We start from the raw sequence: 40790 nt of genomic DNA on the forward strand, positions 1-40790 counted from the left end.
CAGCAGATACGGCGTCACCGCTACGGCGGCGCCATAACCGCAGATTCTACGCATCTTCATCAATCGTGAGGCCGACCGCTCAATTGGCGTTCGGTTATCTTTATTTCGTTCTAATCTCGGCATTTATCTTCCTCATTTCCTCAAGTCTCATTTAGGCTGGGAGCATATTAAAACTTTCTAAACGTTGTGAAATCGTGCATTCGTTAGAAACATAAGCTTAACGTTGTAAATCCTCAATTACCCGAACGATCCACCGCCTCCATTGACATAATTTCGTCATCTTGATGTTACATCAGAATAATAGGTTTGTAACGCGACTGCAGGTCTGTTTAAATCCGCATCCAGAGAACTGTTTACGTGAAGGAATGAATATGACAGATACGAAGTTAGCGATAAATTTAATCCATCATTGTTGCGTTATTCTGCCATTTAGCTTAATGGCCATGTGAACAATACATTACAAATTCAACCTTTACTATCACCGCGATTATGCGCATATGTTTGTGTCGCAAAACGATTATGCACCTATGTTTGTGTCGTGGCCTCAAGACACAAACATAGGTGCTTTGAAATAAAAAATCCCCGATTGACGGGGATCTAAAAGCACTCATGTTTGTGTCGCCGGACATATATTGTTACACAAAATATGGTCTAGGACAGCCTTCCGCAGATTGAATCACAATCCCATGTAATAGAAAGCGGAGGATCGCATTTATCGAATACTCGTTAATGTGTTTGGACTGATATTGGAATATGTACCTCTTATTCAGCATCAGATGTTTTCTGCTTCCTACATCATATTGCACCTCTGGAATCGCATCGGACTTATAGGATTCCTTTAGCATCTTCAGAATTTCAGTCATAAACTTGAAGACTTCTTCTGGCATATAGTAATTCTCCGGTTCTTCCCTTCCCTTCGGGATCAATCGGACAATGTAATTTTTTTTGTGGACTCACGCTCTTATCAACCGTTACCACACAACAATCCTTATCATAACTAATTTGTAATAGCTCATTCATTCTGGCACCTGAAGATGTTATGATATCGAGCGCGAATCTTGCGAACATACATGCCACATATATTGGTTCGATATTAATAAGTAGTTTGTTCGTTTGTGTAGCTGTACGAGTCGTGGCAAAGCCCTGGATGAGCAGTCCGGTATTTCGTGGCAGAAAAGGAGCCGGTGTCTTTCCACCCTCTTCTATCTCATATCCCCACTGATTTAATTGATTGCTTTTTCCTATGCTCGTCTGAAATATAATACGTTGCCCAGTTCCCCAACAATTAGAATCTCTAAGAACCATGGCGGCTCGATCCTTTTCAGCAAGACATTGAGCGGCTAGATACGATCCTGGGGATCGCAAGACGAACCGCGGAACAAATTCTGGCCGAAATCGGGACCGACATTAGTGCGCGTTTCCCCTCCGCAACCCATCTCTGTTCGTGGGTTGGTCTGGTTCCAGGGCAGAATGAAAGTGCCGGTAAACGAAAATCCTCGAAAACTCGCAAAGGCAATAAATACCTACGATCGGCACTCATTGAAGTCGCCCATTCCGTATGCAGATCCGACAATTACTTGGGCGCTCAGTACCGACGCATCGCAGCCCGAAAAGGCAGACACCGAGCGGCCGTGGCGGTCGCACACTCCATCATGACCATTGTTTACCATCTCCTCACGCGCGGCGAGGATTACAAAGATTTAGGCGGTAACTATTTCGAAAAACGACAGCAAGTAGCAATTGTTAAACAAGCAGTTCGAAAGCTTGAGAATCTTGGCTTTCAGGTAGCTCTCACCGCCTCGACAGCCTCGTAACCATCTTGATTTCACATAAGTTCTATGAAGCACAGTTTTTAAAAAACACTACAGCTGGGCTTAGTTTGTTATTGCCATTTTTAGATCTATGCTATGTGAAATTTTCGGGGTAGCGCCATGACTGCTGCACTGCGGCAGCTGTTTTGGGTTGAACTATCGTTACTCGTTAACCTAAAAACCAGACTTTTCATATAGAGCTTTAACTTCACCCACTTCGAGCAATCTGTCGGGAATGGGATAAAGTTCTTGTCACCTGACATTTTTCTGACAAGAACTTGAGGACATAAATGACAAGAACTTTATGACATTCCCGAATTAATCGGATTTTAATCTCAAATAAAATCACCGCCAGGTACCTGGCGGTGATTGCCCATTTGACGCCGCCGTCGTCGTAATCGTCTTATGATTAGGCGTATTTACACGATATTCTTACGCGGGATCAGAACACCTGCTACTATTGCAGGGAATACAGGGATACGATGGACCATCTGCTGCCTCGTACCAAGGGTAGCCATACGACGCCGTCAACTGCGTCTGCGCTTGCAACGACTGTAAACAAAGCAAAGCCGACCGCAGCCTGGAGGATTTTCGTTTCGGAAACGTAGCGGTTAAGACCCGAAAATCTCTACTTCATTCTTGATTGCTCACGGAACGAATTTGCACTTTATAATTGCCTAGGGGCACCCATTCGTTCGGACAAGCATTCTGTTATCTTGGCTGTACGGCCGAGACTACCCGATGGTATAAGCGGGCAGGCCATCGTTGCCGATCGTTGCTTTATACCTTGCCCCGTTCGGAGCATAAACGTAATAGCCGTTCCATACGTTCGTACCGGCTAGAAGGATGGTCTGCGATGCCTTCCCTTCCAGTTCTCCCGCCTGAAGCCGAATATTTTGGCAGCTGCTCAGCACATTCACCGCATACCGGTTCGCCCCGCCCGTTCCGGAAATATAATCGGGATTTTTGATTACGGTGGGGAACAAAATTTCACCGTTCCTCGCATTGTTCTCGATCCGGATCGCGTCGCGGTCCGCGTCAGTCGCCGTTGCGGCGCTATCTACGGTGACCCCGTCGATTTTAAAACCCCATACATAGTTCAAATAGACCCCCGTCCTGCCGATCCGTTTTAACCGGGAACGTCCGATTTGAATATTGGTTGTGTACCCTTTGCTTTTGTACCAAGTTTTAACCGAAGCCGCCGTAATCGTGGCATCGTAGCCCGGCTCCCCGGGTGTTGGAACGTTAAACGAGACGTCATGCTCCGTGACGATCATGCCATCGGCGGAAACGTCTGTCACGGAGTTGCTATCCCCGATGATTACGTCAGCAACATAAGCCATATACACGCCCCGATATCCTTTCTTTATGCTGTTATGATCGATTTTCACATGGCTTGCCCAAGAAAGATAAATGACATTCGCATTGCTTGAAGGCGACGCAATCCCTTGATGATCGAACATGTTGCCGAGAATGCTTACGCTATCGTAATAAGCGGCAATCGTTCCGAATACAGCACCTGTAATGACCACGCTTTCATTTTTTATATCCTTGAAAATATTATTGGCGATAAGGATATTTTTCCCCGCTTGCGGCAATTTGGAATTCACACCGGACGCGTCCTGGTTGGCCAAGGACGAACCGCCCCATGCGCTGTCGAGCTTCACTCCTCTCGTACAACCAATGAACGTATTTCCCAATATTTCCACATCTGAAAATTTAAATAAGCGAATCCCCGCATAAGTCATGCCTTCAAAGGTACATCCGTATACTTTGATGTTATGGTTCCACAAATTATGAACCGCACTATGGTTTCCTACACCTATAGCCCATGCTTGCGTGCCCGTCGTTCCGCTGGCGCCGAAATAGCAGTCGGTCACGCGAATGTTCCGGCAAGGCGTGCCGTCGTTGATGCCAAAACCATTCGGATCCGACCCGAGCGAATCGCTCGTCTGATTGGAAATCTGGATAGCTTCGCGAAAAGCATTATTTCCTGTGTGATCGCGAAACCCGAGGAACCGGCACTTGTAGAAGGATACGTCCTCGCATGCATTCATATCGATGGCATGTGCTCCAACAACATCGCGGATTTCGACATTGTTGAACGTAATATTCCTGCCTCTGAGCAAAATGATTGCGTTATATCCGCTAGGAAAATTAGCGATGTTCCCTTCAAATACGCCGCCCTCAATGACGATATTCCCGTGTCCGTCATATCCGCCAAACGTTTCTCCCGGATCCCCGTTATAAAGGAACGCTCCTGCATGCGAACGAACAAGTGTAGCCATCAAGAGCTTAAGATGCGTGTTTCGGTATACTTTAAACGGACCTTTCAACTTATATGTACCGGGAGGAACGATAACCTGTACAGGGCCGGCCTTGGCTTCATTCAATGCGCCTTGAAATGCGGGGCTCCAATCCCAATCGGCAGGATCCGCGGTTTGGTTCGGAATGAGATGCCTATAGTCCGCAACATTGACTCCAACCGCACTGGAGAGGGTATTGATTTGAGCAAGGCTTTGGGATAGACTGTACGTTTTATATGATCCTGAAGTAAAGCGAGCGTTATCCCCTATAAAAACGACGGATGAGGCGTTCGATAATTTACCGGGAACGTGATACGTTCCTGAAGGAATATATATTTCTTTCCTGCCCTCGCTCCGTGCCCAATCTATCGCGGTCTGAAGGGCTGCCGTGTCATTCGTAGTCCCGTCTCCCTTCGCGCCGAAATCCTTCACGCTAATCCACTCGCGCAATTTGTCGCTGACGATCCGTTCCGGCTGTTCAACCGCGAAGCGATACGCAACGCCGTCGGCATCCATCTTAGGTTTTTTATCCTTGTCGTCCCCATTCCCATACACGCTCGACGAAACGGAGGCTTCCCCGCTAACTGCATTCGACAATCCTCCCGCAACTACGGCAGCACCCGTCGCGGCAATGGAGGCCAGTAATTTTCTGCGGCTGATCCGGCTGTTCCGTACTGCTTGCGTTTGTTCGGATTGTCCTTCTTTAGTCGAATCCATTTCGGTTACGTTCTTGGTTTCCGGATTTACTTCCACTCGGTATACCTCCCTATAATTGGTATAACTTTTCAAATCATGTTCATAAACGAAGATGGCTCAAAATTCAAGGTACTTTCACCGCAGCAGACCGCGTTTAATTACCTGCAGCTACCCTCTCGTTAATTTGCTTGGTGATGCTTTCTTCCGCCTCCCTCAACGCAGTATTCAAGTCAACGCCATTTTTAACAATTTTGCTTACCGCGGCATTCATCGCTGACATAGCAATAGAGTCGTATTTGGTTGGAATAAACGTTTTGGCCGGTTTTGTTTTGTAAATGGCCTCAATATGTTTATTTTTCATAAAATCCATATCCGCACCGAAGGAACTCGCGAATTTAGGATCCTTCATGACGGGATATTTGCCATGCCTCGACATATCCATTTGAACTTCATCGGAGGTAATCGCCATGATGACTTTGAAAGCGGCATCTTTATTTTTGCTTGTCGGTGAAATTCCCATCGCATGAGCATCTACCCGCGTACCGAGACCCGGTGCTTCCGGCCATTCCGGGTAAGTCGCCATATCCCATACATCCGGGCTGCTATAAAGTTTGTAACCCATAATATCATTGAGCGAGGCGTACATGGCCAATGTTCCATTGAGCATAGTTTCGGCCGCTTTTCCATATGTTGATATTTGGTTATTGCCTGGAATTTGATAGACTTTGGTCGCAAAGTCTAAAACCTTCTTCCATTGATCCGTGTTGACGAGCGCTTGATTCGTTTTCGGATCGACATAAGGAAGGGATAGCTGTGAAGCCATCCGCTCGATGACGTTGACCTCCAAACCGCGGTATTGTACTCCGCTATCATTTCTTGTCAGCTTTTTGCCGAGCTCGTACGTTTGCTCCCAGGTCATGCCGTCTTTCGGATAGGGAATGCCGAATTTATCGAAGATGTTCTTATTATAGTATAAAGCGGAAAAATGCCTTGTGTACGGAATGGCAACCAGATCGCTTCGCTGGGTAGCCGCTTTGATCGCATCCAGCACTTCCGGCTCGAAACGATTCAGATCCATTTTATTCGTCTTGATCAAATCGGATAAAGGGTAAATCAATCCAAGGTCGGACCAACTGCTAAAGCCGTAAATGTTGGTTTCGATAAGAATGTCGGGCGTTTCACCCGCGGTGATTAGCTCGGCAAGAGAACTTCCTTTTTCGTAGGGCTTCATTTCTACGGTTATCCATGGATATTTTTGTTGGACAGGCCCGATGATATATTGTTTCCGCTCTTCTTCTGTCAGCCATCCGGGAAGAAATCCTACGGTAACCGTAACGGGCGACTGATCTTCAACTGCCACCTTCGAGTTATCGCTGCTAGAGGATTTTTGATTGCAACCCGCCAGAGGTAAGGTGATCAATAGAGTCGGTATTAGTAACCACAAGTTTCTCTTTAACATAATTCCTCCCATGAATGTACGAACCGATTCTCGGTTTCGAAGTCTTATCCATTTTCTATTTCGCCAAAAACGGAAGCCGTCCTGCAGAAATCAGTTGCGCAACAACGTGCCTGCAAGCGAGTTCGGGTGACCGTACTCGAGTGGCGAAGGACCGACGCAAGTAGTTACTTTCGCCGAATCGGACAGTTTGTTTCGGCATCTTGCGACTTCCCCCGTAACCGCATTTTTTATGTATTGTAACATTCAGTATAACGCTCAAGCAGAATCCAGATCTTACACTAAAAACGGCTCTCCCCTCACCACCTTTGGAACTTGCATTTCAATGTAACCCGTTACGTCAAAATTTAACATAACAACTTTTATTAGTGTTTAATAATGGACTTTGTGCACCACCTCCACCTAATATATGTAACCCATTACATTATAACCGCTCTTTTATGCTGCGACAATATACACGATGACGGTTTATTACGATTTAACAATCTCTTTACGTAAGCGGATGTTCATATTTGAATTCAGCTTCGATGTCCGATATAATTTATGTAACGGTTTACATAAATTAAACGAAAAGCATCATACATGCTGCATGCGAAAGGAACTAATCTAGTGAATTAAAAAAGGGCGAGTCTCGTGCTAAAAAAAAAATGATTGAACAGGCATAGCACGCTGCTCAACCATTTTTTTTGAAAGCAACCTCTTTCATCTCTTAGTTGCTGTCTTTATCAGGAAAAACACTCTTCTGAGATTGTCCCTGCTCATTCTTTCATCTAATGCGATCGCTTAGCCGACTCAGGAAATATGCTTAAATTGAGGCAGCCAATCTTTATTGACCGCAAACATTTGATCCACCATCGACTTGATTTCCGCCAAGCTGAGTACCGCTGAGGTAAGAGGATCGTAGCAGATGGCATGAAAGATTTTTCGCTGATCGCCGGTAAGCGCCCCTTCTACAGCCAATTCCTCACACCTTGAGCTTGTGTTCACCAGAAGGGCTAGCTGGTCCGGCAAAGGGCCGACATGAATGGGGCTCAGCCCTTGTCTGGAAGCGAGAACCGGCACCTCCACACAGGCGCCTTCCGGCAGGTTGTCGATTAATCCGAAATTACGGACATTTCCGTTAAATTGGAACAAGGTTTGATCACCAAATACCGCATTAAAAATATATGCCGCATATTCATTCCCGCGATGGAGATCGATCGGGCTGTCCCGCCATTCCATTAATTTATTTTTCCAATTGTTTCGCCTCTTCTCGGCATTTTTGATGGGAAGCGCGTATTCGCCGGGGTTCCAGCCGGTACCGTGGGTACAGTATTTGTCGATCAGATCGGGACGTTTACGGAACCAAGCGTTGTATTCCGAATTATGACCGCTGGATTCCGTTACATAGTAATCCAGATGAAGATACATTTCATTTCTTACCTGCTCCTCGTTATAAATCTCCGTTCGGTTCAACACGGCCTCGTGAATGAGCGGGTAAGCATCCTTTCCGTTCCATTTGTAATCCAGATAAAAGGCCTGATGATTGATGCCGGCGCATTTGTATGTAATCTCTTCCATCGGTGCTCCGATCCATCGGGCCAGCATCGCTGCGGTGCCTTGTACGCTGTGGCATAAGCCTGTCACGTTCACCTTGGTTTCGCCTAGCATTGCTCTGCAGAGCATAGCCATAGGGTTGGTATAGTTCAAGAAAACGGCATCCGGACAATAGCGTTCGATATCCCGGCAAATGTCCAGCATGACGGGAACGGTTCTCAGGAAACGGAAGATGCCCGCAGGGCCGCGGGTATCGCCGATGTTGATGTCTACTCCAAAGGACTTCGGAATTTCCATATCCGTCCGCCAAACAGGCAAATCGCCGACAAGAATCGTGCTAACGACGCCATTCGCTCCTTTTAACGCTTCAGCCCGGTCCGTGGTCGCTTCCACCTTGGCAGAGGAGTAATTGCCTGCGGCAATGATGTTGTTTACTGCTTCTTTTGCAAACCCCAGCCGCTCTTCGTCGATGTCCATCAATGTGATGGTACAGTCCTCAAACGCCGGAAACGTAAGCAAATCCCTTACCAAATTTTTAGTAAACACAAGGCTGCCCGCACCTATAAAAGTAATTTTCGCCATAACAAATTCCGCCCTTTCCCGGTTTATTTACGTATGCTTAGCCCCCCGTCTACCGCCAGCATTTGGCCCGTAATTTGATCGGCTAATTCGGATGCCAGGAAAACAGCGGCATTCGCTATATCCGTTCCTGTTTGCATACGGCCCAAAGGCAACGATTGAGCGGACCGCTGGATTCGTTCGAGCTCGCTGTCTCCGAGCCCTTCCCACCGTTCAACCTCTCCTTCCGACGCCACCCAGCCGGGATGAACGCAGTTCACCCTGATTTTGTGCTTCGCCAAGGCGTGGGCCAAATTGCGGGTCATCGTGATCAAGCCTCCCTTGGACACGGCATAAGCCAATGTGTTGTCCTCCCCTTTAGCAGAATGGAGCGATCCGATATTAATGATGCTGCCGCCCGTTCCCTGCTTGATCATGGCCGGGACTGCCGCCTGGCTCATTAGAAAGGCGCCCTTTAGGTTAATGCCGATCACCCGATCCCATAATGCTTCGTCCGTATTCTGCAGGTCGCCTCTGGGAAATATCCCCGCATTGTTTACCAACACATTCACACCGCCAAAATCGCTCTCTACAGTAGCGATCATTCGCTCTATGTCGGCGGCGCGCGAAACATCGCAAGTATAAAATCTGACCTCATGGCCGTCCTTTCTCCACCGGTCGGCCAGTTCCTCTCCCTGAGGGTCGACATCCGCAATGGCCACTCTTGCTCCTCCAAGCTTTACGAATTGCTCCACAATCCCGGCGCCGATCCCTTTGGAGCCGCCTGTGACAATGACCGTTTTATGAGACAATCCGGAAAACGAATGACTATTCATTGTTCTCCACCCCGGCTTTCTCATAAGCGATTTTTGGAATTTGGGTTGCCAGCTTTCCGCCGCTCACATCGATCATCGTCCCCGTAATATATTCAGCCAAGTCGGAGGCAAGGAAACAGACGAGATTAGCGACTTCCCTCTTAGAGCCCCACCTTCTGAGCGTCAGTGTATCGAGCAAACGCTCCTGCTCCTTTTCCGGCCGCTCGGCGAAATGATTCATTTCGGTAGGAATCATTCCCGGCGCATAACAGTTCACGGTAATATTCCAAGGGCCCAATTCTCCGGCCAATACTCTGGTGAATTGACTCACGCCCGCCTTGGACGAAGCATAAGCAGCGCTTCCGTAGCTCGGAACAATCGCCGCAAAGGAAGCGGCGTTAATAATTCGGCCAGATTTCTGCCGTTTCATAACCGGAATGACAGCCTTGCACATCTGGAATGTGCCCTTCAAGTTAATATCCAGATTTAAATCCCACACCTCTTCCTGCAGCGAGGAAACGGGGCCCCCTCCGGCAACCCCGGCATTGTTGACCAATATATCCAGATGTCCGTAGGTTTGAACTACGGCTTCCACCACTTCCTGAATTCGATGAAAGTCACGGACATCGCATCTATACTGCGAGCCTTGATATCCCAACCGTTCAAACTCATTTTTTATCGCTTCCAGGTTGGCTTCATTGACGTCGGTCACCACCGTAACGACGCCTTCCGAAGCCAAGGTCAGGGCAATTTCCCGTCCGATGCCCCGGCCGGCCCCAGTGACGATCGCTACTTTACCGTTTAAATCAATCTGCATTAATCATACCCCCGCCGATTAAGTTGGTAAATTCGCATTGTAAGTACGGACTAAGCCTTGCATGTAGGCGATGCTGGACAACAGCTGGTGATTTTCATAATCAACAATTTTGCTTTCGGGCTCGTTCTTCTCGTGCGGCGTCCGCCAGTCTGCCGGGGCTTTTGCATTCGCCAGCACATAACGCATCGTTTCCGCGAATTGCGACGCCGAGCGCACCGGATACTCCGGCCAATAATCGTCTGCCAGTACCCGGGTATGGCGTGCCTCAAGCGCGCCGACTTCGATGGACATCGTCATCTCGGGATCATGCTGCGAAATAAGCGTAAGCAATGCGGGGAAGTCTACCACCCCTTGGCCGATAGGACAGCGAACGAGACGGTAGCCCTCTTCCGTCATATATATCCAATAGTCCTTTAAATGAACATGTTTCAGAAAAGGCATGATCCGCTTTGCAAAATAAATAGGCTCTTCCGCCGTGGCGAGAGGATTCCCGGTGTCGAGCGTAATCCCGAAATGGGCTGAGCCGATTTGTTCGCAAAGCCACAGCAATTCCTCCGATGCCACATCCTGATGGTTTTCCAGCGCAAGCTGAAGCCCCTTCCGCTCTGCAGCCGCAGTCGCCTTTGCCAAGCCTGACAGAACATCCTGCATAAAAGCTTGCCACCTGCCGGCCATAGCCCTCCGGTCGCCGCCAAAGCCAGCCCCTCCGACTACGGTTCGGACGGTATTTGCTCCGAGACGTGCGGCCGTATCAAAGGCGATTTGCAGCTTATCCGGATCATAACCGCTTGATGCTACGGTTATGTAGAGCCTATGCTTTTCCGCAAATCGGACAAGGGATGCAATATCCTCCCCTTCCACTACGGTCAGCGGCATCTCCACTCCCTCGAGCCCCGCTTCCACGGCCTGCTGCAAGAGGTGCCCCGCCGTAATTCTGGGTCGGCTCGACTTGGAGTGAATGCCCATCATGTAAGTTGTACCAAATACAGAAAGGCCCACTTTCATTTCCGTCACCCTTTCCGATCATGCATACCGGTTTATTTAGCCGTCCATCCGCCGTCGATAACCAAAGAAGAGCCCGTCATGAAGCTCGAAGCGCCGGAAGCCAAAAAGATGACGGCTCCCGCAATTTCCTCCGGTTCTCCCCATCGGCCGAGTGCGATATTTTGCAAAAAGGTATTATTCACTTCCGGATTATTCATCACTACAGTGTTCAATTCAGTAGCGATCGGCCCGGGACTTAACGCATTGACCGTAATATTATAGGGCGCCCACTCCAGTGCCAGCACCTTGGTCAGCTGCAGCAAACCGCCCTTGCTGGAGCAATACGCGCTTCGTTCGGGGAGCGCCACGCTTCCAAGCATGGAAGATACGTTGATGACACGCCCGTACCTTTGCTGCTTCATCTGCCTCGCCACCGCCCTTGAGCATATAAAAGGCGCCTTTAAATTCGTATTCTGTACCTGATCCCACTGTTCGTCTTCAAATTCCTCAACCGGCTTCCTAATATTGATGCCGGCATTATTGATCAATATGTCTATACGTCCGAATTCATCTATAACCGTCTGAACCATGGAGTTCACTTGGCCGGTGTCCGTAACGTCCGCCGCGATTCCGATGGCCCTCTGGCCGCTGCTTTCGCCTATGACGGCCGCGGCTTTCTCGGCCTTGCTTCTTTCCCGGCTAGTTACCGCAACGCTCGCACCAGCCCCCGCAAGAGCTTTCGCCATAACCAATCCGAGCCCTTGCGCTCCCCCGGTGATTAAAGCGACCCGGCCGTCCAGTTTAAATAATTCCAAGCTCATAGGATTCATACCCTTCATTTGTTATAATTGACAACTGAGATCGCCGAATATCGATCTAAAAACTGCGATTTAATTGGTCGTTAACAAAATTTTCGCGATTTTACCCGAGCCGTTAATCAATGTTTCGAAGCAGGCTCCGCCTTGCTCCAAAGGAGCGTGAATCGTCCATGGAGATAAGCGGATTCTTCCATCGTGAATCCAGTCTAAAGCGTTTTCAAAATCGTCGGAATGGTATGCAAAAGCTCCGAGCATCTGGATTTCGCTGCGAACGATGAAATTGATCGGCAGGCTGCTTGCATCTTGATGCAGGCCGGAAAAAATGACCTTGCCTCCCGGCCTTAACGATTCCACGCATAATTTTCTCGTAGCCTCGAGTCCTACCGCATCGACGGCCGCGTCGAATTTCTGTTCGCCGCCCAAAGACTGGAGATTGATTCCCGCGACCGCTCCCAGCTCCTGCGCAATGCTTAAGCGCTCCTCGTTGATATCAATGACGGTAACATTCCGCAAGCCGTACATTTGCGCGACCTGAAGGGTCAACAAACCGATCGGCCCCGCTCCCGCTATGAGCAGCCTGTCGGTTGGCAGCGGCTTTACTAATTTGCAAACATGTGCCGCGCAAGCAAGAGGCTCCGCGAATGCGCCTTCGTCAAAGCTGACAGTATCGTGCAGCTTGTATACATTACGTTCCGGAACAATAACATAATCCGCAAAAGCTCCCGGACAATGAGCGCCGATCAGTTTTCTAGACACGCATCGTTGGGATGCACCGTTCATGCACGCTCGGCATCGGCCGCACGTAATCAAAGGGTTGGCCGTTACCCGATCGCCAGGTTTAAAAAGAGCAGCACCTGCCCCTATCCTTGCCACTGTGCCTGAGAACTCATGACCCATGACAAGCGGAGGCTTTCTTAACGAATTATGCCCTAAATAACCGCTTAATTCGGAACCGCAAATTCCGGCCCGCTCCACCCGTATCAACACCTCGTTATAAGCAGGTTTGGGAATGTCGCGTTCCCTGATCGTCATGATCCTAGGTCCCTCATAGACTAACGCTCTCATCGCATCCCTTCCCATCCCGACCACCTCCTGCTACGATTGATTTTGCTCGCGCTTCTCCCACCCTTGCCTAAACAATGGAAGCCAATTACCCGGGTGATACGGATGCTTCTGCACCTCCTCCAGGTTCAAGTCAACCCCTAATCCGGGCCGGTCCGAAAGCTCGATATATCCGTTCGCGACCTTAAGCGGAGGTGTCAGCACGTTCTCTTCCCAAGGCTCATTAAATTCGTCGAAGATTTCATGCAGATAAAAATTAGGAGTGGCCATGTTTAAGTGGGCGCAGACTATGGAGCATACCGGGCCTTGTGCGCTATGGGGAGCGATCACGCCGCCGTGCGCATGCACCATGCCGCAGATTTGCTTGGAGGCGGAAATGCCGAGGAATTGGGGTTCAAGCTGAATGATATGAACGGCATGATGCTTAAGCAATTCGGCAAACTGTTCCCTGCAGTAGTAATCCTCCCCGCAGGCTACAGGCACCGGGGAACGCTTGGCTACCTCAACCATCGAAGAAATATTTTGCGGTGGTACCGGGGCTTCGAACCAAGTCGGTTTATAAGGAACCATCGCTTCGGCAAATTGCAATGCGGTATGCACGCTGAACCGGTTATGCCCTTCAATAAGAATATCCGTATCGGGACCGACCGCTTCGCGAACGGCGGCAATAATTTCTATTGCCAGTCGAAAATCCCGCTTCTCCACCGTACGCCAGGCCGAGCCGAACGGATCGAATTTTAGAGCGGTATACCCCTTCGAGACGACAAGTTTGGCCTTTTCATAAAAGTTTTCCGGCGTCCTGGGCCCGCGATACCATCCGTTTGCATAGCACCGCAGCTTCTCATGACATTGTCCGCCTAATAGCTTGTAAAGAGGCTGACCCGTCAATTTGCCAATAATGTCCCAGCAAGCGGTTTCAATCGCGGCAAGCGCAGAGCCTTGAATTTGCCCGCCGTCCGAGTATACATCCCGAATCATTTTCAAGGAGACGGTCTCCACGTCAAACACGCTCATTCCAATATATAAATGCTTCAGCTCATGGATCGCCGCTTCCACCGTTTTCGCAAATCCGTTTAATGTTCCTTCTCCGATGCCGTATACGCCATCTTTCGTTTGAAGCTTAACAAACAGCCAATTTTTCCATGGATTGCCTACAATAAATGTTTCTACATCGCTAATGATCATACAGGAACAAGACCTCCTTTTTTTAAAAAGATTCAGGAAGTTAGAGTGGATTTTCCTAGGGCCTAAAAACAATATACTACCGGGGTATGCGCCTTCATAGGCTGCAAAACTACGGTACATGCGCTATTTTGCATGGACATAATCTTCGAAAAAAAAGCGTACCTCCCGGCGCCGTCCAACGGAAAACATCCAAATCGATACACTACAATATGTCGGCTCTAGGGCGTCACGCTAATCGCGATGCTTAGCCATCGGCAGCCAGGAAAGCACGTCTTGTATTTTTCGATCCCAATAACCCCACTCGTGGGAACCGGGTTCTTCCTCGTAAGTGAAGTCTAAACTCGTTTTCCGGCAAGCTTCCCGAAAAAGAATGTTGTCCTTGTATAGAAAATCCTCCGTACCACAGCATTGATAAAGTTTCGGTTTCGGTCCGTCGTACTTATCGCATTGCTGCAGCAGCCAAAATAAATCGTTTTCCGTTCCCGCCACGGTTTTCTCGCCAAAGGTTAATATATAATCTCGGAGCCGTTGAGGGTCCTCAGGCACCTTAGCCCGGTTCAAGCCCCCAGATAAACTTGCCGCAGCGGCGAATCGATCGGGCTTGCTTAAAGCCCATTTCATCGCTCCATAGCCCCCCATGGATAACCCGGCAACAAAATTATCCTCTCGTGCATCGGACAATGGGAAAAAAGATCTCGCCAATTCAGGCAGCTCCTCGCTCAAAAATGTCCAATACCGGTTTCCATAGGCCATATCCGTATAAGCGCTGCGATGAACCTGCGGCATGACGACGGCAAGGCCAAGCGGAGCGACATAACGCTCAATGGATGTACGGCGCAACCAAATCGTATCGTCATCGGACATCCCGTGCAGCAGATACAGGGTCGGATGGCGCGCGCCTCTTTTCACATTTTGCATGCCGATTTGAGTGCGGGTTTGCTGGGGCAAAATAACCGTCATCGATGTGCTTAGCTGTAGCACTTCAGAGAAAAAGTGACATTGGATAAGGGCCATCGGGAAGCCTCCTTAAAATCGACTATAGGGCCGGATAGCAGCTAATTTTTCCGGTAATCCGAAGGATAGGTGCCGAACGTTTGCGTGAACAGCTTGGTGAAATGCCTCGTGCTGTAATACCCGACTTGCTCCGCTACTTGTCTCACCTGAAGATGGGTGTTCATGAGCAATTCCTTCGCTTTATGCATCCGAATACGCGTCAAATATTTCACAAACATCACGCCGGTTTTCTTATGGAACAACGCGCTTAAATAATTGGCTGAAACATTCAGTTGACCTGCGATTTGCCCGATACCGATATCATCCATATAATGCTTTTCGATATATTGAATCACTTGCGTAACCAGATCTACGGAAGCGGATTCCTTCTTATTCAAGTCGCGCAAAACCTTTACGCCATGTTGCCGTAATGCTGCAATCAGCTGCGCGGCCGTGGTGTTTTCCGGTAAATGGATGCCTATGGCGATGCTTATAAACAAGCAGACGGCCTGCTTTGTTTTCTCGGAAAGAAATAGAGGCGATTTTTGCAGCAATGCTTCCAATTCACTGACCGCATGATGATAATTCAAACACAGTAAGTGCTGAAGGTGGTTCCCTATGTCGCACAACAAGCGCGCTGCTTCCGGCTTATCCGGCATCTGCGCCACTCTCATCAACTCCGCATATTCGAGCCTTCGGCCGATCCCGCAAACTGCACGAAGATGACTCCACTGCTGCAGCTGCTGAAGACGTTCGTTTAACGCCTTAAATCCTTGGCATTCGCCCGTTTGCAGGACGGTCATCGTCATATCCGCAGTTCTGTACCGGGATATGATCGTTTCCGTTTCACCGAAAAAATCGTAAACGCGCTGTTTCCCTTCCTCTCCTTTGTCCGCATCCCAAATGGCTACGGCAGCCAGTTCTCCGTTCTGCAGCGCCAATAACGCCAAATTCATTCCGAAATTAAGGTGCTTGCCCATCGACTGACGAAGATCCTTATAAAGCTCGCACTCCACGTCGGACACCTGGCTCGCGGGCCGAGCCGCATCCACATGGAATGTCCATGCGAGAAAGCTTCCACGATGCAGCAAGCTGTCTTGTTCTTCATGCTCGATGGTGGTAAGCCCGTTGCAAAGAGCCGACAAATTATTTTCAAACTGTTGGTTCAGAAGGGAGATATACTCTTTATTGTCTCTGTAAGTATGTTGTACCGTTCTTTCCAGTTCAGCCGGGTCGACCGGCTTGAGCAAATAGGCGGAAACCCCTAATGCCAGCGCCTGCTGCGCGTAGCCAAAGTCGGAAAAACCGCTCAAAATCACCCATTTCGTAAACGGGGATACCGTTTTGCCGAGCTGAACCGCATCCAGCCCGTTAAGCTTAGGCATGCGAATATCGACGAGAGCGATGTCCGGTGTATGCTGCGCGACCAGCGTAAGCAGTTCCTCGCCGTTTGCCGCTTCGCCGACAATTTGCCAAGGTGCCCCCATCTCTTTAATCATGCTGGATAAACTAACCCGTGCCAAGCTTTCGTCGTCGGCAATGACCATCTTCACGATGCATTCACATCCTTCAACGGAATTTGTATCCGTACGAGCGTACCTTGTCCTATTGCCGTCTCTACGCTCATCATAGTGCCATCGTAAGCAAGTTTTAACCGCTCCTGTACGTTGCTTATCCCCACCCCTTCCCGTTCTGCGCCGGGGTCATACCCCGCTCCATTGTCGGCTATTCGAATTTCCAGCCACTCTTTGCCCTCACCGGAGACGGCCGCCAGCGCTGATTCGACCGTCAGCCGGCAGGCCTTATCGCTCGGTTCAATCCCATGAATAATGGCGTTTTCGACGATCGGCTGAAGCAGCAGCTTAGGAATCACAATGTCCGCCGTACCCGCACGGCAATGGATTTGGTAGTCCAGCTTTTCCGCAAACCGAATTTGCTGCAGCTCGCAATACTTGTTGATAAAATCCATTTCATCCTTTAGCCGTACCCAGTCGTTTTGCTGCAAGGTATAGCGCATCATGCCGCTTAAAGACAGGATCGCCCGTTCCAGGAGCGCGCGCTGTCCGGTACGGTTCAAACCGATAAATCCGTTCAACGTATTGTATAAAAAATGCGGCTGAATCTGCGATTGCAGCGCACGATACTCGGCATTCCGCTGACCGAGCGCAGCACGGAATTCGCGGTCTATCAGATCGCCAAGCTGGGATATCATCGTATTTAAGTTTGCGCCGAGCTGAGCGATCTCATCGTTTCCCCGTACGGGATAGAAGGTTTGCAAATTTCCGCGCTGAACGCGCTTCATCACCTGAATCATTCGCTTGAACGGCGTTACCATCCAATGCGAAACGGTGAAATAAAGCAGCAGAGCAATAATCAGTCCCGAAACGCCAAACAGAACGCCAACCCAATAAATACGCTGGAGCTGCAGCTTGATGACCGATTCCGAAAAGAGCACGACGATCCGCCAATTGGAGCGGCTTACCGTTTCGCTGACAACAGAGTAACGCTCGTTCGCGTCTTCCACTGTGCCATTTCCGGCCGCCAATTGATGCAGCACGTGCTCCGTAAGCGGACGGCTTGCGTAAATGAGCTTCCTCTTATCGTCGAGAATGGCTGCTATCGATCCGTTTTCCAACCGGATCCCGTGCATCAATTTCTCCAGAGCTGCCGTATCGGCGTCGGCCATCATCACGGCGAGCGGGCGGCGAGTATCGGGATCGTTGATTAGGCGCGCGACGGAGAACACTTCGCCCCCCGCGCCTTCCAAATAGTTTTGCACGTGGACGCTAATAAAAGCAACGTTTCCATCTGCCCTAAGCGCTTGAATGTACCAATCCTGTTTAGCGAACGGATAGCCCTCAACCGGTTTGCTGACGTAACCGCCTGACGATGTTATATAGATGGAGCCGTCCATCGGAAGAAGTATGGTGCCGAGAATGTCTTTGCGCGTATTTTTTAGAAATTTTGGTAATGTATTCGATAGCGTCTGTTCCGCTTCAAACTGCTCATAGGGAGTCAGCAGCTTCCAACCAAAGGTCGATTTCATCTTTAACGCCCTCATGACGTCATCATTCAAATAGGGCGTTGTCGTCATGCGGTCAAGATCGTCCAAATACGCTTCGATACTGAATGTAAGCGCGGTCAACGTATCCTTCATCTGAGAGGACTCTTGACTTCGGATTAACTTTTCGTAATAAGAGGGAATGGCAATGACGATGACGACAACCGGGAAAACAATGGCTGCCAAAAAGAGAATCGTTAATTTGAACCGGATCGATTTCCACATGAAGTCTCCCCCTTACCGCAGCATCGCCCCTTCTACCATTATATTTTACTATTTTCAAACCGTTTGTCTTTAGCTAAAAATGTCTTCTTTTGTCTGTACCGCCGCAAGCGCCTGCAGGTATCATCCTTTTATCGCTCCCGCCGAAAGTCCCGTAATGAAGTAGCGCTGAAGGAATAAATAAATGACGATCATCGGCAAAGCGCCCATAAACGAGCCGGCGGCAACCCAACCGACTTTATTGCCGTCCTCCCCGAAGAAGCTGGAAAGCGCTACAGTTACCGTTCGGAGTTCCGGTTTTTGCAGGAAAAACAACGAAAATTGAAAGTCATTCCACACCGATACGCCATGCAAAATGACGACGGTTGCGGTAATCGGTTTTAACAAGGGCATAATGATCCGGTAAAACAACCCGAAATGCCCGGCGCCGTCAATCATCGCCGCTTCGTCCAGCTCCTTCGGGATTGTGCTGATGAAGCCGGTGTATAAAAAGATGGTCATAGGCAAATGGAACGTGATATGCAGCAGGATAATCCCCCAGTATTGGTTCATGCCGCCCAAATCGACCATGAATTTATACAGGGGGACCAAGCTTGTAAGAGGAGGCACAATGAGAGCGGAAATAAACAGCATATAAATGAATTTATTCCATTTGGTTTGGCGCCTGGATAAAGGATACGCCGCAATCGAACCGATAATGACAATGAAAATAATGGACGTCACGGCGACAATCATATTATTTTTGAAGGCGACTCCCAACTTCGCATCGGACCAGGCATTTATAAAATTATCCAGATAAAGGTAACCTGGCATGATCCATTTTGAGCTTAGGTCATCCATTGCTTTTAACGATGTGGTAATCAAAATGTAAAACGGCAAAATATGAATCAAGCATATAACAACAGAAAGAGGGGTAACCCATAACTTTTTACGGCTCATGCGGATACCTCCCTTCTTCTTAAGAAAATGAGCGAGATCATGCTGACAAGCGAAATCATGATGAACATCACGATGCCGATGGTAGCCGCATAACCGGCATCCTCACGGCCAAAGTAAAGCAAGTACATCAATGTGGACATCGAAGCCGAGGCGTAGCCCGGACCGCTGTTGGTCAATGCCGTAATGACGTCAAACAGCTTTAACCCGCCGATCAAATTCATAACCATACTGACGGTAAAAGCCGGTGCCAGCAAAGGCCATGTGACATGGATAAAACGTGAAAACGCCCCAGCACCGTCGATAGTCGCTGCTTCATAATAATCCTTCGGTATGGTCTGCAGGCCCGCCAGGAAAAGTACCATCGCAATGCCGAGATATTGATAAGTGTTGACGAATGTAATAATCCATACGTTGATATTAGGATCTCCAAGCAAATTCGTCGGCTTGTCTTGGAATAACAGAAGAATGTCGTTAATCGCGCCTCCCTGATACTGAAAGAAAAAATACCAAATATAACCCATAATCAGGGAGCTGATGATGACCGGCAAGTAAATGATCGTTCTCACGATCCCGCGGGTGCGGAAGTTCATATTGAGGTACAAAGCGTAAAGCAAGCCTATTATGTTTTGAAATATGGTGCTGCCCACTCCGTAAATGATGGTGTTTTTAATAATTTTGGCAATATCGGGATCATGAAACAGCCTGGCATAATTTCTCAAACCAACCCATTTGTATTCCTGATTATAGCCGTTCCAGTTGGTGAACGAAATCTGTATGCCTTTGACAAACGGATAAAATATAAACACGAAGAACAAAATGAGCGCGGGTAAGTAGAGCAGATTCAGCATGCCGCCGCTGCGGATAAACCGCTTGATATAACCGTTTCGGGAACGCCTCGCTTGCGGATCCGATGCGGATACCGTATTAACCTCCAACATCAATTGCACCTCCTGTTGCTCGTAATAAAGCAAACGGGAGGGCGGACACCCTCCCGGTCCTGCATTCAATTAGTTATTGCGGAGACTAGTTATTGCGGAGACGCTCGAATTCCTGCTTCATTTTTTCCGAAAATTGCTGCGGCGTTAATGTTCCGCCAAGCAAAGCGGTGCCGCTTTTGCACATGACGTCCCACATGCCGTTCGGCAGGTAAACGCGGTCGAAATACGGGAATACGCGAATCGAGCTGTATTTGGCGTAATAATCGGAGAACTCATGCTTCGCATTAATATCTTTCAAGCCGGGCGGCAGCTTGGTCGCTGTGGCGATCTTCAGCATATTTTCGGGCTTGGCGACAAAGGCGATAAATTTCTTCGATTCCGCCAGCCGCTTTCCGTCTTTCCATGCGGCCATGGTGTAGCGCTCGCCTCCGGAGAAGATCGGCTCGTCACCCGCCACCGCAGCCGGTACCGGCATGATGCCGACTTTGGCGTTCGGATTGATCTTCTGCACGTCGCCCGCAAAGGTCGGACCTCCCGATACGAAGGCGACTTTTCCTTGCGCGAAACGCGCAGGCATGTCGCTTCTTTTGGCGGTGAGCACATCGGCGTTGATATAGCCTTTGTTCTTCATATCCAGCAGTTTTTGCGCGAGCGGCGTCCATTTGTTCCAGTCGAATTTACCGTCGAGAAAAGTTTGCGCATCGTTCGTCTTCGGACTGATGAAGTAGGAGCTGCCGTAATGATCCAGGAATGAGCCGACCATCCCGTTATCGATACCGGACATGAAGAACGGAGATACCTCGCCATTGCTTTGCGTTTTGATTTTTTCGGCTGCCGCCAGAAGCTCATCTAATGTTTTTGGAACTTCGATATTATATTTTTGAAGCACGTCGACATTGTACGAGAACCCATCCTTCGCTTCGCTCATGACCAATGCGTGCACTTTGCCGTCCTTGCTTGTAACGACCGGTTTTATTGTATCCGTTTGCTTCGACGCCCAAGCCTCGTCTTTTAGGTCGGCAATATATTTGCCATAGCGTATGATCGCCCAACCATGCGTATCGAACACATCCGGCAGGTCGTTTGCCGCCATTTTTACTTTCAGGATGTTCTCGTATTCGGAGCCCGGAAATTGGTATTCTATCACGATGTTCGGATTTTCTTTCGAAAAGTCGCTCGCAATTTGCTTAAGGACTTCCTGATTAGCTGAATCGGTCATTGTACTATACACCGTAAGCTTCGTTTTATCGCCGCCGCTGCTCGCGGATTGACCGCTATTTGCGGCTGGAGCGGACTTGCCGTCGGCTGCCGTGCCCGAACCTCCACTCGGACGCTGAGAACAACCCATAAACGCCGTAGAGATTAGTAAACTTACAGATAGCAGACTTACAAAGCTTTTTCTCATACTCTGTCCAGTCCTCCCTCTTTCAGTTTTATGGATGCGTTAAATACTGTTACAAAAATTATGCTAGCACATTTGGTAGCGTTTTCAAATGCAGCAAATCTACGCTTCATGCGCTATATTTTTACTAAGGGCTTAATAGTCCAACCGCCTACGCTCTCATGGATTTCCCTCCGATTCTTCAAGGAGATCCGTCGGAAATGAGATGATGTTCTTGTAAGAATTGGGAATGGGATCAAGTTTTTTACATTCGAGACATGTCTAATGACACAAATTTGCCTACATCAATTATTTACGCCATTATTTACAAAAACTGTTCCTTTACACCACGAAAAACGGCAGCCGTTTTGGTGGCGCGTTTCGTTGGTCGCTGCTATTTCCGTGACTACACAGCGTGAAATGACGCGCGTGCCGTCGGCGCCGCTGAACATGTCGAGGCTCTTCAGCCTCATGTCGCGGATCTTCGAGGTGAAGTTGCGTGCCCACTCCTTGAAGGCAGCGCGACCTACGACGTCACCATCTGGGTTCGAAAGGATGATGTCATCGGTGCAGAGACGGTCGATCGCGTCGAGGTCCTGCGGAAGGCTGTAGACTTTGGCCCAGAACTCCGTGTGAAGTTCTTCGCCGTGACTGCCGAATAAAGCCATCTGTCGTAATCACCTCAAGCACATCTTTGGTTTAACTGTTACAGGATTGAAGCCAGAATCGCAAAGGTTGATGTTGTCGCAGATGTCGCCATCGCCAGTCCCTTCACGTTCAATCGCGGCTTTTTTCGACTATGCAATTCTGCCAGTTAAGTGAACTAAGGTAACCGATCATTCAAGTCAATTACTCATCCAATTTGGAATGAAGGACATGATGGCAATAGTTGGGGCGCTTATATCCCGGAAGAAGCAGTTCGCACACGTCGGCGTTAATTGTTCCGTATGTTGTTTCCCCTGCCGCGGTGATGTTGCTCAAATACTCGAGACCCCTAAACCTGGAGAAAGAAAACCGAAAAGCCTTAAATTAGAAGGCCCGCTCAAATGGAACACGTTGCGGCGACAAGAAAAATTCCGGAGCAGGTCGTAGATTCCAGTTGTTTCACCGTGCCGATTCGTCCGATTGCAGGTAGGCTCAAACGAGTGACTTGAGTAACCACATTATGCGGATCTTTTCTACGTCCTAATCTAACTTGAGTCGAAGAATCTTGTTTGCTCTTGACTGAAATACTTATATATTTTTTTGGGAATTTATAATTATCACGCCGTTATTCTCCTGTTCCTTCTTCGCTTCCGGCAGCTTCGTACATGAGTTGCACGGCTTGGAAAATTTTCAACGTCGAATCGGAGTCATGCGCGATGATGACGGCCGTGACGTTCTCCTCGTTTACGATGCATTCAAAAAACCTCGCAATCGTGAGCGTTGAAAAGCCCGACTGGCGAGGTTTCAAAATGATTTCGCGCTTCGTCTTCTCCATCCAGTACATGGTCTGGATCGGATTGAATACGAGATTCACCACTGTTTTATTTTTCGTTCGGATGTATAACTTATCTTCGATATACTCCCGAGGATTGCGGATCCACTTCGGCCATGACCTTGGCTTGCTCTTTTATCCGGTCATGTATTTTGGCGAGCTCATCAGCCTTCCCTCCTTAAAAGAAAAACATGTAGATCATGACCCAAATCATCAATGACAAGCAGATTCCGTTATATAACCCGAACAGGAAATTAGATTCTTCGAGATCGTGCATCATCATCCCCTCCACGTCACGTTATCTTGCCATACAGTTCGTGAAAACGGTTTACGCTTGAGTCTGAGGAAATATAGGAACCTTTGTCGATTGCTGTTCATGCAATACAATTTTTTAACATTTTAATAATAGTCTTTTTATAGTTACATGCTAAGATAACTCCTAGTTTCCTTTAAAAAAACTAAGTGGGGGATTACAATGAACAAACCATTCTTAGATTCACTGCTGAAAGACCTTGAAGATTTTGTTTTTCATGCTGAAAATAATGATGAGACTCTTGATTCCTCAATCCAGAAACTAAAAGAAATCCTTAAACGAACTTTAAATAACGCAATCTGATCCAGTCAAATTCCGTACTCATGCCCTACAAGCTGCTTGATCAAATAGCCTTGTCTAACAATTGGGGTGCAGTTCAGCCACTCTGCTCCCTGGTTATTGCGTATCCTTTAGCGTAATGAAAGAACTCTTTAAGTGATATCTTTTTTTTAAATAATAATGAATGTGTCTGCACCAAGCTATATAATAGCTTTAGTTTACCATAAAAACCCAAATCCCAGACATAAAGAACACATATAATTAAGCTAACCTGCCGTTACTTTGAATATCAAATAGGAGCTGCCTAAAGGATAGTTCCTTCGTGAAATTGTTTGAAGTAACCGGAAGGATAGTTGAAAAGGAACTCGAGAAATCTTGGCGAAATGAACTATTAATATCTGGTCCAAGGAGAAGTTTTATGACTGAAATACGTTGGACTCAAACGGGTGATATTCAGGAGTTAGGTCTTGTCTACTCTGAGGCTTACCGCAATGCTTATAAAGGAATAATCCCGGATGAGTACCTTAATCAAGTTACCCCCAAAGTTAGGCAGGAATATTTTTTAGAGCTTTTATACAATGGGAAGAGCGTGTAGCTATTGCGGTAATTGTAAAAAAACTGTGGGTTGTATGGTGTTAAGAGCCTGTAGTGACGATGATTTACAAAGCCACAGCGAGAAATAACCGCAATTTATCTGCTTCAAAATTATAGAGGCATTGGTCGTGGAAAGACGCTCCTAAAATGGGGTGTAGAAAAACTAAAAGCCTTTGGATGCACAACAGTAGCAATCTGGGTGTTAAGGGAAAACCTAGATGCCATCCGTTTTTACGAAAAGCAAGGCTTTGTTCGTGATGGAACAGAGAGGATAACAAACAGAGGAAAAGAACTAATTCTGTTTAGATACATCTGGAGCGTTAAAAAAATAGCTTATTAAGTTAACGGGTAACTTAATAAGCTGCCGCTTTCGATGTACGAAAAGCCTACCGCGATTATGTGCATATGTTTGTGTCGCGAAACGGTTATGCACATATGATTGTGTCGTGACACTGCGACACAATCATATATGCTTTCAAATAAAAAATCCCCAATTAAAGGGGATTTCAAAACACCTATGTTTGTGTCGTCGGGCATCATATGGCTTGTGTCACAATCATTCGCTTTTATTATTCTTGTTTTTTTAAGCTCATAATCTGATCGTTGTTGGTTATTATCAAGATTAAATTTACCGCAATACAATGAATGAATTGAAAATGCGCTGTAATTTTTCTGCTTCCCTTTAAAAGTGTTTTCTTTCATTTGGGTTTCATGCCTTCCCTGCGTATTTGTACTTGCCTCTTTAAGCGCGGATGAAGCTGCCTGGAGAATTACGGCAGCTTCGCAGGTCTATTTATTGATCTCCGGTTCCCGTTGCTTCGTCGAGCAGAAAGTACCCTCCCCCATCTTTATCTCTGTATATATAGACATATTTTGTTCCGTCTACTTCTTCACGTATTCTTCTGCCTTGCCTATTGTCGGATGACAAGAACTTTATCCCATAAATGATAAGAACATTATCCCATTCCCAACAGACGATAACCCATCGCAAATTTTTTTTGGCGATGGATCGGCCGCCTGGCAAAGTTCTTGTAGAAGAGTTCCTTCCGAACAGCCCAAAGCTTCGAGAATTTGGCAAGTCACTTCTGGTAGGTCAGAGCCTATTTCTGAGTTCATTACATCTCTTTTATTTAATGGTCAGATTTATGTTTTCTTGAAACATTAGTCCATAAAAAAATATGTAATACTTTTTACTAAATATAAAAATAATAAAACGCCTGCAAAAGCTATATATGGGGTAAAAAAGATAAACAATAAATAAGGGACGGTCTGTTCCCCTTTTAATGTATTTCTGAATACTTGCTTCATTATAATGTATAAAAAAACACTTCCCAAAAGTATAAGAATTTTTGCAGCAAAAGGTGTCATTCCCTTTCCTTCCTTTCATCATACTTCATACAGTTGGGAGACCGCGATATACGGGCTTGTTACTTCTCTGCTGATACTAAGTCCTGTGGTTTTACTTCTTTAAAGCAATTGGTATAATCGACATCAAACTTTTCACTTAAACCCAGAAGCGCCGCGATGTCCGAAAAGGCATACCCGTAACAAAACGAAGGGAAACAATATCTTGATCCACCATCTGAGAAAGAGTATATCCGTGGATCGTCGCAGTTCCGTTATTAGCATAAATGCTAGTGAATAGCAGCGACTCACGATTAGCTCCATCGGATGAATGATGGCGGATAGCAGAAACGATTTTCGATGTTGAAACATCGATTTCATGTTGAGTTTGATATATGCTGCGAATAGTTCCATAGAGCTTCCAGGTTGACGTTTATGATTTTGTTCCGATAAAAGAGTCCACATAAAAAGAGTTCTAAACCAAATATAACTTTTTTACATGGTTATTAAAATAATAATAGAACATATGTTTCTATTATTTCGAGCCAAATTAGATCTTATTTTTTTATTGTTTATATCATTCTCTTAGAGTTTTATATAAATCTTCACTAATCGTTGTTGTACAACTCAAAATTAAACTTAGTCATTGGTCGGGATTCGTCGCTGTTAAGAGATGCAAAACATTTTACCGTTGATGTACGAGGAAAATAAAGTTTTAGACTGGACTCGTTGATTTTACGCTAATTATATACACATACCATTCAGCCTTTAAGGGCTATCGATCGGATGATTGGAAACCTTTTGAACTGTTACACTCTTATTTCTCTCTATTTAATATTCTTCCTGAAATTCCTATTTCTTTTTGTAACTCTGGCTTGCGCCTCTATTCTCAACACGGCGAGTAGGATTAGAAGAATAAATGGCACTACAAACACGAACCAGACGTAGATGGATTTGTCGTAATCTTCAAATATGTTCATCGATGTAAAAATAATCGAAAACAAGCTGACGCTTGCAATTAAACTTAAGAAACTTAGGAATGTACCCAGCCCTGATTTCTTCATATAGGAGTTTTCGAATATCATATTTGCACTGAACGCTATCAATGCAATGGATAGAGCGGGCAGCAGCATAAAGGCCGGAGGATAAACCTGCCCCAATAACAGGGGAACGATACAAATTATCCAGCATATGGCTAGTCGCTTCATTGGATTCTTCATTTTTAACCCCCAAGTAATCGTAATAACATAATTGTAACAATTTTCCATGAATTTGTGTACTATTAAATGATTCTGCCCGTCCCTCGGTTTAGCTTAACGCCTAAGTCAGTCTAATACTTTATTTTCTCAGTCTACAACTATTTTTCCCTAGTCTATCCTGAAAGTATCGCTCCGTAGAACACATAAAAAAAGGCAGCAAGAAAATGCCCTCCGGCAAACGAAAAATGGCCAGGGGCATCAGCAATGTATTGTCTGAATAACGATCAGGAAGCTGCCTTATTCACAGTAATTGATACACCCAATGACTCCAGTTTCTTTATGGAATGCTTGATGATCGCGTCCCGTTTTCGTTCCTCGTAGTAGGTTGGACCGAGCTCGATGTAGGGTTGTTTTCGCTTAAGGATATAGTAAGCCATAGATAATATACTGTGTGCTACTGCGACCGTCGCTCGATTAGCTCCCCTGCGTGCGGCAATCCGATGATATTGGCTGGATAACTACTTCTTATTTGTTCTAGCCGCAGACTTCGCGGCTTCTACAAGCGTACTTCGGAGCTTCTTGTTCCCTTTTCTCGTCTTGCCGGACAATCGTTTTCCGGCGCTTTCGTTCTGACCCGGACACAGCCCTGCCCAAGAACATAATGGGCGGTGAAAGGATACGTATCCATATTGGAGCCAATTTCGGCTAGAATGGTCTCTGCTGCTCTTCGTGCCACACCTTTGCCGGAATGTCGTTATCGGGAATGGTACCGAGCAAACCACTGCACAACGTAATCCCGGCTGTCTACAAGCCTCAAAAGTCTGCGGAAGCTATTAGCGCCGGTCATAATCCGCGGCAATCCGAATATTGACCATGGCGGGTCATCGGGATGTATCGCCTTTTGATATCGCATTGTTCGGCTACGGGAATAATCTGCTCTAGAATATACAGCAAGGTAACCCACAAATCTTCTTCCATCACGTCCTTCTAAGCTTCGAACAGAGACGAGAGTTTCTTCAACCTTTCCGGTTCCCTTCCGGACATAGTGAATTCAGAATTGGTAGCAATGGTATCTACCAGTACCCTAGGGTTAATACGTTCGACCTTAGCCTTCTCATAGAATAATGCGGTCGAACCGTCTTCAAGCTCCTTATGCAAATCCGTGCGAATCCAATCGAATACAGCATGAAGATGAAGTTGTAACAAATTGTTTTTACACCTACTGTAGCCAGCTTTACTATAGTCTCCCGGCTTGGAAATCCATATCGGCCTTGAAGCCACTTCGGTTTACAGCTGGCATCCTGCCAGTATCTGCAAGAAGACGAAGTACTGAAAGCTCGCAAGACGTATTTACCATCAATCTCAAGCTTATCAACAAGTTCAGAGAGGCTTTTGCCAGTCTGGACAAAACCGACCAGCTCGACGCCTGGATCATCGTAGTCCGTCTACATTTCGGCAGGCTAACGACGACGATTGTGATGAAGGAGCGGTAACTCACGCTTCAGCGCATCACCCGCATGTTTGGGCAGAGTCTAGTTTGGTGTTGCCTTTTATGTCTAATCGTTAACGAAGGAATCTATTAATCTACATTATTTTCAAAAGGCCCAAGTGGCTGGTCGATAATCGACCGCCCACTTTGGCCTTTTTTTGTTTTCCCCGCATTTCTGCGGTGAAGCGCCGGTTTTCCGGCGCTTTTTTTATTTTCACTCAAAGGAGAGAATCACATGAGCAAGAAGGACTGGACAGGCATCCCCGGCTCGGAGTATCCGATGCTGAAGACAAAGAAGAGGTCCAGCCTCAGATGGAGAAGCAGCCGATCTACGAGGACAAGAAGTACTACTACCACCGCGATCCGCTCCATAGTGAAGTCGAGGTCTACAACCGACAAGGCGATCACGTATGCGTGATGACCCCGGAGGGCGAAAAGCACCCGAAGAAGGGCCGGGACCCAAGAAAGAATATCCGGAGCATCCTCTAACATCCTAGGCGCTGTCAGGCGATAGCGGTTGATTAGCTTGTGGCAATCGAAGGTGATTCCTAATTAATATTTAAGGGTAAATTATGAAGCTTTGTAGTAAACTCGCGCGAATTTTGGTTGGTATGGCACGCACCGGTCAGGCGTACAACCCTCATAAAGCATTGCCTCTTCACAAGCTGCTTAAACTCAGTTATACCGTTTCATAGTACGTAGATTGGCTGGTTCGCAGGATTTCAAAAGAAAGCACGGAGTACCGGATACATTGAACCAAAGGGCACCGACCCGTACCGTTAGCAAGATCGGCCTCCACCCCTTGGACAGGTGTAACGAAGGAATGAAAGGGCTTGGACCCGTTGAGACATGGGAGTGAGAACCTCCAAGGGAGACGTGGAGAATACGTGTAGCATATGGAAATATCTAGCGCGAGAACCTCCCCCCTTTATTTACGTGTGCATTCATGTTGCCAAAGTCTATAGCGGGTCACTTTCCTGAACTTTCATTCCTCATAACAAGGGGAGAAATCCTGCGAATTAGCGAGCATTCGTGAGGAAACTAAATCGTACCGAGGGAGTTCAATAATACTTGTTTCGTTGTCACGGTTTTATTGCTGTCTACTAAACCAAGTATTTACAGGTCAAAAGAAACTTAGTTTAGTTTTTGTAGAAACAAGTTACTTTCTGTATGAACCAAGCGAAGCAGTTCAACTAGGTCATTCAACCGCTTCAATTGTGAAGGATATTCTCTTGATTTCTCTCGACGTTTGATAGCGATTGCCTCGCGAATAAGTCCATGCCAACGTTCGGGTAATTGTGTAAGGCCATACTGTCCGGCACCAATTTTACTAGTCACTTCATGTTCTCGAATTGTATAAAATTGCCGCAACATGCCGAGAGTGCACCATTCAACTGCAAAGTCTAATTGTTCCAATGGCACTGAATGCTCCGTCATACCCGTCGAATTAAGGTTTTTTTCCAATCGGTCAATCCATCCGATCCAATAAGAATTCATATTATTAATAACGTATTTGATAAGTTCGTTAGATGATATCTCATAATTGAAGGACAATTGCTGGCCATACACACAGATGCCGTGTCTCTTAAGGATCCACCATGTGACTGGATTTAAGTCCCCGTTTCCATCAGATTGCATTTTTTTATCGAAATAGGTGGGAACGAGTGGGATTTCTCCGACGGACTTTCCCACATCCTCTTGTCGGATATAGGCTCCCATAATATCTAATCCAGAAAGCGTTTGTTCAACATCCTCGTGCGCTTCCGAAATCAATCGGATGTCAGATGGAGTTAACGTTCGATTAACAAATACGAGAAAATCTATATCGCTTGAGCCCTCAATAAAAGCATTTAGAGCAGTCGAGCCATAAACATAAATAGATACGACGGTATCTGGGATGCGGAATTGTAGCGATTCGCATAACTTTCGCATAGATTTATCAACAACTTCTGGTATTATTGTAGCCATTCTGATACCCCACCTTCTTAATATGATTATGGTTGTTCGCTTGAGAATAGTTGTAGGAAAGAATAAGGAACTTACCCAGCTTATGATAAACGTATTATATTTTTCTAAAAAGAGAAAATTTCCTAAATCTTTTTTCTAATTTTATTATTTTGGATGTAGATTTTTTTAAGCTAATCTGCCAGTTAGCTTCATGAGGCCGCCCGATGATCCCGCGCGACCTCATGATGTTTTTTTGGCGCTATCGTCTCCCGATGTTTTAAGGGACCCGAATTAGTTGCTGTCGTTTCTTTCGGTATCATCCGGTAGCAGTTTTATTTTTCTCTTGAGAAACATTACAAAAAAATGATTAACAATAAAACCCCTAAAAGAAGTAAAGGACAACCAAGAACTATTTGATTAGCAATTTGTTCAAATCCTTCGCCCTTTTTGAAACTAAAATTAGCGCCGGTTATCGCAATCTTGCCCCCGAGCGGGAACTGGAAGGACAAGTTGTCGAAAATCACCTTGTCTCCGAGCCGTTTGCGGATCTCCTTTCCCGCAATCGGAAATGGATTGTGCAACTCCAGCGCTTTGCTCTGCCGGAATTGAACGCTTCGTATGGCTTCTGGCGCGGTAACCTCGCCAAGCGCTTCGATTCGCCGTTCCATATTTTGGCTGCGTTATGGAGCTCTTCTGCTTGCTTCCTTGGGATTGCTGATGGCCTAGGCGTCCGCCGCTTTCCGACCTGTTTTTTCTGTCTGCTCTCTTTGCCTTTTGATCAAGCTTCCGGGCCTGACTTTTCTTCTCATCGATAGCCTGTTCCAGCCGCTCTCGTTCCGCCACATATTGTTTATATTGGGTAACCTGGCTTTGTCGTTCCTCTTTCTTTTGGACCAAATAGTCGGTATAACCACCCCAGTATTCGGTGATCCTCCCGTCATTCAGCTCCCAGATCTTATCGACGATCTGGTCTAGGAAATAACGATCATGACTGATGACGAGCAGCGCTCCGGAATAATGTTTAAACCGGTTAACGAGGAAGCGCGCTTTGAGCAACGTGCTTTTTCCAGCTCCGTTCGCGCCAACCAGACCGATTCGATCGTACTCATACAACTCCAACTGGTCGATATCGAGCACATCGCGTCCCAAATATTCCACATAAATATCTTTTGCTTTTATCAATAACATTTATAATCCTCCTTCGAAAATCGCAGTTTCCGTTTTTTCGTTCGCAAGCTGACCTGCGATTCGCAAAGGAAGAATTATATAAAGAAGTACCAGTGTATGCCGCGCATCGTCATGGCTCCTTTTCTCTTAATTTACTTTGATCGATACATAACCTAACAAAATAGCAATAAGAAAAGCATTCTATTCGAAGCCTTTCGATTGAAGATACATTCGTGTCTTAGACGAAGCTTTTCTTGAGAGATCAGAATTGTTCAGCTCCGCTGAAAATTATAATCCTGATCTTATAAAAAATGCAGACCCAAGTCCACATGTGGGCTCAGGTCTGCACGAATTACGCACCAGAACAAAACGAAAGGAGGCATAGCAAAAAAAGCCGTCCGGATCGCGGTCGATGTCCTCATACGTAAAATAAGCAGCTCAAAAAAAACCACCTTTGTGGTAAAATCCGTTTTTTTATCGCATACTTATCTTAAACGCATAGAGTGAACCATTGATCGCAATCCTCCTCATTTTTAATAGTTGTGGCTTAACATCGACAGTTGCAGCTGTCAATTCATGTCACGTTTATATAACCGCCAATTTTTACAGATTTACGTGCTCAATCCTAAGTTAATAGGAATTAGCGCTTGATTTTCCCCCTACTGGACCATGGCGACTGAGTTCAGAACTTTATTTGCTTCTTATTTATTCCGAGTATGATGAAGGTGACATAGAATACGATGGCAATCGAATCGATTAACGTATCCGTAAGTGCCGCAACGTCTTGAAATGCCGTTATGCCAAGAATGACCATCAGTCGGACGATCAGTAGCGACACGATCGTCCATGCGGCAAACCAGGTCTTCGATCGCTCACTTTGGAATGACATAAAAATGAACACGGTGCCGATGACCAGATTTTCCGCAGTGATAATGTGCCAGACATACATGAATACGATCCGGGTATCGATGGCTATCGCACTCACGTAGAGCGTCGGCAGCACTACGGATTGCCCGTTCCATGCGTGCGTAACAGCAAAGAATATCGCAAGTATGCCTGCAATCAGGTAATAATAATTCCTAACCTTGATGTCCATGACACCCCTCCTCGGATATTCCCGGTTCCTTCTTTCGAATACACTGGTAAATCTCACGCACAATCTCTGCCAACTTTTGGTCGCTTTCATGATTAAAGTCCCTTAGCGTTTCGGCTGCTACGTCGAGCAACTGACTGACCTTTTCCAGATGGGCAATCTTCTTTCTCGTTTCTGCATTCTTTGCATCGAGGAACGCAGCAACCTCCTGACAATAAGCAGGGTCTACATTCTCCATCCTGTGGAACCCAAACTTTCCCTTGATTTCGGCAAGAGAAAAATCCGCATACTGCATGATTTGAATATTCATCAGGTCGATGAGGTCCTTCTTCGAATACCTGCGGTACCGATTGCCTTCCCGGGATGGCGATACGATTCCAATCCTGTCATAGTACCGGAGCGTATCCTTCGGGACCCCAAGTATCCGCGAAACCTCTTGTATAGAATAAAGTTTTTCCATGAGTTCAAATTAACATTGGAGTAGCCTCCAATGTCAAGTCATTTTTTATATTTTTTCTTCATGCGCAATCAAGCAAGCTCTGAATCGTGTTGCGAAATCGAGATCACGATTAAACTTAACAGGAATTGCATCGAACCCGTTGATACTCTCCATAAAGCGTTCCGTCCGAATGGATAACCCCTTTTTTCATGTTAAAAATAATAAGTTGCTGATTTACCCTCATTCCAAAAGGCTGCCGAGTCAATTGGCAGGTATGCTCATGGCGTAGCTCTCTTATTTCTATATTTCTATTTTTCTTTCCTGCGAGCCGTGACGGCTGTCATCATCCTTTACTCGGATTGTCATTTTTGAGACGGTTGATCAAATCGTCGTAAGCCGGACTTTTAAGAAAATGATCAATTGAAATATGCTCGGCGCCCGGGACAAGCAGCCGTGCCCTGCCCGTGAGCGATTTCTGTGTAATGACCAAATCGGCGTCCTCGGGAATATCACTGATCGCCGTATTCGTGACAGATGCTACGACACCCGCTTCTTTCATTTTTTTTCTTAAGATGGAAGCCCCCATAGCGCTGGACCCCATCCCCGAATCGCAAGCGAATACAATTTTGTTTATTGCAGCTTGCTTTACTACACTTCTCGAAGAAGCAGCCTGCTCCAGCTCGGCCATGCCGTTTAGACCGGTCTTCTCTTTTTCTAGTTTCTCCGGCAAGCCTACATCCGCGTCGGACGCTTGCTCACGGTTGTTTGCAAGAATAAACGCCGCAGCGGAAAATGAAACAACGGTCGCCGCCAAGATGCCGGCTAGTGCCGGCATCAGGCCCTCTTTGGTGCTCAATGCAACGTAAGCGATGATACTCCCTGGTGAAGGTGCCGCGGTGAAGCCCGCATCGAACAACCAAAAGGTGAAGGAGCCCGCCACACCGCCTGCGATCAAAGCTGCGATGAGACGCGGCTGCATCAGAATAAACGGGAACGACATCTCATGTACTCCGCCTATAGCATGAATAACCGCTGCTCCTCCCGCGGATCGTTTCAGACGACCTCTCCCTAGCACGCTATAAGCGAGTAAGATACCAAGACCGGGACCCGGATTAGACTCCAGTACGAAAATAATGGATTGGCCAGCTTGGGCCGATTGAATATAACCGATCGGATTTAGCACGCCGTGTCCGACCGCATTGTTTAGGAAAAGTACTTTAGCCGGCTCAACCAGGATGCTCAGCAGCGGCAGAAGTCCTGTGTCGATGAGAACTTGGGCTCCGGCAGCCAAACCGCTGCTAATCGCCTCAAGAACCGCTCCTGCACCTGTGATGCCAATCAACGCCATAACGGCTCCGACGATTCCTGCGGAGAAGCTGCCGACGAGCATTTCTGATCCCGGACGAACTTTCCGTTCTACGGCGTGATCGAGCTTCTTCAGTACCGCCGCCGATAAAGGTCCTATGATCATAGCTCCCAGAATCATAGGAACCGTCGAGTCTATAATAACGCCTATCGTCGCTATAGACGCGACGGTTCCCCCACGGGAACCATGAATCATTTGCCCACCTGTATAACCTACTAGAATAGGTAGAAAGTAGGTAATCATAAGATTAAGCAGCTTAGCAAAATCTTCATTTGGAAACCAACCTGCCGGAGCAAATAATGATGCAATCAGTCCCCATGCGATAAATGCTCCGATGTTGGGCATCATCATGCCGCTCAATAAACGGCCTAAGCGTTGTACGGTTACCCGGATACCTCCGGGAGGCGGCATCATATGAGTTGCATTCACCAGGATGTCCTCTTTTCATCGGTATGCTTGCTTACGCTGCCCTATTGAGTGCGGATTTTTTGTCAATATTTACAACTAAATGGTATATCTGAACAAGCGGCTTTTCAATGAAATGAAAAACCGATTTCGTCATCAACACGGACGGCATCGCACTACTGCTCTGCAAAGGTATCATACCTGCAATTCAACAACAGGATGCGCATCCCTTCTTTAGACGTCTCCAGTACCGAAATGCCTGTGTTGCTGTGGACCAAACGGCGATACGCGATCATCGGCATGGACATCATACCCGCCAAGTATATACGGATCGACACACTGTGGCCGACAACCAGCACGCGTTCGTGCAGGTGTCTCGCTGCAATCTCTTCGAAGAATAGATTCATCCGCCGAAATACGGCATCGGCACTCTCGCCTGTTGTTCCGGCAGGATACGATTCCGGCTCTTCGTGCCATTGCTTCCAAGCCTGAGGGTATCGAGTACGAATTTCGCGAGCTTTCAGGCCTTCCCACATGCCAAAATCGACTTCTACGATGCGCCGGTCTATCTGTACATGCAAACCTTTGGCAAGCGCGATCGGCTCGGCTGTTTCCCTCGCCCGGGTCAATGTAGACGCATACACGACATCTATAGGGGTGCAGGCTAAGAACAATGCCGTTTGGTTCGCTTGCTCAGCCCCTGTATCCGACAACGAAATATCCGTACTCCCGCAATAGCGGTCCGTGCTGTTCCATTCGGTTTCTCCATGACGGACGATATAAAATGTAGTCAAACCCTTCTCCCTCCCTTGCTCTATACTTTTCAATACCATACCGTAAATCTGTCTTCTTTTTTCAATGTCCAATTGGTTCATTCCGGAATACCGCTTATTTATTTTCCTGAATCCATTTGTCAGCCTTCTCTTCCGCTTCTCGAAGTACCGTGTTGACGTCCTTCTTTTCGTATGCGATTTTTTTAGCGGCTTCATTCAGGAAGGGATAGACTTTAATATCGTATTTGTGTTGCCTCGGTACCTTGGTTAATTTGGGAACGAAAACATTTTGGATATTTTTACCCTCGTAAAGCTTTGTGTCTAAAGCATATTCTTTTTTCATCGCGGGATCGGCAAGAACAGTCGCTTTCGAACCACGATTCATAGCCCTTTGCGCTTCCTCGCTTATCATCGTTTTGATGACCGCATATGCCGCCTTCTTGTTTTTGCTGTTCGGTGTAACGGCTGCCATTTGTACTTCCGGCTCTCTGCTGTAACCCTTCTTATCCTCGAATGTCGGTAACGACACGACATCCCAATTGAAATCTTTACCGGTTTGCTTTAATTGTGGAAGACGTGCTGTTATTGCTGCAGTATTGAATTGATACATGGCGAGCTTTTGATCTTTAAGGAAGAAATCAATGCCGTACTCATATCTTTTATTCGGCTCCACGATGCCTGGAATGCTGTACAATTTTTCGAGCAGGCTGTATGCTTTCTTGTATCCTTCGGTCTGGAAAACGGCCTTTTCGCCTTTCTCGTCGAGGGCTGGAAGTCCTAATTGACGGGTCAACCTCGTCGGCGGTCCGATATCCAGACCGACGTACTGAACGCCTTGATCCAATCTTGTTACCCTTTTAGCCAACTCGATCGTTTCTTCCCAGGTCATGCCGTCTTTCGGATAGGGAACCGCAAATTTATCGAAGATGTCCTTATTGTATATCAGCATGTTGTACATGATCGAATAAGGCATGCCAAAGGTTTCCCCTTTATCGCTGAAGCTTTTCATAACATCGATTGCTTCTGGCTCAAACTTGCTGAAACTGATTTTCTCATTCTTGATAAACGAGTTCAGATCCGAAACAAGTCCCCTCTCCAACAGATCGTAATACCAATAGCTTGTCGACAAGATCATATCGGGGACTTCGCCGGAGGCAACCATTTTATCCAGGGTCGTTGCCGATTGCGGGATCAGCTGCGGCGTAATATTCGGGTATTTGGCCTTTATTGCTCTCGTGACAAGTTCCTCCAAATCGGCCTCGTTAAGTACCGATGCGTTGTAGGAGTAGATGGTAAGCGTGGTCGGTTCGTTATTGTAAGCATCCGGGTTGACGGTATCTCCTTTACCTTCGCTTGTCGCAGCCTCATTCCCGCAGCCTGCGAGGACGAACGTCCCTAGAACGGACATAGTGGCTAGCAGTGGGATTGTTTTTTTTCTCTTCATCATGTTCAAGCTCCTCCGTGATCATTTGAATTGATCTTTATTTTATTGAATGCGGAATCTTGCATGTCGATCGTCAAAAGCAGTCTCCGTCAATATGTAAGCGTTTGCAGATGTTATTTAAGAGTTTTAGCCCCTTTTCCTCTTGTATTCTCAATTTAAGAACACTTCATTGGTGCGGTCCGCGACACAAGCATATTATGTTTTGCGTGTTATTGGGCTATCAAAATATACAGTTCGTACCTGCGCGATCTCTGATTCTACGTATCATCATCGTCTAGTGGAGCAGTTTTCCGTTATATCGCAGGATTCCCTCCTTTGTTCGCAGTTCAAAAATATCCCTGCAACCAGTTTCTTACAGCTATATCGTAATTTAGAACATCCGCTATTTCAATGAAATGAAAATGCGTTTTTGTCATGAATACTATAGACAAAATTTAGCATGGGTTGTTCGTGATGTACCCTGTCATTCTGACATTCATTGCAGCCATCGAAGGAGAAAAAACAAAGCTTCAACGATAAAGCAGTGGTGCGCTGCTGCCCCTGAGATCCGAAGGTCTGCAACTTTTCAATACCATACCGTAAATCTGTCCTGCTCGGGTGATGATTTGATGCTAGTCTCCGTCATGAAAGAAAACGAATCAAACGAAAACACATGTTAGGCCAACACATAGACTTTCGACAATCTTGCCGGTCCAAGTACCGGTGCTCATGAGCTGCAGCTTTAGGCGGAATTTAAACGGAGGCAACGTTTGGATCCCGCGATCGGTTAGGATATCGCATAGCAAAAGGATGAGATACGACAATCCACCAGCAATCCATAGCGCCTCGCCCTGCTCATGCGAAGCGAAAAATAACACAACGGGCCAGCCATTGGCAGCATAGAGTGTATGGGTCAAACCGCGGTGCTTGACGATGGAACAAATGACCAGGATGCTCCCGATCACATAATTCCAAGGGATTAAAGAGTGACCGAATGCGATAAGGCCACTGCCAAGCAGGAACATCACGATCCCGCGCAGCGTGCGTGTAAGCATAAAGCCGAGCAGCGCTACGAGTGCAGCCGTCGCGACCGTCCACATAGAATGCGTTGTTGTCATGACGTACATATAGACTCCAACTGCAATTAGGAAGAGCTGTAGCGCTCGCAGAAGCGGGGTTGGAATCGTTCTGGATGCAAGCAGCGCAGTTAGGCTCATCCATATCCGGAAGAAGCGCGCTAACAGCTGTAACGGCGATGACCGGCAAGGTGAATCTACCTAAACTAAGCAAACCATTTCTTAGGACTAACAGGAATGTTTAGTTCAATAACATCAAAAAGAAGCTATCCTTGCTCCACACTATCATTACCCATTACTTCAGTGGCACTATAATAATAACTCCTTTTCTCTAAGTTGCTTTTTTAAAACTTCACTTGAAGCAAAAGTGGCAACTGGATTTAGGCTATCATTACCGTAACGGTTCAAGACGGCGGCTTTATCGCAACAAGCGCTGTTACGGTTCGTTAACCCTTCCAATCAGACCGAAAAGGCGCGTTTTATTTCGATCTTCTTTTTGTATTGCCAAGGAATCGGGAAATCGTTGCCGAATATATTATACAGGAAATTACAAAATAACCTCGCAAATTGGTGCCTATGCTTCGAGTATATTGCAAATACTTTGCGGGGACCCCAGAATTAAATCATGCATGTGATATTATACTCTCGCATACCCGCCTGTGCTGTTCATGCGAGCCGTGGTAATCATATTCGGAACAAGCCGAATCCTGCTGCTTGTATGCTGCCGGGCAGAGGGCGAGGGCGTTACCATTAACGGCCATCATTATCCGCTACATGATGCTGCGCTTACCTGCGACTTTCCGCTGTGCGTCAGCAATGTCTTTGAAGATAGGAGTCCTGCTTATCCCTTTGGGAAACGTACCAACCGAACCTGTTCAGAAACTGAAAGGAGAATTTATCGATGTCATCCTATAAGCTTTGCATTAATACTGGGTTGGGCTTTGATCTTCCTATGGCAGAAAGACTTTCGCTGATTAAAAAGGCCGGATTTGACGGCTTCTTTTCCGAATGGAGACCCGGTGCTCCGGTGGCCGAGTGGGCCGCACAGGCCAAGGAACTTGGCCTGATCTACCAGTCCATTCATGCGCCCTTCAACAATGTTGACAAGGTATGGGAAGAGGGCCCGGAAGGTGAAACCTTTCTGAAAGTACTGATGGATTGCGTACAGGATTGCGCGGAAAATCATGTGCCGCTTGCCATCATCCATGCGATCATCGGTTTTGACAAGCATACGCCTTCCGACCTGGGCATTGAGCGCTTTGAACGGCTGTGCCGTTTTGCCGATGAACGGAACGTGTATCTGGGTTTTGAAAATACCGAAGGCGAGGAATACCTGGCAAAGATCCTGACGGAGCTGAAAGGACATCCATGTACCCGCTTCTGCTGGGATACCGGCCACGAAATGTGCTATAACCATTCCAAGGATATGATGGCCCTGTACGGCGATCAGCTGATCGGCACCCACTTTAACGACAACCTGGGCATTACCGGCAACGAAATCACCTGGCATGACGATTCCCATCTGCTGCCCTTTGACGGCGTGGCCAACTGGCAGGGCATTATGGACCGTCTGCGCCGCCATCATTTTAAAGGCCCCCTGACCTTTGAACTGACCCGTACCAACAAGCCCGGCCGCAATACCCATGATCAGTATGCCGCCTGGAACTTTGGAACCTTTGTTGAGCAGGCCTATGATCGCGCTGTGCGTGTAGCGGCGCTATAAGGGCTATGATGCAGCAGATCCTTGCCAATATCGAACTAAAATATCAGCCGCTTTCCTCATACAGCAACGGAACCAACAGTGCGCACTGCGATTTTAATTGCATGCTGATTGTGCAGCGGAAGGAGCTTTCCCATGACGGTTCCATTGTTGCCGGTGTGCAGTTGGACTTGTTCCTATATACGGCGGAGGAAGTTGCAGATTGCTTTCCAATTTAATCCATACGTTTGAGGGTGGTGTCAGCTACGCTGGTATTGCCCCTATTAGGGGTCCCGCCAACATTTAACGTAAATATACGCTAAGCCTTCGAATGTCACCGGCTTAGCGTTTTTTTACTCGGATCTCAGATTATCGCAGTAGTTGTCTCGCTAGAATCGGGCAGGATTAATCGAAAAGATCTTCTCTATTAAACAAAAAAAATGCTCAATGACTGCCTGCTGTATGGCGCCACTGAGCATTAACTATAGTAATCCGTTAGTTAAACTAGAATTAGCATTTCATTTTATTTAGACATAATTTATTTGCCACGAGACTCCGAAGCGGTCATTCAGCCAACCGAATTTTTTACTGAACCCATAATTACCTAATGGCATTAGAGTCTGTCCACCTTCTTTAAGTTTCCCATAAAGCTCATCAATTTCTTCCTCAGTATTACAAGCAACATAGATCGAGAACGAAGGTGTAAAGGAAAATGCATGTTTGACATTACTGTCAATACACATAAACTCCTGCCCTTTTATTGTGAAAGTAGCCTGGAAAACGGTTCCTTCTTCTCCAGCTTCATTGGAACCATACCGAACAATGCTTGTAATTTCAGAATCCTCAATGAGTGAGGTATAAAAGTTCATCGCTTCTTCTGCCTTGCCATCTTGAAACATTAAGAAAGGTATTACCTTGTCCATTATATGCCCCTCCTTTAGTACTTCACTTTATATATTATATCCTATCTTCAATTAAACTGCCCGTCCCTCGGTTTTAAGGGTTTATCTCACGTATTCTCACTCATTCGTAGGATTTCATCACCATGTATTGCAGCGATCGACGGAAAAGTAAGCTGTTACCACTGTTGAAATCCTTTTTAGGGCATGCGGGAATAGAAGAAACGTTC

General features: G+C 46.8%; 31 protein-coding genes and 6 pseudogenes. 8 read left to right on the top strand and 29 right to left on the bottom strand.

The annotated features are described in order from the left end of the window. Nucleotides 1-855: 855 nt before the first annotated feature. Nucleotides 856-1305: a hypothetical protein gene (locus ACFQI7_RS35585; RefSeq protein WP_218103077.1), complete on the bottom strand. Its 450-nt coding sequence runs from the start codon at nt 1303-1305 to the stop codon at nt 856-858. Nucleotides 1306-1307: 2 nt separating this feature from the next. Here ACFQI7_RS35585 and ACFQI7_RS35590 point away from each other — a divergent pair. After that, a pseudogene (locus ACFQI7_RS35590) lies at nt 1308-1814 on the top strand (transposase); the annotation flags it as partial. Between the two features lie 731 nt (nt 1815-2545). Here the strand turns inward: ACFQI7_RS35590 and ACFQI7_RS35595 are convergent. From ACFQI7_RS35595 to ACFQI7_RS35675, 17 genes are all read right to left on the bottom strand, one after another. Then, a complete protein-coding gene (locus ACFQI7_RS35595) occupies nt 2546-4870 on the bottom strand; it encodes a glycoside hydrolase family 55 protein (protein WP_218103076.1) in 2325 nt (774 codons plus the stop codon). 97 nt (nt 4871-4967) lie between these two features. Then, on the bottom strand, nt 4968-6173 hold the full coding sequence (locus ACFQI7_RS35600) for an ABC transporter substrate-binding protein (protein ID WP_218103075.1): 1206 nt from the start codon (nt 6171-6173) through the stop codon (nt 4968-4970). A gap of 888 nt (nt 6174-7061) precedes the next feature. After that, the gene (gene melA / locus ACFQI7_RS35605) at nt 7062-8387 is read right to left on the bottom strand and encodes an alpha-galactosidase (protein ID WP_218103074.1); all 1326 of its coding nucleotides are present in this window, start codon (nt 8385-8387) and stop codon (nt 7062-7064) included. A 23-nt stretch (nt 8388-8410) separates the two neighbouring features. Continuing rightward, the gene (locus ACFQI7_RS35610) at nt 8411-9199 is read right to left on the bottom strand and encodes an SDR family NAD(P)-dependent oxidoreductase (protein WP_218103073.1); all 789 of its coding nucleotides are present in this window, start codon (nt 9197-9199) and stop codon (nt 8411-8413) included. Next, a complete protein-coding gene (locus ACFQI7_RS35615; RefSeq protein WP_218103072.1) occupies nt 9192-9995 on the bottom strand; it encodes an SDR family NAD(P)-dependent oxidoreductase in 804 nt (267 codons plus the stop codon). Before ACFQI7_RS35615 ends, ACFQI7_RS35610 begins: the two co-directional genes overlap by 8 nt. Nucleotides 9996-10013: 18 nt before the next feature. Beyond that, entirely contained in the window at nt 10014-10910 is an 897-nt protein-coding gene (locus ACFQI7_RS35620) for a sugar phosphate isomerase/epimerase family protein (protein ID WP_218103071.1), read from the bottom strand. A gap of 122 nt (nt 10911-11032) precedes the next feature. After that, the gene (locus tag ACFQI7_RS35625; RefSeq protein ID WP_218103070.1) at nt 11033-11800 is read right to left on the bottom strand and encodes an SDR family NAD(P)-dependent oxidoreductase; all 768 of its coding nucleotides are present in this window, start codon (nt 11798-11800) and stop codon (nt 11033-11035) included. Between the two features lie 69 nt (nt 11801-11869). Next, nucleotides 11870-12877, bottom strand: coding sequence for a zinc-dependent alcohol dehydrogenase (locus ACFQI7_RS35630; RefSeq protein ID WP_377518450.1), 1008 nt, complete (start codon nt 12875-12877; stop codon nt 11870-11872). A 15-nt stretch (nt 12878-12892) separates the two neighbouring features. Beyond that, nucleotides 12893-14044: a mandelate racemase/muconate lactonizing enzyme family protein gene (locus ACFQI7_RS35635; protein WP_218103069.1), complete on the bottom strand. Its 1152-nt coding sequence runs from the start codon at nt 14042-14044 to the stop codon at nt 12893-12895. Nucleotides 14045-14275: 231 nt separating this feature from the next. Next, entirely contained in the window at nt 14276-15058 is a 783-nt protein-coding gene (locus tag ACFQI7_RS35640) for an alpha/beta hydrolase (protein ID WP_218103068.1), read from the bottom strand. 41 nt (nt 15059-15099) lie between these two features. Further along, complete coding sequence (locus tag ACFQI7_RS35645) at nt 15100-16584, bottom strand: helix-turn-helix domain-containing protein (RefSeq protein ID WP_230415696.1); 1485 nt, start codon at nt 16582-16584, stop codon at nt 15100-15102. 2 nt (nt 16585-16586) lie between these two features. Further along, complete coding sequence (locus ACFQI7_RS35650; protein WP_218103066.1) at nt 16587-18323, bottom strand: cache domain-containing sensor histidine kinase; 1737 nt, start codon at nt 18321-18323, stop codon at nt 16587-16589. A 120-nt stretch (nt 18324-18443) separates the two neighbouring features. Continuing rightward, complete coding sequence (locus ACFQI7_RS35655) at nt 18444-19259, bottom strand: carbohydrate ABC transporter permease (protein ID WP_218103065.1); 816 nt, start codon at nt 19257-19259, stop codon at nt 18444-18446. Beyond that, complete coding sequence (locus ACFQI7_RS35660) at nt 19256-20107, bottom strand: carbohydrate ABC transporter permease (protein ID WP_230415694.1); 852 nt, start codon at nt 20105-20107, stop codon at nt 19256-19258. The genes ACFQI7_RS35655 and ACFQI7_RS35660 overlap by 4 nt, the downstream gene beginning before the upstream one ends. 175 nt (nt 20108-20282) lie before the next feature. Beyond that, nucleotides 20283-21602, bottom strand: a complete 1320-nt coding sequence (locus tag ACFQI7_RS35665; protein WP_218103063.1) for an ABC transporter substrate-binding protein — start codon at nt 21600-21602, stop codon at nt 20283-20285. Nucleotides 21603-21883: 281 nt separating this feature from the next. Then, on the bottom strand, nt 21884-22246 hold the full coding sequence (locus ACFQI7_RS35670) for a nuclear transport factor 2 family protein (RefSeq protein WP_218103062.1): 363 nt from the start codon (nt 22244-22246) through the stop codon (nt 21884-21886). A 602-nt stretch (nt 22247-22848) separates the two neighbouring features. Next, on the bottom strand, nt 22849-23100 hold the full coding sequence (locus ACFQI7_RS35675) for a hypothetical protein (protein ID WP_218103061.1): 252 nt from the start codon (nt 23098-23100) through the stop codon (nt 22849-22851). Between the two features lie 430 nt (nt 23101-23530). On the opposite strand from ACFQI7_RS35675, the gene ACFQI7_RS35680 reads away from it, so the two are divergent. From ACFQI7_RS35680 to ACFQI7_RS35690, 3 genes and pseudogenes are all read left to right on the top strand, one after another. Continuing rightward, the gene (locus tag ACFQI7_RS35680) at nt 23531-23671 is read left to right on the top strand and encodes a hypothetical protein (protein ID WP_218103060.1); all 141 of its coding nucleotides are present in this window, start codon (nt 23531-23533) and stop codon (nt 23669-23671) included. Nucleotides 23672-23969: 298 nt separating this feature from the next. Then, nucleotides 23970-24242 (top strand): hypothetical protein, encoded by a 273-nt coding sequence (locus ACFQI7_RS35685; RefSeq protein ID WP_218103059.1) that lies wholly within the window; start codon nt 23970-23972, stop codon nt 24240-24242. A gap of 78 nt (nt 24243-24320) precedes the next feature. Beyond that, a pseudogene (locus ACFQI7_RS35690) lies at nt 24321-24581 on the top strand (GNAT family N-acetyltransferase); the annotation flags it as partial. Between the two features lie 2487 nt (nt 24582-27068). Here the strand turns inward: ACFQI7_RS35690 and ACFQI7_RS35695 are convergent. Together ACFQI7_RS35695 and ACFQI7_RS35700 are read right to left on the bottom strand one after the other, a co-directional pair. Continuing rightward, nucleotides 27069-27523: pseudogene (locus tag ACFQI7_RS35695) on the bottom strand (transposase); the annotation flags it as partial. Next, nucleotides 27493-28052, bottom strand: a pseudogene (locus tag ACFQI7_RS35700) (mannonate dehydratase); the annotation flags it as partial. The pseudogenes ACFQI7_RS35695 and ACFQI7_RS35700, both read right to left, overlap by 31 nt. Here ACFQI7_RS35700 and ACFQI7_RS37950 point away from each other — a divergent pair. Both ACFQI7_RS37950 and ACFQI7_RS35705 read left to right on the top strand, forming a co-directional pair. Then, nucleotides 28040-28274 (top strand): annotated as a pseudogene (locus tag ACFQI7_RS37950) (IS110 family transposase); the annotation flags it as partial. The pseudogenes ACFQI7_RS35700 and ACFQI7_RS37950 sit on opposite strands and share 13 nt — an antisense overlap. 311 nt (nt 28275-28585) lie before the next feature. Continuing rightward, a complete protein-coding gene (locus ACFQI7_RS35705; RefSeq protein WP_218103058.1) occupies nt 28586-28762 on the top strand; it encodes a hypothetical protein in 177 nt (58 codons plus the stop codon). A 645-nt stretch (nt 28763-29407) separates the two neighbouring features. Here ACFQI7_RS35705 and ACFQI7_RS35710 read toward each other — a convergent pair. The 8 genes and pseudogenes from ACFQI7_RS35710 to ACFQI7_RS35745 form a co-directional block, all read right to left on the bottom strand. Next, on the bottom strand, nt 29408-30241 hold the full coding sequence (locus ACFQI7_RS35710; protein ID WP_218103057.1) for a nucleotidyltransferase domain-containing protein: 834 nt from the start codon (nt 30239-30241) through the stop codon (nt 29408-29410). A 437-nt stretch (nt 30242-30678) separates the two neighbouring features. Beyond that, a pseudogene (locus tag ACFQI7_RS35715) lies at nt 30679-31408 on the bottom strand (ATP-binding cassette domain-containing protein); the annotation flags it as partial. A 661-nt stretch (nt 31409-32069) separates the two neighbouring features. Next, entirely contained in the window at nt 32070-32483 is a 414-nt protein-coding gene (locus tag ACFQI7_RS35720) for a hypothetical protein (protein WP_218103056.1), read from the bottom strand. Beyond that, complete coding sequence (locus tag ACFQI7_RS35725; protein ID WP_218103055.1) at nt 32467-32940, bottom strand: MerR family transcriptional regulator; 474 nt, start codon at nt 32938-32940, stop codon at nt 32467-32469. Before ACFQI7_RS35725 ends, ACFQI7_RS35720 begins: the two co-directional genes overlap by 17 nt. A gap of 322 nt (nt 32941-33262) precedes the next feature. After that, nucleotides 33263-34699 (bottom strand): PTS mannitol transporter subunit IICB, encoded by a 1437-nt coding sequence (locus tag ACFQI7_RS35730; RefSeq protein WP_218103078.1) that lies wholly within the window; start codon nt 34697-34699, stop codon nt 33263-33265. Nucleotides 34700-34866: 167 nt separating this feature from the next. Continuing rightward, nucleotides 34867-35484, bottom strand: a complete 618-nt coding sequence (locus ACFQI7_RS35735; RefSeq protein ID WP_218103054.1) for a histidine phosphatase family protein — start codon at nt 35482-35484, stop codon at nt 34867-34869. 94 nt (nt 35485-35578) lie between these two features. After that, on the bottom strand, nt 35579-36910 hold the full coding sequence (locus tag ACFQI7_RS35740) for an ABC transporter substrate-binding protein (protein WP_218103053.1): 1332 nt from the start codon (nt 36908-36910) through the stop codon (nt 35579-35581). A gap of 635 nt (nt 36911-37545) precedes the next feature. Then, nucleotides 37546-38004 (bottom strand): metal-dependent hydrolase, encoded by a 459-nt coding sequence (locus tag ACFQI7_RS35745; RefSeq protein ID WP_218103052.1) that lies wholly within the window; start codon nt 38002-38004, stop codon nt 37546-37548. A gap of 626 nt (nt 38005-38630) precedes the next feature. Between ACFQI7_RS35745 and ACFQI7_RS35750 the strand changes: the two genes are divergently transcribed. Next, nucleotides 38631-38936 (top strand): hypothetical protein, encoded by a 306-nt coding sequence (locus tag ACFQI7_RS35750; RefSeq protein ID WP_218103051.1) that lies wholly within the window; start codon nt 38631-38633, stop codon nt 38934-38936. Next, nucleotides 38864-39685, top strand: coding sequence for a sugar phosphate isomerase/epimerase family protein (locus ACFQI7_RS35755; RefSeq protein WP_218103050.1), 822 nt, complete (start codon nt 38864-38866; stop codon nt 39683-39685). The genes ACFQI7_RS35750 and ACFQI7_RS35755 overlap by 73 nt, the downstream gene beginning before the upstream one ends. A 503-nt stretch (nt 39686-40188) precedes the next feature. Here the strand turns inward: ACFQI7_RS35755 and ACFQI7_RS35760 are convergent. Further along, nucleotides 40189-40584, bottom strand: a complete 396-nt coding sequence (locus tag ACFQI7_RS35760; protein ID WP_218103049.1) for a VOC family protein — start codon at nt 40582-40584, stop codon at nt 40189-40191. Nucleotides 40585-40790: the final 206 nt, after the last annotated feature.

The sequence above is a fragment of the Paenibacillus allorhizosphaerae genome, assembly GCF_042659105.1.
Taxonomy (GTDB): Bacteria; Bacillota; Bacilli; order Paenibacillales; family NBRC-103111; genus Paenibacillus_G; species Paenibacillus_G allorhizosphaerae.

Bases quoted from the DNA above. Each gene is read 5' to 3' on its own strand.
- ACFQI7_RS35655 (WP_218103065.1), bottom strand. From the start codon at position 19,259: ATGAGCCGTAAAAAGTTATGGGTTACCCCTCTTTCTGTTGTTATATGC.
- ACFQI7_RS35755 (WP_218103050.1), top strand. From the start codon at position 38,864: ATGTCATCCTATAAGCTTTGCATTAATACTGGGTTGGGCTTTGATCTT.
- ACFQI7_RS35705 (WP_218103058.1), top strand. From the start codon at position 28,586: ATGGAGAAGCAGCCGATCTACGAGGACAAGAAGTACTACTACCACCGC.
- ACFQI7_RS35740 (WP_218103053.1), bottom strand. From the start codon at position 36,910: ATGATGAAGAGAAAAAAAACAATCCCACTGCTAGCCACTATGTCCGTT.
- ACFQI7_RS35720 (WP_218103056.1), bottom strand. From the start codon at position 32,483: ATGGACATCAAGGTTAGGAATTATTATTACCTGATTGCAGGCATACTT.
- ACFQI7_RS35585 (WP_218103077.1), bottom strand. From the start codon at position 1,305: ATGGTTCTTAGAGATTCTAATTGTTGGGGAACTGGGCAACGTATTATA.
- ACFQI7_RS35750 (WP_218103051.1), top strand. From the start codon at position 38,631: ATGCGAGCCGTGGTAATCATATTCGGAACAAGCCGAATCCTGCTGCTT.
- ACFQI7_RS35760 (WP_218103049.1), bottom strand. From the start codon at position 40,584: ATGGACAAGGTAATACCTTTCTTAATGTTTCAAGATGGCAAGGCAGAA.
- ACFQI7_RS35630 (WP_377518450.1), bottom strand. From the start codon at position 12,877: ATGGGAAGGGATGCGATGAGAGCGTTAGTCTATGAGGGACCTAGGATC.
- ACFQI7_RS35610 (WP_218103073.1), bottom strand. From the start codon at position 9,199: ATGAATAGTCATTCGTTTTCCGGATTGTCTCATAAAACGGTCATTGTC.
- ACFQI7_RS35645 (WP_230415696.1), bottom strand. From the start codon at position 16,584: ATGGTCATTGCCGACGACGAAAGCTTGGCACGGGTTAGTTTATCCAGC.
- ACFQI7_RS35640 (WP_218103068.1), bottom strand. From the start codon at position 15,058: ATGGCCCTTATCCAATGTCACTTTTTCTCTGAAGTGCTACAGCTAAGC.
- ACFQI7_RS35635 (WP_218103069.1), bottom strand. From the start codon at position 14,044: ATGATCATTAGCGATGTAGAAACATTTATTGTAGGCAATCCATGGAAA.
- ACFQI7_RS35615 (WP_218103072.1), bottom strand. From the start codon at position 9,995: ATGCAGATTGATTTAAACGGTAAAGTAGCGATCGTCACTGGGGCCGGC.
- ACFQI7_RS35650 (WP_218103066.1), bottom strand. From the start codon at position 18,323: ATGTGGAAATCGATCCGGTTCAAATTAACGATTCTCTTTTTGGCAGCC.
- ACFQI7_RS35680 (WP_218103060.1), top strand. From the start codon at position 23,531: ATGAACAAACCATTCTTAGATTCACTGCTGAAAGACCTTGAAGATTTT.
- melA (WP_218103074.1), bottom strand. From the start codon at position 8,387: ATGGCGAAAATTACTTTTATAGGTGCGGGCAGCCTTGTGTTTACTAAA.
- ACFQI7_RS35670 (WP_218103062.1), bottom strand. From the start codon at position 22,246: ATGGCTTTATTCGGCAGTCACGGCGAAGAACTTCACACGGAGTTCTGG.
- ACFQI7_RS35660 (WP_230415694.1), bottom strand. From the start codon at position 20,107: ATGCTGAATCTGCTCTACTTACCCGCGCTCATTTTGTTCTTCGTGTTT.
- ACFQI7_RS35745 (WP_218103052.1), bottom strand. From the start codon at position 38,004: ATGACAACAACGCATTCTATGTGGACGGTCGCGACGGCTGCACTCGTA.
- ACFQI7_RS35665 (WP_218103063.1), bottom strand. From the start codon at position 21,602: ATGAGAAAAAGCTTTGTAAGTCTGCTATCTGTAAGTTTACTAATCTCT.
- ACFQI7_RS35710 (WP_218103057.1), bottom strand. From the start codon at position 30,241: ATGGCTACAATAATACCAGAAGTTGTTGATAAATCTATGCGAAAGTTA.
- ACFQI7_RS35625 (WP_218103070.1), bottom strand. From the start codon at position 11,800: ATGAGCTTGGAATTATTTAAACTGGACGGCCGGGTCGCTTTAATCACC.
- ACFQI7_RS35725 (WP_218103055.1), bottom strand. From the start codon at position 32,940: ATGGAAAAACTTTATTCTATACAAGAGGTTTCGCGGATACTTGGGGTC.
- ACFQI7_RS35730 (WP_218103078.1), bottom strand. From the start codon at position 34,699: ATGATGCCGCCTCCCGGAGGTATCCGGGTAACCGTACAACGCTTAGGC.